We start from the raw sequence: 55824 nt of genomic DNA, 5'->3' as shown, positions 1-55824 counted from the left end.
AGGGCAAGAGCTTCCGGTTCGTGAAGCTCCAGGTCGACCATCCGGGTGTGCCGACCGATCCGGCGTACCCCGGTTTGTCCAGCTTCAGCGAGTTCCGGGTCTACGGCCAGCGGGTCGAGATGAGTACGGCGATGCAGTCCGTCTCGATCGCCTCGAACGACAGCGATCCGACCCTCGCGCAGGACGGCGACACCGTCACCCTCACCATGACCGCCGGCGAACCACTGAGCACCGTGGCGGCGAGCATCGAGGGTCTCGACGCTCACGTCACCAGCAGCGACAGCACCCACTGGACGGCGACCGCGACACTGCCCGATGACGTCGCGTACGGCCGCACGCTGCGGTTCAGCGTCGACTACACCACCTCCACTGGTCAGACTGGTGCGACCATCGTCGACACCACCGACGGCAGCTCACTCCAACTCTGGAACACCCGCGTCCGCACGGTGCCGGTCGAGCAGAGCTGGGTCGTTGCCTCCAGCCCCGCATTCCCCGGCGTAGGCACGCCGGAGGCGAACGGCTGGCGGATGTTCGACGGCGACATCAACACCTTCACCGATACCACGAGCGGCAACGGCTGGGTCCAGGTCAGCCCCACCACGCCTCTCACGTTCGACGCGATCCGGGTCCATCCCCGCAGTAACTTCCCCGGCCGCGCCAACGGGACCGTCGTCCAAGGCTCATCCGACGGCGGCACCACCTGGACAACCCTCACGACCGTCACCGGAATTGCCGACGGCAACCAGTGGTACGTCTACCCCCTGACCGCCCCAACCTCTCAACCACTACTCCGCGTCAGCGACAACCACGGCGGCTTCACCAACCTCGCCGAGGTCCAATTCCTCACCACCACCTAGCCGACGACGTCCGAGCCCGCCGGCGTCGGCGGGCTCGGACCAGGTCTAGAAGGTGATCGAGGTGAACGCCCGGGTCTGCTCGACCAGGGCTCGTTCGACCGGGAGGCGTTCGAGGGAGGAAGCGCCGTAGAAGCCGTGGATGCCGGTGGTCTTGCGGAGGACGTATTCGGCGTCGGCGGGTTCGGCGACCGGGCCGCCGTGGACGAGGATGATGACGTCGTCGCGGACGGCGCGGGCGGCCTCGGACCATTCGTTGCTCAGTTGGACGCAGTCGTCGAGGTTGCGCGCGGTCTCGGCGCCGATCTGGCCGCCGGTGGTCAGGCCCATATGGCAGACGATCACGTCGGCGCCGGCCTCGGCCATCGCGGCGGCGTCCTCGGCGGAGAAGACGTACGGCGTGGTCAGCAGGTCGCGCTCGGCCGCGAGCCGGATCAGCTCGACCTCTCGCTGATAGCCCATGCCGGTCTCTTCGAGGTTCTGGCGGAAGGTGCCGTCGATCAGCCCGACGGTCGGGAAGTTCTGCACGCCGGAGTACCCGGCCGCGACGAGCTTCGCGAGGAAGGCGTCGGGCTGGTAGAACGGGTCGGTGGCATTGACGCCGGCCAGCACCGGCGTCCGCTCGACGACGGTGACGATCTCGGCGGCCATCTCGAGCACGATGTCGTTGGCGTTGCCGTAGGCAAGCAACCCGGCCAGCGAACCGCGGCCCGCCATCCGGAACCGTCCCGAGTTGTAGACGATGATCAGGTCGATCCCGCCGGCCTCCTCGCACTTGGCGGACAGGCCGGTGCCGGCCCCGCCGCCGACGATCGGCTCGTGCCGCTCCACCTTGCCGCGCAGCCGCTGCAGGATGTCGTGGCGCTCGATTCGGCCCATACTCGGTCTCCCTCGTGATCTCTCATTGCTCACCGGGCAGTGGATATCGCGCTGTGCAACCGCTGCACCATGGCGTCGGCGAACTCCACGGCGTTGATGTCAGAGCTCAGTTCGACCAGCTCGACAGAGCTGTCCCGCAGTCCGGCGCGGACAGCGTCGAACAGTTCCTGATCGGCCTCCGGGTCGTAGAACGCCCCGTCCTTGACCGCGATCGCCGAGATGCCGTTCAAGGGAATGAAGACGGTCGCAGGCCCGACTGACTCGCGAACCCTTGCCGCCAGTTGGGTGCCGAGCTCGCGACACTCCGCGGGCGTCGTACGCATCAAGGTCGTGGTGGCGTTGTGCTGGTAGAACAGGCGATCCGCGAACTGCGAAGGCACGGTGTCGACCGGCCCGAAGTTGACCATGTCGAGAGCACCGAGCGAGACGACCGCGGGAGTGCCGGTCCGCGCCGCCGCGCAGAGCCGATCGGGTCCGGCGTCGAAGATTCCGCCGACGAGGTGATCGGCCAGCTCGGTCGTCGTGACGTCGAGGACGCCTGCGAGCATGCCGTTCGACACCAGCGATTCGAGAGTGCGTCCGCCGGCGCCCGTCATGTGGAACACCAGGACCTCGTACCCCAGCGCCTCCAACTGCTCCCGCGCCCTGGTGACGCAGGGGGTCGTGACGCCGAACATCGAAGCAGCCACCAGCGGCTTCTCGTCGCTGGACGCCTGGACGGGCGCCGCGGTGACCATGCCGGCCATCGCCGCGGCGGCATTGCCGAGGACACGGGTCGAGATCCGGTTCAGTCCGGCCACATCGACCACGCTCGGGACCAGAATCAGATCCGTCTCACCGACGTACGGCGAATTGTCGCCGGCAGCGGCTGTCGAGACGATCAGCTTGGGTACTCCGAGCGGCAGCGGCCGGAACGCTGCTGCTGCCAGCGAGGTACCGCCGGTGCCGCCAAGCGCCATCGCGCCCTGTAGCCGGCCGGCGGCGTACAACTCCTCGACGACCTTCGCCGCACCGCGCGACATCGCCTGGACGGCGTCGCCGCGATCACCTGCAGCGACCAATCGGTCGAGGTCCTCACCGGCTCGCCCGGCGACCTCACGGCGAGAGATCTGCGGTGGGAAGCCCGGCTCCCCTAGCACTCCGCAGTCGATCATGATCACCTCGACTCCGAGGTCGTGGAGTCGTTCGGCGACGAACCGATACTCGGAGCTCTTGGTGTCGAGCGTGCCTACGAGTGCGACGGTGGCCATGGTCTCCTCCCGAAGTTCTGTCCCATGATGGAGGACCGGAATGAAGGCAACGAGAGCCAATTCCCCGCGAATGGTCACCCCGCTGAATGTGCATCAGATGGTTCGCCTGATGGGACAGTGGGGACTGGGCGAGGGCGCTCTGCACACCCAACTGGCGAGTCACCTGCGGATGCTGGTCGTCTCCGGCAAGCTCGCGGCCGGTGTCCGGCTGCCGTCCGAACGCTCGCTCGCCGAGGCGCTGGACGTCAGTCGCAACACCGTCGGCTCGGCGTTCGACGAGTTGCGCGGCGACGGGATCCTGACCAGCCGGCGCGGTGACGGCACGTATGTCAGCTCGGCCCGGCAGTTCCTCGGGGTACGCGGCGACGACCGGTTCGAGTCGTTCCTGGCGAACGCGCCGAGCATCGGGCCGCGGATCGACCTGCGCAGCGCCGCGCTCCCGGGACTCCGCCTGGTCGTCGACGCGGCCTCGGTCGTGGGTCCGGAGCTCGCGCCGCTGGTCGACTCCCACGGGTACGTCCCCGAAGGTCTGCCCGCGCTGCGCGTCGAGGTCGCGAAGTACTACAGCTCGATCGGCCTGCCCACTATCCAGGACCAGATCCTGATCACCTCGGGCGCCCAGCAGGCGATGCGGATGGCCGCGGTCTCGATGCTCGAGCCGGGCTCGGTCGCGCTGGTCGAGGAGCCGTCGTTCCGCGGCGCGATCGAGGTACTCCGGGCCGCGGGCGCGCGCCTCGAACCGATCCGGCGCGGACCGTACGGCATCGAGACCTCCGAGCTGATCGCAGCGGTACGCCGTACCAAGCCGAAGCTCCTCGTGATGCAGTCGACCGTGCACAACCCGACCGGTTCGGTGATGAACACCGGCCGGCGACGGCAGCTCGCGATCACCGCCACGAACCTCGGCCTGACCGTGCTCGACGACACGACGCTGGCGGACGCGATGATCGACGAACCGCCCGCGACGCCGATGGCCGCTTGGGGGTCCAGCGTGATCACGGTCGGCTCGGTCAGCAAGTCGTTCTGGGGCGGCCTGCGAGTGGGATGGTTGCGGGCGGACCCCGCGACCGTCGCGGCCCTGGCCTCGATCAAGGCAGGCGAGGATCTCGGTACGTCGCTCCTCGCGCAGGTGACGACTGCACGGCTCCTGCCACGGATCGACGAGGCCAGAGCCGAGCGCAGCCGGGTACTCGGGGCGGCCCGCGACCTCGTCGTCGGCTCACTCACCGAACTCCTGCCGGAATGGGAACCTGTCGTCCCGGTGGGCGGGGCGTCCTTGTGGGTCCGGCTGCCGATCCCGATCGCGACGACGCTCGTCCAGCGCGCGGAACGTCTCGGCGTACAGCTGCTTCCCGGTCCGACCTTCAGCTGTGTCGACGACTTCGACGACCACCTGCGGATCGGGTTCGCGGCGAGCCATGCCGAACTATTGGCCGGAGTACGCGCGCTGGCCGAGGCCTGGCGGATCGTCGGCAACCGCGGCTGATCCTCGCCACGAGTGCCGAATTGGCACTGTCGGAGTTCGCGTCCTGCTTCCAGGATGGCAGGACAACGGACAGCCAACGCCAGGAGGCACATCGTGGGCCGTGGAGGACTGACACCTGCCGACAAGGTCGTCGTCGAGCCCCAGCCGTGGGGCAAGCTGGAGTGGATGGTTTCGGGGGCCATCGGCAACTCCGACACGATGACGATCGGTCGGTGCACGATCGAGCCCGGCGAGCAGAATCCCCCGCACTACCACCCGAACTGCGACGAGGTGCTGCACGTCGTCAGTGGGACGATCGACCACCGCCTCGGCGATACCCAGCTGCCGATGTCCGCCGGCGACACCATCTCGATCCCGGCGGGGACAGTCCACAACGCGCGCAACGTCGGTAGCGACACCGCGGTGATGCTGATCGCGTTCTCGACACCCGACCGGAAGGTCGTCGGCGAGTAGAAGCCGGGAGGGTGACATGACAGACGAGGTCGCGATCCGCCGTACTGCTGTGACGCGAGCGGCGCGGAAGCTTCGGAGCGGGGTCAGCGGGCAGAGCCGGCTCGAGCGCCGCTGGGGTCTGCTGCTGGCGTTGCCTGCCATCATCGGGTTCGTCGTCTTCAGCCTGGCGCCGATGGCGGTCTCGGCGGTGCTCAGCCTGACCGACTGGACCATCGGCTCGACACCATCGTTCGTCGGGGTCGACAACTACGTGCACATGTTCAGCCAGGACCCGCTGTTCCTCAAGTCGCTCGGCGTCACGACGTACTACACGCTGGGCGCGGTGCCGCTGACGCTGGTGGTCGCGTTCGCGATCGCGATGCTGCTGAACGCGAAGGTCCGCGGTCTCGGCGTCTATCGCACCATCTACTACCTGCCGACCTTGGTGCCGAGCGTCGCCAATGCCGTGCTGTGGCTGTGGATCTTCAACCCGGACTTCGGCCTGCTGAACTCGACACTGCGGCAATTGGGGGCGCCAACCTCCAACTGGGTCTTCAGTGAGACCGCTGTGGTGCCGTCGCTGATCCTCATGAGCAGTTGGGGTTTCGGCAACATCATGGTGATCTTCCTCGCCGGCCTGCAGGGCGTACCCCGGCATCTCTACGAGGCGGTGGCGATCGACGGCGGCGGCGCCTGGCGGCAGTTCCGGCACGTCACGCTGCCGATGATGACGCCGGTGCTGTTCTACAACCTCGTCACCAGCATCATCGGCACGTTCCAGGTCTTCAACCAGGCCTACATCATGACCCAGGGCGGCCCGAACAACGCGTCGACGTTCTACGTGTACTACCTCTACACGACCGCCTTCACCAAGAGCGAGATGGGCTACGCGAGCGCGCTGGCCTGGGCCCTGTTCGTGATCGTCATGGTGATCACGGTGGCGCTCTTCCGGTCCTCCAACCGCTGGGTCTACTACGAGATGGGAGCCGCGCGATGACCAAAGTCCGCAAGCGACGGATCCTCCTCTACGCCGTGCTCGTCATCGGCGTCGTCCCGACCCTGCTGCCGTTCGTCTGGCTGGTCCGCAGCGCGCTGATGGACAACAACCAGATGTTCATCGCACCGCCGCAATGGATCCCGCGTCCGTTCGAGTGGTCGAACTTCAGCGGCGCGCTGACCGCGCAACCGTTCGCCCGGTACTTCCTCAACACGATGATCATCGAGGTCTTCACGGTCATCGGGACGCTGCTCACCTGCTCGATCGCGGCGTTCAGTTTCTCCCGGCTGCGTTGGCGCGGACGCAACGTCGTCTTCGGCATCCTGCTCAGCGGGCTGATGCTGCCGCAGGCGGTGCTGCTCGTGCCCACGTTCCTGATGTGGGACGCGGTCCAGGCGATCAACACCTACTACCCGCTGATCGTGCCGGCCTGGCTCGGCGGCGCGGGCGGCGGCATCTTCAACGTCTTCCTGCTCCGGCAGTTCTTCCTGACCATCCCGTACGAGCTCGACGAGGCGGCGTACATCGACGGAGCCTCGCCGCTGCGGGTGTTCTGGCAGGTGATCGTCCCGCTGTCGAAGCCGGCCCTGATGGTGGTCGGGATCTTCACCTTCATCCGGACCTGGAACGAGTTCCTCGATCCGCTGATCTACCTCAACGACAGCAGCAAGTTCACCCTCGCCCTCGGCCTCGCGTCGTTCCAGGGCACCTACAACGCGCAGTGGGGCTACCTGATGGCGGCCGCCACCGCGACGATCCTGCCGATCGTCGTCCTGTTCTTTTTCGCCCAGCGCTACCTGATCGAAGGCGTCACCCTGACCGGGGTCAAGGGCTGACCCACTCCCTCCGCCGACTGCACTGGAAGGCACATGACCGCACACAAGATCGCCCTCGTCGGGGCAGGCAACATCTCCCGATCCCACCTGACCAGCTACGCCAACCACCCGGACCGCGTCGAGGTCGTCGCGGCCGCCGATCCGCTCGCCGAACGACGTGAGTGGGTGCGCGACACCTACGGCGTCACGCGTACGTACGAGTCCGTCGCCGAGATGATCGAGGCCGGCGGCTGGGATGTCGCAGTCGTCTGTACGCCGAGCCACGTGCGGACCTCCGCCGTACTCGAGCTCGCTGCCGCGGGCAAGCACATCTTCGTGGAGAAGCCGCTCTCGTTCGACTTCGCCGACGCCCAGTCGATCGTGGACGCTTGTGACGCGGCGGGGGTCCAGCTCGCCGTCAACCAGAACTTCCGGGACAGCTACGCCTTCGGCCTCGGCCGCGAGCTGATCGCGCAGGGCGAGATCGGCGACGTACTCGCGATCTCCCAGCAGGAGATGATGTTCCGGCAGGACAAGGGCTGGCGGCTGACCCAGGAACACCACGCGTTGTCGGTGATGGGAATCCACTGGTTCGACGGCTTCCGCCTGCTCTTGGGCAAGGAAGCGACTTGGCTGTCGGCCCGGACGTTCTCGTCGCCTGCCATCGAAGCTGTCGGTGAGACCGACGCCAGCGTCCAGATCTTCTTCGGCGACATCCCGGTCACCTACGTCCAGAGCTTCTCCAGCCGGCTCGACCGCACCGAAACAGTGGTCTTCGGTACGACGGGAACCCTGCAGCTCGGGTACGCCGAAGCCGTCCTGCACCACGAGGGCGAGTCCAAGACGATCCCCAACCCGCTGGTCGGCAGCGGACGGTCGGAGGCGATGTTCCTCGGACTCGATCGCCTGCTGACCGCTGTGGAGACCGGCGTCGAGGCCCCGAACAGCGGCCGGGACAACCTTCGGACCATCGCGCTGCTCGACGGCGCCTACCTTTCGGCCGAGTCCGGCGCCCCCATCGAGTTGAAGGACGGTCTGCCCTCGTGATGATCGCATTCTCCAAACCGACCCGCGGCGCCGAGCAGCAGCGGTTGCTGTTCGACCGCTATCCCGAGTTCGGGTTCGCCGGCCTCCAGCTCAAGGGCAACCAGTACGGCGACTACCTTGCCGATCCGGTCGCGGATGCCGAGCGGTTCCGGGCCGAGTGGGGATCCGAGCCGGGGCATGTCTCGTCGTTGATCACGATGAACCCGCTCGATGCCGAGGGCAAGCAGCGGCTGCGCGCGATCATCGGCTTCGCGAGTGCCGTCGGCTCACAACGGGTCGTGCTGTGTCACGACGTACCCCGGGACGGGCTCGACGACAGCGATCTGATCCGCTTCGCCGGGGAGCTGTCCGATCTCGCCGAAGAGGCCGCCGGGCAGGACGTCGTACTGTCGCTGCACCACCACACCGGTGAGCCCGTCATGCACCGCCGCGACTTCGAGGTGTTCTTCGGGGCCGTGCGCGACAACACTCTCCGGCTCACGGTTGACACGGGGCACCTGCTGAAGTCCGGCGTGACCGACATCTCCGGGCTACTCACGGACTTCTCCGCCGTGATCGACAACATCCACCTCAAGGACTACGAGGACGGCGAATTCCGCCTGCTGGGACAGGGCTCGGTGGAGCTGACCAGCGTCCTGGACACCATTGCCAAGCTCGACCCGGGGACCACCCTGTGCGTCGACGAAGAGAGCCGCGCCGAGATCCTCGAAGGACTGCAGGTCTCGCGCGACTTCCTCGGTCAGCATCCGTTGCCGGCCTGACCCACCCCTGCGGTACCCAGTACCAGCTTTCTCATCGCGTTCGAAGGAGCCAGCGATGCCCACCGATCCACGTTCACTGCCGCGCGGCCTGTCCCGCCGGTCCTTCCTCGGCGCCGGCGTCGCCGCCACCGCCGGCCTCGGCCTCTTCGGTTGCGGTGGGCAATCAACCACCAAGAGCGGCGGCCAGGCCAACCTGCAGTTCATGTACTGGGGTTCGGCCAACGAGAAGGCCGCGATCGAGCAGATGACGAAGGCATTCGAGAAGTCCCACTCCGGCACCAAGGTGCAGCCGGTGCACGTGCCGGGCGACTACGAGACCAAGGTCAACACGCTCGTTGCCAGCAACAACCTCCCGGACGTCGCGTACATGACCGCGCCGACGGCGTACCGGCTGGCCGAGCAGGGCAAGATCGCCAACATCTACCCCTACATCGAGAAGTACAGCCAGCTGTCCGGCCGGAAACCGCAGAACTTCTTCTGGTACGGCGACAAGCAGGTGGCCGGCACGCCCGCGGCGAGCGAGATCAGCCTGCTCTGGTACAACAAGGACCTCTTCACCGACGCGTCGATGACTCCTCCGGCGGAGGCTGACAAGGCCTGGTCCTGGGACCAACTGCTCGAGGTCGCGACCGCGCTGACGCTCGACCAGAACGGCAAGCGGCCGAGCGACTCGGGCTTCAAGGCCGACCGGATCCGTCAGTTCGGGCTCTCGGCGCCGTTGTCGACGCAGTGGACCTGGTATCCGCTGATCCGCAGCAACGGCGGCGATGTCACCGACGAGAGCGGTACGAAGTACACGCTCAACAGCCCCGAGTGCGTCAAGGTGTTCCAGGACCTGCAGGACCTGATCTACAAGCACAAGGTCGCGCCGAGCCCGGCGCAGCTCGGTGGCGGCGACACCGCGAACGCGCCGACCACCACGGTGCAGCTGCAGACGAAGCGGGTCGCGATGGCGATCGACGGTCAGTGGACGCTGCTCGACATGGGCGAGAGCGATCTCAAGTACGGCATCGGCGTACTGCCGACGTACCAGGAGCCGATCACGCAGGAGGCCGGCAGCTGCCGGGTCATGTCCTCGTCCACGAAACATCCCGAGCAGGCGATCGAGCTCTACGCGTACAGCGTCGACGGCAGCAACAGCGACCTCTTCAAGAAGGGCCTGTGGATGCCGGTCGAGACGAAGTACTACTCCGACGCCTCGGCGATCGACGCCTGGACCAAGAACGACGTACACCCGCCGGAGTACCGCACCGCGGCTGTCGACTACCGCCTCAACAACTCGGTCCGCGACTTCACCCAGGTCCTCAAGAACGTGCCCGCCATCCAAGAGGTCCTGACGCCCGCCATCGAACAGATTGCCACCGGCAAGGTTCCCGCCAAGACCGTCCTGGACGGCCTCGAAGCCAAGATCCAGCCCCTCCTCAAGGGCCGCTACCCGATCCCCAATTCCATCTAGACAGGGCTATATCTGTTTTCGTCCTTAGGTCGCCGCGCGCGGCAGATTCCTCGAGTCGTGGATCTTGGCGGCGGACAGCGGCCTTTCTCCACGACTCGGCAACCCACGCCGTGCCGGCCGGCCGTAGTCCGGCCGCTTTCCGGAGAGAAGTTTGCGCTCAGTGGCAGTTATGTTCCGGAAAACCGGCTCACGCCTAGCTCAGGTGGAAATTCTTCGGGTCATCTGCTGCAGGGTCGAGTCCGCGATCTCGACGCCCCAGCCCGGGGCGTCGGAGAGGACCACCTCGCCGTTGCGGGCGACCGGGAACGGCTCGTAGACGTGCATGGACGAGGCGTCTTCGATCGTCCATTCGTGGAAGAGGTTGCAGGCCGGCATCGCTGTGACCAGATGCGCGGTGAAGATCGCCGTCAGGGATCTGCCCGACGAGTGCGGTACGCACGGGAGCCCGGCAAGGTTCGCCAGATCGGCGACCTGCCGGGCGCGCGTGATGCCGCCGATGTAACAGACGTCAGGCTGGATGACGTCGACACCGCTCTGGATGATCCGGCGCAGCGCGTCGACCGAGAACTCCTGCTCGCCGAGGCCGACCGGGATGTCGAGCGCCGCCGCGACGCTCGCCGCGTTCTCGTACTCCCAGAACGGCACCGGCTCCTCGAAGTGCAGGTAGTCGTACTCCTCCAGCAGGCGGCCGATCCGGACCGCCTGCCCTGGTGAGTAGGCGCCGTTCGCATCCGCGCTGAGCTCGATGTCATCCCCGAGCTCCTTGCGCAGCAAGGGAACCAGTCGCCAGGTCCGGCCGGTCCGCGACTCGGCGTCCCGACCGTTGCGCTCGCCGATCTTGATCTTCACCGCGCGGAACCCGTGCTCGGCGACAGCCGCGACCATCCGGTCGACCTCCTGCTCGGGCGTCGTGTCGCGACGCATCCCCGAGCCGTAGACCGGAACGGACGGCCGAAACTTTCCACCGAGCAGCTGGTAGACCGGCTGCGACTTCGCCTTCCCCACGAGGTCCCACAGCGCGGTGTCGACGCCGGCCAACGCACGGAACAGGAAGCTGCCGAAGTACTTGTACTCCGCCCGCGCGCACTCCTCGGCCAGCGTCATGACATCGAACGGATCGCGGCCGAGATAGTTCCGCGCGACCAGGGAGTGCAACACCTCCCCCGTGATCCGGGCCTCGGAGTGCGCGGTCTGCCCATAGCCCTCGAGACCGTCGTCGGTCCGAATACGGACGATGCAGCCGTGGCCGTCGAACGTCTCGATCGAGGTGATCTTGGTCAAAGCGACTCCGCCCGCGCCGGCAGCTTGTAGAACGCCCGGGCGTTCTCCGTGTAAATGGTGTCCCGCTGCTCCGCGGACAGCCGGACCTTGAACGCGTGCGAGGGATGATCGAAGTCCCAGTGCGGATAGTCCGTCGAGAACATCACCTTGTCGGTGCCGCCGAGGTGTTCGAAGACCTTGAGCAGATCGGCCGGCCGATGCGGTTCCTCGATCGGCTGCGTCGTCATCCAGAAGTGATCACGGATGTACTCCGACGGCCGCCGGCGCACCTGCGGAACCTCGTCGCGGAACCGCTCCCAGTGCGTGTCCAGCCGCCAGGCCAGCGACGGCAACCAGGCGAACCCGCCCTCGATCAACGCGATCCGCAGGTTCGGCAGCCGGTCGAAGATCCCGCCGAGGATCAGGCTCGCCACGTGCGCCTGGAACGCGGCGGACATCCCCGCGTGATCCTCCAGGTAGAACGACGGCCAGCCCGCGCTGCTGATCGGTACGCCGCGAACGCCGCCGCCGTAGTGAATGCCGATCGGCAGGTCGTGCCGCGCGGCAGCCTCGTACATCTTCCAGTACCGGCGATCGCCGAGCGGCGCCGAGCTGCGGGCGACCAGCAGCACCTGCACGAAGCCTGGATGGCCGGCAAGCCGCTCGATCTCCGCGACGGCCTGCTCGCTGTGCTCCGCCGGCACGATCATGCCCGAGCGCAGCCGCGGCTCCGGCTCCAGCCACTCCTTGATCTGCCAGTCGTTGGTTGCCGCCGACAACGCCGCGGAGTACTCCGGGTCGAGCTGGCTGCCCGATCCGCTGAGCGGTCCGAGGATGCCGAACTCGACGTTCAGCCCGTCGAGGTGCTGCTTCTGCATGAAGCCCAGGTCCGCACCCGCGGGCAGGCCGGACGGCGGGAACGCGTCGTACCGCGCGGGCGAGCCCTTCGGGTACACGTTCCCGTTGTGCTGGCGGGAGCCGAACGTCTTGTGGTGCTTGAGCCAGCGGTTCGACAGATACGGGTCCAACGCACCCGGCGCCATCACGTTGTGGATGTCGCAGTCGATGATCATCTGCTTCGTCGCGGTCCGGCGAGCAGGACGTGTCTCTGTCTGCGTCATGAAAGCCTCCTGTACGTCGCGTGGGCGTTGCCGGCCATGATCTTGGTCCGCAGTTCGTCGGAGATCCCGGTCGGCAGCGCGTCGGCGGAGTTCGCGAAATGCGCATGCGGGTAGTCGGTGGAGAACATCAGCATGTCGTCGCACATCAGCTGGTCGATCACCTCGAGCAACTGCTGCGGGCTGTCGGGCCGGTCGAGCGGCGCGATCGTCATCCGGACGTGGTCGCGGATCACCTCCGACGGCGGACGCTCCACCCACGGAACCTCACGACGCAGCCCCTTCCAGTCCTTGTCGAACCGCCACATCATCGGCGGCAACCAGCTGAAGCCGCCTTCGATCGTCGCAACCTTCAGATCGGGGAACTCGACGAAGACACCTTCGGTGACAAGGCTCATCAGCTGGGTCTGGAACGCAAGCGGAACGTTCACGTAGTCCTCGACGAAGTACGTCGACCAGCCGACCGGCGTCGTCGGGTTGCCACTCAACCCGCCGGCCTGTACGCCGACGACGAAGCCGGCGGCCTGCGCTGCCGTGTAGATCGGCCAGAACCCACGCCGGCCGAGCGGCTCACGGCTGCGCGACGGAACCGTCACCTGGACGAACTGGCTGTGCTCCGCGGCCCACTCGACCTCCTTGGCCGCGAACGCCGGATTCTGCAGCGGAAGTACGGCGGATCCGCGCAGCCGGTCGTCCTGTTCCAGCCATTCGTGCAACTGCCAGCGATTCAGCGCCCGGGCCAGCGCGGCCGCGAGGTCGTCGTTGTGGATCGAGTCGATGGCGTAAGTGCAGTTCAGGATCGCGTACTGCAACTGCCACGGGTCGAGCAGCTGCCCCTGAAGGAGCTCGAGGCTCGACCCGGCCGGCCCCTGCTCCGGCCGCGAGCCGTCCAGGAACAGGTTCGGCGCGTTGGACGGATAGAGGTTCGACGGCAGTCCGCCCATACCGGACTCGGTGATGTAGTCGCGCCACCGCGCCTCGAGATACGGGAAGAGGTTCTTCAGGCCGGGGAGATTGATATGTACGTCGGTGTCGACCAGCTCTAGTCCGGTCCATTGCTCCGGCCGGGCGTAATTCTCAAGTTGTTGTACAGCCACTTGTGATCTCACCTTTCACAGGTCGAGGACCAGTCGGGACGACAGCGCGCGGGAGACGCAGATCATCATCGTGTCGTTGGCGGCGCGCTCGTCCTCGTCGAGGACGGAGTCGCGATGGTCCGGAACGCCTTCCAGCACAGTCGTCTGGCACGTCCCGCAGGTGCCTTCCTCACAGTTCGACAAGACGAAGATCCCGGCCTCGTCCACGACCTCGAGGATGGATTTGTCCGGCGGTACGACGAGCACCTCGTCGCTGTCGACGAGTTCGATCTCGAACGAGGTGTTCGGCGGTACGTCGGTCAGCGGGCGCGGCGCGAACCGCTCCACCTGCAGAGTTTTGTGCGGCCAGTGCGCACTCTTCGCCTCGACGGCCGCGATCAACGGTTCGGGCCCGCAGCAGTAGATCAACGTTCCGGGCTGAGGTTCGGCCAGGAGCTGATCCAGTTCGATCAGGCCGCGAAGGTCCTGTGGCCATTCGAGCACGCGCGCGGGATAGATCCTCGCGACCTCGTCCCGGTAGGCCATCGACGCCTCGCTGCGACCGCCGTACACCAGCCGCCAGTCGGCGCCGGCTTCGTGTGCGGCCTTGATCATCGGGATGATCGGCGTAATTCCGATGCCGCCGGCAATGAACAGGTACCGCGGCGACTCGTGCAGCGGGAAGTGGTTGCGCGGCCCGGTCGCCGTCAGCACGTCGCCGGCGCGAATCCGCTCGCACAGCACGATCGAGCCGCCGCGGCTCTCCGGCTCCCGCAGTACGGCGATGCGCCATCGACCACGGTCCTCGGGGTCGCTGCACAGCGAGTACTGCCGGACGAGCCCGGGCCGGATCTCCACGTCGATGTGGCTCCCCGGCGCCCACGGCGGCAACTCCGAGCCGTCGTCGGCGACGAGCACCAGCTCCGTGACGCCGACCGACACCCGCGCCGTCGACTCCACCCGCAACGGGATGGTGGTCTCGCCCACCATCCCGGCGGCGTCAGATATTGACAATGACATAGTCGCGATCGACCTCGACCTCATACATCTCGCCGGAGTACGGGCCGGGCTGGAAACCGGCCGCGGACAGCTCCGGATTCTTGGCCAGCGTCTCCCCGGACTCCACTCCGGTCTGATAGGCCTTGACCTTGGTTTTCGCGGGGTCGAACCAGGACTGGCCGGTGGCGATCTCGAACTCCCAGCCGTGCCAGGGACAGCGGATGATCTCCCCGCGCATGATGTAGTCGTAGTTCCCCGGCCGGTCCGACCGGACCAGTCCCGAGGTCACGCCCTCGCACATCGGTCCGCCGCCGTGCGGGCACTGGTTGCGGATCGCGTAGTAGTTGCCTTTGACGTTGAAAACGCCGATCGACCTGTTGGCGATCTCGACCACCTTCCGCTGACCGGGGGCAATCTCGTCGACCGTCGCCACGACGTACTTGGTCACAGTGTCTCCTTGTCCGCGAGCATCACAGAGTCGTCATTTGATTCCGGTCATCGAGATCCCGCGGGTGAAGTACTTCTGCGCGAACACGAAGACCAGGACGGTCGGAATGATGGCCAGGGTCGCGCCCGCCATCAGCGGGCCGTACTGCGTGCTGTCCTGCGTCTGGAAGAACGCCAGCCCGACCGGGACGGTGAACTTGTTGACATCGCTGAGGTAGACCAACGGCCCGAAGAAGTCGTTCCAGACGTTGACGAAGGTCAGCACCGCCAGCGTGGCCAGGGCCGGTTTCGACAGCGGCAGGATGATGCTCACGAAGATCCGGAAATGACTCGCTCCGTCGACCAGCGCGGCCTCGTCGTACTCCTTGGGGATGGTCATGAAGAACTGCCGGAGCAGGAAGGTGCCGAACGTGTTGGCGACGATCGGCGGCACGATCAACGGGAAGTGGGTGTCGATCAGGCCGGCCTTCACGTACGCCGAGTACAGCGGCAGCACCATCAGCATGTCCGGGATCATCAGCGACGCGAGCAGCAGCCCGAAGGCCGCGTCCCGGCCGCGGAACTGCAACCGCGCGAAGCCGTAGGCGCCGAGGGCGCAGACCATCAGCCGGCCGATGATCACCAGCACCGTGATGTAGGCGCTGTTGCCGAGGAACCGGATGAACGGCAGGACGCCGTTGTTGACCAGATACTCGTAGTTCTCGAACGTGAACGGGCTCGGGAGCAGGCGCGGCGTCAGGCTGATCACGTCGCCCGGCTCCTTGAAGGAACTGGACAGCATCCACAGGAACGGCGCGATTGCGATCAAGGCCACGATCACGCAACCGACGTACGTCGCCGTCGGTCCGGCAATCCGGCCGACCCGCCGTCGCCGTACCTCGCCGCGGTCGTCCACGGGTGCCGGCGATCGCGGCGGAGCGAGCTTCTTCTCGCGAGTGTCTTCGATCGTCATTGATAGAACACCCACCTCTTCGACAGGCGGTTCTGGATCCAGGTGACCGCTAGCAGTACGGCGAAGAGCACGATCGCCAGCGCCGACGCGTAACCCATCCGTCGCAGCGAGAACGCCTCGTACCAGAGGTGGTAGATGTAGACATAGGTGCCGTCACCCGGTCCGCCGCCTGTCATCACCAGGATGAGTGCGAAGACCTGGAACGAGCCGATCGTCTGCAGGATCAGCAACATGAAGATCGTCGGGGTGAGGAACGGCAGCGTCACGTGGAAGAACCGGGAGAACCGGCCGGCCCCGTCGAGGGTGGCCGCCTCGATCAACGTCTCCGGGACCCCTTGCAGGCCGGCCAGGACGATGACCATGTTGAAGCCCATGTTGGCCCAGATCGCCGTCACGATCACCGCGGCCATCGCCGATGATGGTTCGCCCAGCCAGTGCGGTCCGGTGATACCGAACGACGCCAGTACCGCGTTGATGACGCCGTACTGATCGCTGAACACCCACCGGCTGATCACGCCGACCGCGACCAGCGACGTCACGTACGGCAGGAAGATCAGCGCCCGGATCACGGCCATCCCCCGCAGGCGGTTGTTCACCAGCAGGGCCAGGGCGATCCCGATGATGATCCCGACCGGGACGTACCCGATCGTGTAGATGGCCGTGTTGATCAGGCTCTTGCCGAACAGCGGATCCTGCCCGGAGAACATCTCCTTGTAGTTGGAGACGCCGGTGAACTTCGGCGCCGCCAGCCCGTCCCAGTCGGTGAAGCTGGTGACCAGCGTCGGCAGCACCGGGATGACGTTGAACAGCAGCGTCCCGGTCACCACCGGACCGATGAACATCCAGCCGCGGAGATTGCGCCGCCTCGCCGTGACCGTTTGCTGCGCCGTCACTTGGCCGCAACCTTCAGGTCGGGATCGGTGAGCGCTCCTCCCTTCTCGAGCAACTCCTTGCCCTTGTCCCCGTTCCAGCCGCGCTTCTTGATCTCGGCGTTGACCGCGTCCCGGCCGCGCTTCAGGTAGTCGGCGGTCGCCAGCTTGCCGCTGACCAGGTTGTTCGCGTTGGTGCCCTCGACGAAGGAGTCGGCCAGCGCCGTACCGATCGGTCCGCGCGGGAACGGTACGTCGACGGGCTTGCCGGCGACGTTGCCGAGCGCCTCGGCCCAGACGTTCGCGGTCTTCGGCCGCGGGTGGTCGGTGAACGCCGCGCTCTTGGCGACCTCGGTCAGCGCCGGTACGGCGAACTGCGCCTTGGCCATGACCTCCGAGGCCGCCTTGCCGCACAGGGCCTTCATCGCCAGGAACGCGGCCTGCGGGTCTTTCGCGGTTTTCGGGATCACCCAGGTACGGGCGTAGTTCTTCGTCATCGCGAACAGCGGCGTCTTCGGCCAGGGCATGACGTCCCAGTCGACGTCCTTGCTGATCTGCGCGCTGATGTCCATCGCCTGCCACGTCATCGCGAGCTTGCCGCCGTTGAACAGCGGCAGGTACTCGACGTCGATGGTCGGCGCGTACCCCTCGCGGATGTAGGAGATCTGCTTGTCGATCGCGTCCAGCGTCTCGGGTTTGCCGTAACCGCACTCGGTCTGGTTGTTGTAGAGCGCGGTGTCGCCGGCCCCGTACGCAGTGGCCTGGATGGTGTTGACCGCGTACTGCAGGCCGTAGGTGTCGGTCTTGTTGCCGCTCTTCTTCGTGAGCTTCTTGACCGCGTCGTCGAACTCGTCCCAGCTCCACGCGTCGGCCCAGGAGGTCGGCGCGGTCAGGCCGGCGTCGGAGAAGAGTTTCTTGTTGTAATACAGGGCGTTGGCGCTCATGCCGGGCGTGATCGAGAACTGGTACCCCTCGACCGCGACCTTGGTGGTGAAGGTCGGGCTGTACTTCGTCAGGTCGAAGCCGTTGGTGCTGTCCTGCATCATCTTGTCCAGCTGCAGGATCTTGCCGCTCGTGGCCAGGTCGTAGACCCGGTCGTCGTCGATGCGCTGCAGGTCGGCCGTCGTCCCCGAGGCGAACTGGAGCATGACGCTGGCCCAGTCGTCGCCCGGTGCGGGTTTCCAGACGATCTTGATCTTGTGCGCGTCGAGGCTCTCTTTCTGAGCGGCCGCGATCATGTCCTTGAACATCTTCTGGGTGGTCGGATCACCCACGGAACTGAAGGTCACCTCGGTCCAGCCCGCGGGCGAACCGGACGACGAGCCGCCGCACGCGGCCAGCGAGGTCCCGGCGACGCCGGCGGCGGCCAGACCAAGTCCGGATTGGAGCAGTCGGCGGCGGGTGAACAACGAGCCGGAAGTCATGAGTGTCTCCCTCGGCAGGCGGGTTCGACCGCGGGGCGGCACGAGCTCTCTACACCGATGTACTACGAGGTCGGCTGAGAGCTACGGGCTATCGGTCGTCGGGGTGTTGCATCAGTTTTCGCTCACCACGGCGACGCTGTCAACACTATCTGGAAGTCCTTTTTCGATATGTGGAATCTTGTGACCGGACCTGGCCAGCCCTCGACGCGCATTTATGCTGGCGCGGTGGAGAACAAGACGTCCGGGAGTGTCCAGTCCGTCGAACGGGCGTTCCACCTGCTCGAGCTACTGGCCGACAACGGCGATTCGACGCTGACCGAGCTCTCGGCCGCGATCGACGTACCGGCGCCGACCACGCACCGGTTCCTCAAGACGCTGGTCTCGCTCGGGTACGTGCGCCAGCTGCCGAACCGCCAGTACGGACTCGGGCTCAAGCTGACGAGGCTGGCCGGCCGGGTCGACTCCCAGCTCGCCCCGATCGTGGCGCCGCACCTGGACACGCTCGCCCGCGAGATCGGCGAGTCGGCGAATCTCGCCGTACTCGAAGGGCACATGGTCGTCTACATCGCCCAGTCGCCGTCGCGGCACGCGATGCGGATGTTCACCGAGGTCGGGCACCGCGCCTACACCCACCTGACCGGCGTCGGGAAGGCGATCCTCGCCGACCTGCCCGACGAGCAGATGGCCCGCATCGTCGGCCGGGCCGGCATGCCGGCCGCGACCGACCGCAGCATCACCGACCTGACCAAGCTCCGCAAGGAGCTCGGCCGGGTCCGCCGCGCCGGCTATGCCTCTGACAACGGCGAACAGGAACCAGGTGTCGTCTGCTACGCCGTTGCGATCCCCGACGTCCCGATCTCGATGGCGATCTCGGTCTCCGGCCCGGCCTTCCGCATGACCCAGGAACTCGCCAAGCAGGCAGTCCCCCTCCTCATCGCCGAGGCCCGCTCGATCTCCGAAGAACTACTCGGCGTACTGGGCTGACCTTTTGGCTGCGAGCTGACGCAGGCGGAGTGCGGAACTGAGGAAGAAGATGCCACCCAGAATCGCGTAGCCGCCGATGGTGGTGAGGGACGGATCCGGACGGCCGGCCATCAGGACGAAGCTGGTGCCGGCGAGGACGGAGATGGCGCCGCTGAGGATCATCGGCCATTGACCGCCGAGGCGGTAGCGGAGGATCGCGACGATCAACTGGACGATGCCGGCGGTGATCGCCCAGGCACCCCAGACTCGCAGCACGCTCGGGATGCCTGACGCGGCCGCGATGGCCAGGCCGACGGCGGCGAGCAGGCTCAGGCCCATGTTGACGTAGAGCGGCGCTTTCGGGCGGGTGGTGCCGGAGGAGCGGAAGTCGGTGACTGCTGCGGCGGCATCGAAGAGCGGATAGATCACGAGCAGTACGGCGGCACCCGGGTTGACGGTCTTCGCGATCGCGATCGTCAGGATCGCCCAGACGACAGCGAATCCGAAGCGGGCGAAGTACAGGTTTCGCAGCGTCTTGGTCATTGAGTTGCTCCGTAGATAGAACGATCGGTCTAGTTAGAGACTGCGGCTTGCTGGCCATCGTTGTCAAGACCGACCGTTCTATCTGCTAGGGTCGAGGCAGGAGGTCACAGATGTCGGAGGCAAGAGCTCGACTGCTCAGCAAGGCCACCGGGCTCTTCTACGCCGAGGGCATTCGCGCAGTGGGCGTCGATCGCGTCATCGGCGAGGCGCAGGTCACCCGCGCCACGCTCTACAAGCACTTCCCCAGCAAGGACGACCTGATCGTCGCCTACCTGACGCAGGCCGACGAGGCGATCCGTGCGCGGACCGATGCCGCGCGGGCCGAGGAAACGAACGCCGACGAGGTGATTCGAACTGTCGGCCGGTCGATCACCGACGACATCCGGAGTGCCGGCTTCCGCGGGTGTGCGTTCCTGAACGCCGCGGCCGAGTACCCGGATCCGGCGCATCCGGTCCACCAAGCGGTGCTCAAGCACCGGCAGTGGTTCCTGGACACGATGATCGAGCTGTTCTCCGGCATCGGGAAGCACGACGCAGAGCCGGCCGCCCGGCACTTCGTCATGCTCCGCGACGGCGCGATGACTGCCGGCTGCCTGACCGATCCGAAGCCGATCTGCGAGACGTTCCTGCGCGGCGTCGAGGGGCTGCTGAAGTACCGCAGTCGCGAAGAACCAGCTTTCTGAGGCCGGGGCCTGTAACGACCACTTGGTCCGACTCGATATCCCCTTGGGAGGAGTTGGGTTGATGCGACGCTGCAGTTACCGGCAGTCCGGACCAGATCCGTATGACGCGGATCTGGTCCGACGCCTGCGTGCGCTCCTGGCTCTCGTCCGCCGCCCGGCGCCTCGCGGCCCGGATGCGATCAAGGCCGACGACGAGCTCCTGGACCGCCTCTAAGCCAGGTCTGCTTCGTACGCGGTTTGGAGCTCGGCGGTCCATGGTTCGCGCTCGGCGGCGATGGAGTCGAGCGCCGTCTGCGGTCGGGTGGCGCCGGAGATCACGGACACGACCGGCGACGAGTGCAGCAGAGCGGCCAGTTGCAGGCGTTGAAGGGTCGCGCCTCGCTCTGCGGCGACGGCGGCCAGGCGCGGGGCCGGGATCGACGAGCGTAGCGGTGAGTAGGCGAAGAACGCGACTTGGTTGGCTTCGCACCACGCGACGACGTCGTCCGCCTCGCGGCCCATGGCCGTGTGGCGATTCTGTACGGCGTCGACCTGCGCGATCGCCGTTGCGCGCTCGAGCTCGGAGACTGTGACATTCGACAGGCCGATCCGCGCCAGCTTCCCCTCGTCGCGGAGAGCTGCCAGCGCGGCGACGCCCTCTTCCACCGGCTGGTCGGCGAGGTCGACTCTGTGCAGGTAGTACAGGTCGAGCTGCTCGCGTCCGAACACCCGCAAGCTCGACTCGACGTCGTCCCGGATCCGGCCGGCGCTGATGTCCGCGTCCCACGTGTCCGCGTTGATCCGCGAGTGACCGCCCTTCGTGCCGACAATCACATCCGTCCCATTCGCGGCTTCGGCGGCGAGCTCTTCGCCGTACAGCGAATTGTCCACCTGGGCATATGCCCGTGCGGTGTCGAGAATCGCCGCACCGGCTTCGATGCCGGCGCGAATGGTCGCGAGATCTGCCTTTCGATCACGCGGCGTCATAGAAAACCCAGCAAGCCCAAGCACAACCCGACCGGAAAGTCCCTGCATCATTTCTCCAAAAAATCTTTGAACATCTGCTCGACGGCCATAACTGTTTGCTCCACCGTCTGCCCGTCGACGACGATCACCCGGGCCCCGGTGTTCTGGAGCTGGCTACGCACCAGCCCCCACCCCCAGACACAACCTTCGTGGTCACCGCCAGGATCCCTGCGCTCGAGCCGTGCACGCTGTTCATCCTGGGAGGGCATGAGCCACACTGCATTCTCGCCGACGCCCGCCATGCTCGGAGTGACGAACGCGCCCTCGACGACGACCGTCACACCGGCAGCCAGGGACCTGACATCTTCGATGATCATAGGCCGGCGATCAAAGTCGCCGGGACCGGTGCCCAGAACGTGAATTCCGGCCGCCGCCGCTCGTTTCTCGTGAGCGAATGCGTGGGCATCTACGCTGTAGTAGACAAATCCATGCTTTTGAGCGAACAGGCGACTGACCGTCGTTTTGCCGGCGGCCGCCGGACCGCCGATCCAGATTATATTGGCATCGTCAACGTCCGAGTCTTTGGTCATCGGACCTGAGTCTAGGCACGGCGGGCGTGGACATCGTAGTGCGGTGGTCGGGGCGGTCTGGGAGACTTGGCCGGGTGACTGGACTGCGGGTTCTGTTTCTGGGTGGGACTGGGATTATCAGCTCGGCGTGCTCGCGGCGCGCTGTCGAGGTGGGGATCGACCTCACGGTCGTCAACCGCGGCAAGACCTCGAGCCGGCCGCTGCCGCCGGAGGTGCGGCAGGTCAGCGCCGACATCGAGGACGCGGCGGCCTTCGCCGAGGTTGCCGGGCAGGACTTCGATGTAGTGGTCGACTGGCTGGCGTTCACCCCGGAGCAGGTGCGCGCCCGGACCGATGCGTTGCGTGGACACGTCGGCCAGTACGTCTTCATCAGCTCGGCATCGGCGTACCAGACGCCGCCCGCCCGGTTGCCGATCACCGAGTCGACGCCGTTGCGGAACCCGTTCTGGCAGTACTCGCGGAACAAGATCGCCTGCGAGGACCTGCTGACCGCGCTCTACCGCGACGAGAACTTCCCGGTCACGATCGTGCGGCCCTCGCACACGTACGACCGCACGCTGATCCCGTTCGACGGCGGCTGGACGATCGTCGACCGCATGCGCCGCGGCGAACCCGTCGTCGTCCACGGCGACGGGACGTCGCTGTGGACGCTGACGCATCACCGCGACTTCGCCCGCGGGCTCGTCCCGCTGCTCGGCCACCCGCGCACGCTCGGCGACACCTTCCAGATCACCTCCGACGACGTCCTGACCTGGGACCAGATCGCGCACACCCTCGCCGCCGCGGCCGGAACGACGGCACAGATCGTCCACGTCCCGTCCGACGCGATCGCCGCCGTCCATCCGAGCTGGGGCGCCGGCCTGCTCGGCGACAAGACGCACTCGGCCGTCTTCGACAACAGCAAGCTCCGCCAGGTCGTCCCGGACTACGTCGCCACGATCCCGTTCGAGGTGGGTGCCCGCGAGATCATCGCCTGGTACGACGAGGACCCGACTCGGCAGCGCATCGACCCCGCCATCGACGAGGCCATGACCGCGCTCATCGCGCAGTACAGACTCGATCGCTGACCAGCCTGGCGGCGGCGAGCGGTATGCCGATCCGCTCGGCGGGCGGCATTCCCTGCGCCATCAGACTGGCCTGGATGGCTTCGTACAAGGTGTGAAAGGTCAGCGCCCGATTCGGATCCAGCATGCTGTCGATCTGCTCGGAGCCCAGACCCCACGTTGCGAGCGCCCGGCGTACGTCGCCTGCATAGCTTGCGCCCGCTCCTGCGATCGGCAGTGCAGATTTTGCAACCGCGTCGACAAGGCGCTGATCCGGGCTGCACTGCAACTGGTCCAGCAGGCTGATCGTCCGCAGATAGTCGACCGGGTGCGACGACGTGACGTCGCGCGCCGCGGCGTACTGCTCCCACTCAAAAGGCTGTGCCGACTCGGAAAAGTCCGACGACAACTCTGTCGCCTTGAGGAACGTGCCGATGAAGTTGTCGGCATACGACTGCAATTCCGGATCAACCTGTTGCAGCAGGTACGACGCCCTCGTGGCAGCAGCCGGATGCGTGACGCCACGGCGTACGAACAGCGCCTGCTCGGTCGAGTGGATCGCCAGCATCGCCATCAGCGCGCCGGTGAGGGCCGACCGCTCGAAGGGCCCGGCCGCACGACGCACGGTGCGGAAGGCGAACTCGTCGGCCTCCATCTCCAGCCGCTGACTGTCCGAACAGACGGGCAGGTGCTCGCCGGGCGAGAACCCGCTCGGCGCCGACGAATGCCCGAGCACGTGATGGCTGAGCTCGTGCGCAACGATGAAGCGCGCCGCGTTCATTCCCACCAGATAACTGGTGAGCATCGCGCGCCGGGATGTACGCCAGCCGAGCTTGCCGGCGAGACCGAAGACGCGTTGATTGACGTTGTAGTACCGCAGTAGGCCGATCAACAGGCTCTCGTCGCGGGCGGTCGTGCCCCGCCGGAACCAGGCGGCCTTGGACCGCGTGACCACTCCGGCGTACTGGCAGTAGAGAAAGGCAAGGCTCAGCACGGCGTCGGAGATCATCGCGAGCCCGGACCCGTCGCTGAACGGCGTCAGCTGCGCCGAGACCTCCTCCCGGAGCGTCGACCCGACCCGAGCGGACTCGAGCTTGTCGGTGTCGGCGCCCAAGTCGCGCATCGCCGACCGGACCTCTTCGGAGATCGTCATCAGCAGACCCTTCATCGGGTCGCCGTGCTTGCCCTTGTCGAACCGGTCGAAGCCGCGCTCCATCTTGCCGAGCGTCTTCAGACTCGCGGTGTCCCCGAGCTCGACGAGCTTCGCCCGCATCTGTTCCAGCTCCACCGACCGATCCGGCTCCAGCATCCGGTACCGCCGGTCCGCCATCGTCTCGTCGCTCATGGTTTGGGCGGCGCTGTCGCGCAGAAGGTGCCCAGTCCGATCCGCGCGATCAGTACTGCGAGGATCGCCGCGCTCACGGGGTCGTGCCCGTGTCCCTGCAGCAACTCGTAGACCGCGCCGCCGTCGATGACCCGGTCCGAGGTCGACGTACCGAGGAGGCCTTGGACGACCTCCGCATGGCAGACGATCCGCTGCAGTTCACGCGTCTTGTTGGCGAACCAGGATCGGCCGAACTTGCGGTGGCTGTCGCGGTCGTCCGGGGAGACGCCGAGCCCCTCCCCCAGCAGCGCCGCTCCCAGGCGCTCGTACAGCTCGTCGTCGGTCTGGCCCCAGTACGTGTCGACAGTCATCCAGTCCCCTCCGGCCCGGCCCTGCGTCGAGCCGGTTCCCCCCGGGACGACAGTCGTTACATCGCGTCACACGACGCAGCGTTACTGTCCGTGCCTCAGCTGGTCACGATGCCGGCGACGAGGTTGATGGTCGCGGCGAGAATGACCGTCCCGAAGACGTACGAGAGCAGACAGTGACGCAGTACGACGGAACGGATGGCCGAGCTGGACACGCTCGTGTCGGAGACCTGGTAGGTCATGCCGAGGTTGTAACTGAAGTAGAAGAAGTCGCGGTACGCCGGACTCTCGTCGCTGTTGAAGTCGATCCCGCCGACGGGCGCTTCGTAGTAGAGGTGGGCGTAGCGGGCGGCGTACATCATGTGCAGGACGGCCCAGTTCATGAAGACGCCGGCGAGGCCGATCGCGGCGGCGACGTTCTGGCCGTGCGAGCGCCCGAGAATCAGGATCAGTGCGATGACGGTGACGGCGCCGATTGCCAGCGCCACCACGAACAGCTCATCGACGGCCGGCCGGAAATCCTCCCGACCGACGTGCCGGCGGGTAGCGTCGGCGTCCATCGGCCACAACACGATGACCGCGCTGATCACGAACGCGGCCCCGATCACCGCGATCGCCGCCAGAGCACCCAGCGGCACGCTCCAGATGACCGCAACGATCGCGCCGACGACGCAGCCGATGAGCACGGAGACGAGCTGCCGGGCATTCGCGGTCATCGAGGCTCCCCGTGATCAGTTGCTCAGGGCATCTTCCAGCCAGGGACGGAGTACGGCGGCCGGTGCCGCGCCGATGTGGGTGGCAATCGGTTTGCCCTGGCGGAAGACCATCAGCGTGGGGATCGACCGGATGTCGAAGTGGCGCGACACGTCGGGCGCCTCGTCGGCGTTGATCTTCACCAGCTTGATCTGGCCGGCCTTCTCGGTGGCGAGCTTCTCGAGGACCGGGCTGACCATCCGGCACGGCCCGCACCACGGCGCCCACACGTCGACCAGGACCGGGGTGCTGGACATCTCGACGACCTCGGCGAAGTCCTTGTCACCTGCGTGAACCATCCAGGGCAACGGCTTACCGCACTTACCGCAGACCGGTTTGCCGTCGGCGGTCGCCTGAACGCGGTTCTTCTGCCCGCAGTGTGGGCACGACACGATTTCAGCCATGCCACATTCTCCACCTCCCCGTGTCGAAAGTGGGTCGGCGGCTCCGATCAAGGAGTGACCCGAGGGAGGCATACTCATGCGGATTCTGATCTCCGGCGCCAGTGTCGCCGGTCCGGTACTGGCGTACTGGCTGACCAAGTACGGCTTCGACGTCACCGTCGTCGAGCGCGCACCTGTACTGCGCAAGACCGGCGGCCATGCCGTCGACCTGTTCCGGCCCGCGGTGGACATCTCGGAGGAGATGGGCGTGCTCCCCCGCATCGAGGAGCGGGCCACCGGCACCGACCGGATGACGCTGTACCGCGACGGCGTACGACGTCCCGTGCGAGTGGACCTGTCCAAGGTGTTCGGCGGCACGTCGGACCGTCACCTCGAGGTACTGCGTGACGACCTTAGCGAGATCTACTACGACGCCTGCGATGGGGCCGAGTACATGTTCGACGACTCGATCACTGCGATCTCACCCGACGGCGAGGTGGAGTTCGAGAACGCGGCACGGCGTCGGTTCGATCTCGTCATCGGTGCGGACGGGCTGCACTCCAACGTACGGCGCATCGTCTTCGGCGAGGAGTCGCAGTACAGCTCGTTCATCGGGGCGTACCTCGGCGTACTGACGTTGCCGAACGCCGCGGGGCTCGACGGTGAGATGGTGATTCATACGGGCATCGGCCGTACTGCGGGGATCTACGGCGCGCGGCACATCGAGGATGCGCGGGCGTTGTTCCTGTTCCGGAGTGAGCGCGAGCTCGATTACCACCACCGCGACGTACCCCGGCAGAAGGAGCTGTTGCGGGCGGCGTTCGACGGCATGGATCCCGAGGTCGACGGCTGGCTTGGGGAGCTAGACCGCACACCCGCCTTCTACTTCGACTCGATCACCCAACTCCGCATGCCCACCTGGTCCCGCGGCCGGGTAACCCTCGTCGGCGACGCCGCCTATTGCCCCGGCCCCGCCGTCGGCGGCAGCACCACCCTCGCCGTCGTCGGCGCCTACGTCCTAGCCGGCGAGCTGGCCCGCGCCGGCGGCGACCACGAACGCGCCTACCCGGCATACGAAGACGCCATGACCGCCCACGTCACCGCCAGCCGCGCCGTAGCCCTCAGCGCCGCCAAAACCCTCATCCCCACCTCCCGCCTCGCCATGGCCGGCCTCGCCCACGGCGCCCGCCTGATCTCCACCCTCCCCTCAGCACCAAGCCGAGCCCTCCTCCGCCTAACCACCAAAAGCGCCCGCGTCTACAACTCCATGACCGTCGAGAACTACACTCCGACCGATGGCCGCACCGATCGGCAAGACGTACCTGTCCACCGCCGTGACTGAGAACGGCTCCCCCAAAGAGCTGGTGCCGAACACGCACATCCGGCTGGAGTTCGCGCGCGTTCCCAACCAGAACGAAGAAGGCCCAGAGGTGTACGACGTCCTCCGGGCGTACGCCGGCTGCAACAAACTCGGCGCGCACAGCGAAGCCGGCACACTGCTGGCCGACGGCAGGCTGTGGATCATCGGCTTCGGCAGTACTGCGAAGGGTTGCGAACCGGCACGCCGAGATCAGGACGAGTGGTTGAAGACGTTCCTGATGAGCAACCCGAGCTGGCAGGTGTACGGCGACGAGCTCACACTCATGTCAGCTGATACGACGATCACTCTGCTGGACCGCAAAGTCGCCGAGCCCGACTTCCCGCTCGACGCTGTCCGTTGGAAGGTCATCACCACGATCACCAACGGCGACCTCTTCCACTACCACCACCAGGCCGCCGACGCGTGGATCACCTTCGACGGCGACCAGCTGACGGGCTGGACCGGTTGCAATGAACTGTCCGGCACCTTCACCCGCACCAGCACAGACCTGACCTTCACCAGTGTCACGATCAGCGACCACCCGTGCACGGGCGAAACCGAGGCGGTGCACGCCGCGATCCTGGCCACCGTCGGCGGCACGGTCACCTACACCATCGATCACAACCGATTGATCCTGCTGAACCCCACCGGCATCGGCCTCGACCTCAAAGCGGTCGGCTGATCCTGAGCTCGCGCACGGTCTGTCTCCGGTCATGCTCAAGGACGAGGGTCTGCCGGCCGCCTTCCGGGCGCTGGGCGAGACCGATGATCTGACCGTCGGTGAGCTGCCGGTGCGGCGACTCCCGGACGTGCTTGAGACGACCGCGTACCTGCTCGTCGCTGAGGTGACCCGGCAAGGGGCGAGGTTCGTGACAGGTGCCGTGGTCAACGACTGGTTCTCGCTGGATCTTCGGGTCCAGGCCGAGCGGTTGGAGCTGGGCGAGCTCCCGGACCGGGTACGAGCCGTCGACGGCACGCTGGAGGTCCGCCCAGGGCACGTCGTACTGCGGGTGCCGTTGAGGTCAGACCGGTAGGCCGTTGTCGTCTGTGGTGAGGACCTGGGGTTTGAACTTGGTGAGGAAGGCAACTAGTTCCCCGTCGGCCCGTTCGATGATGGTGCCGCCGTCTTGCCAGATGGCGTCGAGGTGCTGGAACTCGCCGGGTGGGTCGCCTTGGTTGTAATGGATGTCGTGGACGCCGAGGCCCTCGTCGTACGGGGCGCCGTACACGTAGACGCGGCGCGAGCCGGTCAGTAGCTGCTCGAGCAGGTCCAGCGCGTTGTCCGCAGTACTCTCCACCCAGCCGGACTGCGACGATCCCAGCAGCGGTGAGCGGAGATAGTCGAGCGCACCGGAGTCCGGCGTGCTGTCGAGCAGGTGCCAACTGTCAGGCAGTGCGGCGGTGGCGGCGAACAGCTCCGCGTCGAGATAGCGCACCTCGCGATACTCCACAGGTACGCCGCTTGGCGTCGACACGTCCACGGCACCTTCGTACTCACCCGCGGGCGCCGCGACGTACATCTTCCCGTGGTACCACGAGCCGAAGTCGTTCGGATCCTCCCGCGCGAACCGAACCAACCGTCCAGCGAGGACCCCGTAGCTTGCAAGTGGCATCGTCTCTCCCCCTGTCGAGATGGTACGCCCGGGACCTCCGGCACAGTAGAGCTCGGCGCGTGAGGTACGCCGTTCTCGGGGGCTGGCCGCGGAGGTCTTCAGCCCGGCACTCGTGCTGACGAAAGCGACTGCAAGCGACTGCAAGCCTCGCGAACGCCAACCACGTGCCGCATCCCGCTGTGACGCTGGCAAACCTCGCCAGGATCGATGCCGCGAGCCCCTTCACACTCTTCCGCGAAGGCATGTCGGCGGCGACCGAGCGAGTGGTGGTTGCCATCGACAACGAACGAGGCCTCGCGGTCCTGGAACAACTCGCCCGCCACCTCGGCGCACCCGTCCCGGTCACGACCGCCACCGTCACCGCCCTCAGCGCCACCACAGCCACCGACCTGCGCGCCGGCACCGCCGTACGAGCCAAGGCCCTGCCAGCAACCGTCGTGAAGTTAGGCTAGCCTTACGTCACTCTGCGGTGCGACGCAGGTTTCCGTGCGTGACGTCGCGGCGATGATGGGACTGCGGATCGGCTCGACGAGAGGGATGGTGCCCGGATGACTTGGTCGTTCGACGACGATCGTGAGCAGCACATCGAGACAGCCAGTCGGCCGACCCGGGTGCTCGCCTACGCCCAGGCAGCGCAGACGCTCGCGAGTCTCGGCGTACCGGTCGTGGGGTACTTCGGCTCGCAGCATCACGCGGACAGCGGCGCGACGGTCGGGCTTGACCTGCCGTACGTCGGTGGCGGTGACGCCGTCGACGACGATCTGGTCAAGTCCCTCGATCCCGATCTCGTGGTGAGCGTTACGTACGGCGGCGAGGTGTACGGCCTGTCGGAGGGCATTGCCGCCAGGGTCGCCGGGCTCGCGCCGATCCTCGCGATCGGCATCGCCGGGGGCCGGACGCTCGACTCCGTCATCCAGCGCTTCCATGAACTGGCCGAGGCGCTCGGGGCCGACGTAGAGGATCCCGCCACGGACATGACGTCGGCGCCGACCGAGCTGCGGGTGGTCGCCCTGTCCGGCGGCACCGACACCGACGCGTACGTCGCGAGCCCTGCGTACTGGCCGAGCCTTCGCATGCTCGCCGACGCCGGTGTGCAGTTCACCCCGACCACCACCGCGGGCGGCTGGGAGGTCGTCAAGTGGGACGAGCTCGCCGCCAAGCACCCCGCCGACATCGTCCTGTACGACCAGCGCCCGAACTCGCTCGGTGCCGATCGTCTGGCCGCGATCCCGGGCTGGTCCGAGGTGCCCGGCGTACGTGCGGGCAACGTGCTGCCGTGGAACCCGGAGCCGCCGCTGACCTACGCGGCGGCAGCATCCTTCGTCAACGGCCTCGCGCAGCGTTGAGCATCTCGTCACGAGGCACGACCTTCACCCGCTCGCGGCCCTGGGCCTGACCCAGCGCGATCTCGTGAGCATCGAGCCGGGCCCAGCCGGCCACGTCGACGACGGGCCCGGGCAGATGCTCGAGGATCGCGGCCGGGTCGCTGATCTCCGGCGCCGGCAGCTGGTCGAGGTCCTCCAGCAGACTGGCGATCGTCTCCGCGGCATCCGACTTCGTGTGGCCGATGAGCCCGACCGGGCCGCGCTTGATCCAGCCGGTCACGTACAGACCGGGCAGCGGTACGCCGTCCAGGTCGAGGACCCGGCCGCGGTCGTTGGCGATCACGCCGGCGTGGTGGTCGAACGGGATCTCCGGCAGGTGCGAGGAGAGATAGCCGACCGCGCGGTACACGGCCTGCACGGGCGTATCGACGTACTCGCCGGTGCCCTTGACCGTGCCGTCGCCTTGGAGCTGCATCCGCTCGGTGCGTAGACCTTCGACCCGGTCGGTGCCGAGGATCTCGATCGGCGCCTGGCACAGGTGGATGTGGATCCGGTGCGGCGCGCCCGTCGGTTCGGCGTCGAGGTGCTTCAGCAGCGTGTCGACGACGAGCCGGGTGCTCTTGCTCGAGCTGATCGCGGCCTGGCTCGCGTCGTCAATCTCGAAGCCCTCGGGATGCACGATCACGTCGACCGACGGCGAGTGGGACAACTCCCGCAGCTCCATCGGCGTGAACTTGATCTGCGCCGGACCGCGCCGCGCGAAGACGTGGACGTCGGTCGCCTGATTGAGCTTGAGGCCCTGGTAGACGTTGTCCGCGATCTCGGTGCTCAGCTGCTCGTCGGCCGGCTTGGCGAGCATCCGGGCGATGTCGAGCGCGACGTTGCCCGCGCCGACGACCGCGACCTCGCGAGCATCCAGCGGCCAATCACGCGGTACGTCGGGATGCCCGGCGTACCAGCTGACGAAGTCCGCGGCGCCGTGGCTGCCCGGCAGCTCGACCCCCGGGATATCGAGCGATCGGTCCGTCATCGCGCCAGTGGCGAAGATGACGGCGTCGTAGTGCCGGCGCAGATCGTCGAGCTTCAGGTCGGTGCCGTAAGCAACGTTCCCGACGAAGCGGATCCGGTCGCGGTTCACCACCCGGTGCAGCGCCTTGATGATCTCCTTGATCCGGGGATGGTCCGGCGCCACGCCGTACCGCACGAGCCCGAACGGCGCCGGCAGCCGCTCGATGAGATCGACCAGCACCCGCGGATGCTCCTGGGCGAGAATGTCAGCGGCATAGATTCCAGCCGGGCCGGCACCGACCACGGCGACCCGAGGGTCCGTCACGATTCACTCCATAAATTAGGTAAGCCTAACCTAGTCAAAATGACGGATTTTGACATCCTTTGAGACTCACTTCACAAGGCGATCACCGACAGCTAGCCTCCGAGGTGGAGAAACCCTGACTTCTCCGCGTACGCCGAAGGAACCGTTCGATGGCCAGCTTGGCGAGTTACACGACCCTGTACGTGACCGCGGTCGGACTGAATGGCGACCCCGACCTCAAGCACATCGCTGCCGTGCGGTGGGACCCCGGCAGCCTCGACCCGGAGGAGTCGTCGCTCGCCGACTTCGTCCAGTGGCTCGACCGAGGCGCCGGCCGCGCCTTCGTCCGCCGCAGCGACGGCACCCGAGGCCCCCGCGTCCGGGTGAACTCCGACGGCATCACCCGCTACCTCCGCAGCAACCCCGACGACCGCTCGAACCAGGACGAACTCCTGCTCCTCCCCACCTGGCAACTCCACCGCTCGAGGAAACACTCCCGCCGCGTGTGAGGCGTGACCAGCGATACCAGTGGTCTGATTTGTAGACCATTGGTATGGCTGGTTCTGCCGTATGGTCCCTGGTAGGAACTCACCTGCAAAGGAGCCTGATGAGCAGCCACCAGGGAACGGCAGGGCGGTCGGCGGACGGGAGCGCGGGGGACGCGGATTACGGGCGGATCGGTGGCGGCTACACGTCGTACCGGCAGCCTGAGCCGCAGATCGAGGCGGCTATTCGCGACGCGCTCGGCGACGTACGGACCGTCCTGAACGTCGGCGCCGGTGCGGGGTCGTACGAGCCGCGCGATCTCGAGGTGACCGCGGTCGAGCCGTCGGCGCAGATGCGTGCGCAGCGGCCGGCCGGCCGGGTCGAGGCGGTCGACGCGACGGCGCAGGACCTGCCCTTCGACGACGACACCTTCGACGCCGCGATGGCGACGTTCACCGTCCACCAGTGGCCCGACCTGAGCGCCGGCCTGACCGAGGTACGCCGGGTCACCCGCGGCCCGGTCGTCGTACTGACCTGCGATCCGACGCTGTTGCAGAAGTTCTGGCTGTACGAGTACGCGCCCGAGGCCATCGACGTCGAGGCCGGCCGCTACCCACCCGTCGACGCGATCGTGTCCGCCCTCGGCGGCGGCATGGTCATGTCGCTGCCCATCCCCCTCCTCTGCACCGACGGCTTCGGCGAGGCGTACTACGGCCGCCCCGAACGCCTACTCGACCCCGGCGCCCGCAAGGCCAACTCCGCCTGGAGCTTCGTACCCCCCGAAGTCCACACCCGCTTCGAATCCCACCTGACCCGAGACCTGGCCAACGGCACCTGGGACACCAACCACGGCCACCTCCGCAACCAATCCCACTTCGACGGCTCCCTCGTCCTAGTCATCTCTCCCGGCAGCTAATCCTTTGTGTAGGTAGAGCCATCCCAGGACAGTACGGTGTGATCGGAGGTGGGTGGGTATGGGGTTTTCTGTGCGGGCGTTGGACGCTGACACCTGGGCTGCGTTTGCTGAGTTGGTTGAGGCTAATAACGGGGTTTGGGGTGGGTGTTGGTGTATGGGGTTTCATGTGAAGCTCGGGAAGGGGCGGACTGCGCAGCAGAATCGTGAGGAGAAAGAGGCGCGGGTTCATAGCGGGGACACGCATGCTGCGTTGGTGTTCGAGGGTGAGAAGTGTTTGGGGTGGTGCCAGTTCGGGTCGCCTGAAGAGTTGCCGGAAGTGAAGAGTCGTCGGCTGTACGAGAAGGGTCTGACAACGCTGCCTGACTGGCGGATCACCTGCTTCTTCACCGGCAAGGGATTGCGTGGACGCGGCGTCGCAGATGCTGCGCTCGGCGGCGCGCTGGCGCAGATCGCGCAGTACGGCGGTGGCGTGGTCGAGGGCTACCCAGAGGAGACCGACGACCGCAAGGTGTCCGGCTCGTTCCTGCACACCGGGCCGATGTCCGCGTTCGAGAACCACGGCTTCACCCGCACCCGACCAATTTCCCCGCACCGCTGGGTCGTCACCCTCACCGTGTGATCAGGTTGACGGCGGCTGGATCCCGTAGTCGTGGATCTTGCGGTAGATGGTGGCGCGGGACATGCCGAGCGACTTCGCGGCGTGACCCTTGTGCCCGTCGTTGGCGATGAGGCTGCGAATGATCGCGTCGCGTTCGAGCGCCTCCAGCTGGCTCAGGCTGCGGCGGCTGATCGCCTGCGCACGAGCCGGCAGGTCCGCAGGCGTGATGACTCCGGTACGACGACGCCGTACGACGACCTGTTTGAGCATCTGGCACAGCTCGGCGGTGTTGCCGGGCCAAGCAGAGCGCATCAGTTGCTGCATGGCATCCGGCCCGCACGTCAGCTCGCCGTGGCTCAACTGGTTGAGGAAGTACGGGACCAGCTCGCGGACATCCTCGATGTGGTGTCGCAGCGGCGGCACCTCGACGGTCAGCGGGAAAAGCGACAGCAGCTCATCAAGGTCAGGAGTGTCGGCGTCGTCCGACGTGAGGGTAAGCGCGATCCACGGCGGATCGGCCGGCCGGCGTTCGAGTACGTCGTACAGCGCAGCGATCGTTGCATCGACACCGCTCGCGTCCAGGCGCTCGACGTGCCGGATCACCAACGCCTGCACCGAATCATCGGCCAGCTCGGACTCCAGCTCGGCGGCGAACCCGTCACCCACCCGAGCAGCGTCGACAACGTGGAACAAGCCGGCCGGGTTGTTCTGATGATGCGCGGCGCGCGCCAGCATGACCTTGCCGGTCCCCCGCTCGCCGGTCAGCACGACCCATTGGCCGGCCCGGCACGCGTTGTCCACTTCACGACTGCTGCCCAACCACGGCGCACTACGCCCCACGAGCCCAGGAAGAACTGGGCGCGGCGGCGGACGATGCCCGGTGGCCGGCGTACGAACGCCGACGCCCGGCGAATGCGGGCTGACCTGAATGATCCCGCCGCCACCACGACCGCCGGACGTGACCGGGCGGCACATGATCCGCACCCAGGAACCGGTCGGCAGCTCGGCCACGATCGCCTCGGTCGTACCGCGGGCCAGCATCTCGCCCGCATAGCCGATCACGGCCCGCTGGTCCGACGCATCGAGCGACTGACCGGCCTTCGCGTTCATCAGCAACAGGTCGTCGTCGACCGCGATCACCATGTCGCCGAGCCGGCGTGAACTCTGCAGATACGCCTGCAACAGCGAGATCTCCCGCGCGGAGCTGTCCTTGAGCAGCGCGGCCCGGATGTTCTCCGCGGTGGTCTTGGCAAGCGCCATCAGCAGCGATCCGGCGTCCTTGCGCCAGCAGGTCAGATCGATGGCGCCGATTGTCTTGCCGTTGACCGGGTGCTTGATCGGTACGCCGGCGCACGCGAGATCCTCGAGATCCTCGGCGTAGTGCTCGTGACCGAACACGTGCATCGGCCCGCCGCCCTCGAGCGCGGTCCCGATGCCGTTCGTGCCTGCGAATTCCTCGGCGTAGCTGAAGCCCGGCGCCAGGAAAACCTTGTCCAGGTACCGGGCCAGGTTGGTGTCAGCGGTCAGCCGCTCCAGGACCATGCCGGTCCGGTCGGTGAGGATCACGCTGATCGGCTGGCCGTCGAGGTTCTGGTGCAGTTGCTGCAGTACGGGCGCGGCGCTGCGGGTCAACGGGATGTCGAGGTCCGGGTCGGCGACGTACGGCAGCGTGATCCGGTCGGCCGGCAGCTTCCACCGCCGCGACCGTACCCAGGAGGCAAGGATCGGCGGCCGGACATCCTGCGGCTTGACCGGATCGAGGGTGAGGAAGTTCAACCGGGCCGTAGCTGCCCGCCGGTTGTCCTCCATCGAGGGGGCGATTTCATCCACGGGGCCTCCCACCAGGTCACGTCCCGTCAGTCCGAGAGTAGTGCAGCCGGACACAAGTGGCGTCTCAGAATGAGACAACCGCCAGGCCCGTGCGGGCATGCGATGGAGATCAAACGACTGGAGGTTCCATGGACAACGATGTCTCGCCCCAGCAGGAGTCCTACAACCCGTGGACCGTCGTCCATCTCGTGTTCGAACACCTCGCCGACGCCGGTCTGCATCCCGTTCTCGGAGCCACCGGCCACCCCGGCGAACCGGCCGCCGAACTGCTGCGCTGCCTGGGTATCCAGCCCGATCCGCAGGGTGATCACCGGCTCGTGGAGCAGAAGCAGGACCAGCTCGCCGAGCTCCGCGAGGCCTTCTTCGGCGAGTCCTGAACGCTTCTCAATTTGAGACCTCACCCCGCTCGTGGCGGCGATGTACTGCAAGCACACAGCCGGCCACATGAGCGGGAGGAAAGCCATGAGTCGCCAAAGCGTGGCGAAGGCCCACCAGAAGATCCAGGAGTTGTCATGGGAACCGGCGTACCACGAGCCGGTCTCCCAGTACGGAACGGACTACACGTTCCGTAAGGCACAGAAGAAAGACCCCCTGAAGCAGGTGCTGCGGTCGTACTTCCCGATGCAGGAAGAGAAGGACCACCGGGTGTACGGCGCCTCGGACGGCGCGATCCGCGGCAACATGTTCCGCCAGGTCCAGGAACGCTGGCTGGAATGGCAGAAGCTGTTCCTGAGCATCATCCCGCTGCCGGAGATCTCGGCCGCGCGGGCGATGCCGCTGCTGTTCCGGACCGTGCCGAACCCCGAGCTGCACAACGGGCAGGCCATCCAGATGATCGACGAGGTCAGGCACTCGACGATCCAGCAGAACCTCAAGCGCCTGTACATGAACAACTACATCGACCCAGCGGGCTTCAACTCGAGCCTGCGCGACTTCCAGAGCGACTACTGCGGCACCATCGGCCGTCAGTTCGCCGAGGGCTTCATCACCGGTGACGCGATCACCGCGGCCAGCATCTACCTGACGATCGTGGCAGAGACCGCCTTCACCAACACGCTGTTCGTCGCGATGCCGGCCGAGGCCGCCGCGAACGGCGACTACCTGCTGCCGACGGTGTTCCACTCGGTCCAGTCCGACGAGTCCCGGCACATCAGCAACGGGTACGCGACGCTGCTGATGGCGCTCGCCGACGAGGACAACCACCAGCTGCTCGCCCGCGACCTGCGGTACGCCTGGTGGAACAACCACCGCGTCGTCGACGCCGCGATCGGCACCTTCATCGAGTACGGCACCAAGGACCGCCGCAAGGACCGCGAGTCCTACGCGGAGATGTGGCGCCGCTGGATCTACGACGACTACTACCGCAGCTACCTGGTGCCGCTGGAGAAGTACGGACTCGAGATCCCGCACGACCTGATCGAGGAGTCCTGGAACCAGATCTGGAACAAGGGCTACGTGCACGAGGTCGCCCAGTTCTTCGCCACCGGCTGGCTCGCCAACTACTGGCGGATCGACCCGATGACGGACAAGGACTTCGAGTGGTTCGAGTACAAGTACCCGGGCTGGTACGACAAGTACGGCGCCTGGTGGGAGAACTACAACCGGCTCGCCACGCCGAACGGGCACAAGCCGATCGTCTTCGAGGACGTCGACTACGAGTACCCGCACCGCTGCTGGACCTGCATGGTCCCGTGCCTGGTCCGTGAGGACATGGTGATGGCCAAGGTCGACGGCCAGTGGCGGACGTACTGCCACGAGATGTGCAAGTGGACCGACGAGACCGCGTTCCGACCGACGTACCAGGGCCGGCAGACGCCGAACATGGGCAAGCTGATCGGTCACCGCGAGTGGGAGACGCTGTACCACGGCTGGAACTGGGCCGACGTCGTCTCCGACATGGGCTTCGTCCGCGACGACGGCAAGACGATGGTCGCGCAGCCGCACCTCGACCTGGACCCGAGCAAGATGTGGACCCTCGATCACCTGCGCAAGTGCCCGCCGCTGGCGAGCCCGAACGTACTGCTGAACGAGATGTCCGACGACGAGCGGACCGCCTTCGCGGCGCGCTACGTCAAGGGCGGCCCGGCCGGACGACCCGCTCCTGCTGACGCCTGATTCACATGGGCGACAAGCACGTCGTGAGGTTCGAACCCGTCGGCATCGAGATCGAGGTCGACGAGGACCAGACGATCCTGCGCGCAGCGGCCGAGCAGGGCGTGATGCTCATGCACGGCTGCAAGGAGGGACAGTGCGCGTCCTGCAAGTCGTTCGTCCTCGACGGTGAGGACATCGACCTGGACCGCTACAGCACCTTCGCGCTCCCGGACTACGAACTGGACGAGGGCTACACGCTGCTGTGCCGGGCGCACGCCTTCGAGGACCTCACGATCGAGCTGCTCAACTACGACGAGGACATGATCCGCTCGGGTCTGCCGATCCAGGAACGGACGGCGGAGGTCGTCGCGATCACTCCGGTGACGCACGACCTCCGGCACCTGGTGCTGAAGCTGTCCGAACCCGGCGAGCTGAAGTTCTTCCCGGGCCAGTACGTCGACATCTCGGTACCGGACACCGAAGCGACCCGTTCGTTCTCGATGGCGAACACGTCGAGCCGCGAGAGCGGCCAACTGGAGTTCGTCATCAAGGTGTATCCGGGCGGGATGTTCTCGGAGTTCCTGGACCAGCGCCTCCGGGTCGGAGACCGGTTGGACCTGACCGGACCGTTCGGGGTGTTCACCCTCCGGGACAACCCGGACGCCCGGCTGGTCTTCCTCGGCGGCGGGGCCGGGATGGCGCCGATCCTGGCCCTGCTGCGGTCGATGGCCGAACGCGGGATCGACCGGCCGACGACGTTCTACTACGGGTCCAGGACGCAACTGGACCTGTGTTTCGAGGAGGAGTTGCGCGAACTCGAGCAGCGGCTGCCACGGTTCCGGTACGTGCCGGCGCTGTCAGAAGAGGAATGGGACGGCGAGAGCGGACTGATCACCGACGTGGTCCGCCGGCTCGAGCCGAGCCTGACCGGGGCCGATGCCTACGTGTGCGGTCCGCCGCCGATGGTCGAAGCGGCGATCCCGCTGCTCGAACGGCTCGGTGTTGTGACCAAGCACATCTACTACGACAAGTTCACCACGACCGGCGACGCCGGTGACTCGGAAGTGCTGGAGGCAGGAAGCCGATGACCACCACACAGGACTCACCCAAGACCGAACGCAGCGTGCCCAAGCCGGTCTTCACCGACGCCGAGGCAGGCGCGCAGGAGTTCCCGGACTCGAATTCCCGGCGGTACAACTACTACACGCCGCAGAAGCGCAAGCAGAGCCACTACGAGGACGTCACAGTCGAGGTACAGCCCGACCCGCGGCACTACCTCAGCCAGGGCTGGTTGTACGGCTTCTCCGATGGTCGCGGCGGCTACCCGCTGGACTGGACCGTGCTGAAGGCCTGGGGCTCGGACAAGCCCAGCCCGCAGCGTGGACCCGGCACCGGCGGCATGTTCGTCAAGGAATGGCCGGCCACCGGCTGGCACGAGTTCCGCGACCCGAACGAAGAGTGGGAGCTAACGCTCTACCGGTACAACTCGAATGTCGTCCGCCAGGTCACCCAGAACGTCGAGGCCGCCAAGCAGTCGAAGGCCTTCGAGCAGTGGAACACCAACTGGGTCCGCTTCGTCGAGCAGCACGTCGGCGCCTGGATGCACGTCGACCACGGGCTCGGCCTGTACCTGTACGCGAACGCGAACCGGCGCGCACCGACGAACATGCACAACAACGCGATCTCGGTGAACAGCATGCACCGGATCCGCGCCGCCCAGGACCTCGCGCTGTACAACCTCACGCTGTCCGAGGAGATCGAGGGCTTCGACGGCAGTGCGCACCTGGAGACCTGGAACAACGATCCGGCCTGGCAGGGTGTGCGCGACGTGGCCGAGCAGCTGACCGGGATCGACGACTGGTGCGAGGCGATCTTCGCCGCGAACGTCGTGTTCGAGCCGCTCGTCGGTGAACTGTTCCGCAGCCAGCTGGTACAGCAGGCATCCCCGCGGAACGGCGACTTCGTCACCCCGACGGTCGTCGGCGCGGCGGAGTACGACTTCGCCGAGCGCGACCTGCGCTACACGACGGCGATGTTCGAGTTGCTCACCAACGACAAGGAGTTCGCGGACCACAACAAGTCGATCCTGCAGGACTGGGCGTCGAAGTGGACCGCGCAGTCGCTCACCGCGGCCCGCGCACTGCAGCCGCTGTGGTCGCAGCCGGACGCGAAACCGCCACGGTTCGAGGACGGCCTCGACCGGGTCAAGAGCCGGTTCAGCGGCATCGTCACCTCGCTGGGCCTCGAGGAACCGAAGGAGCTGTCACTGTGACCACCACGTTCACCACCGCGGAAAGCCCGTTCAAGCAGGACAACACCGCGTCCAACAAGTGCGGCGTGACGCTGATGAACAACCAGGTCGGCGCGGTTGTCGCTGAGGTGATGACCGGTCTGGACAACGTCACGGTGACGCACCTGCCGTCGATGATCCGGGTCGACGCGATCGGCCGGATGGACTTCGTCTACGACGACATCTCCGAAGCACTCGGCGAGGAGCCCGGGTACTTCGACCAGGCCGAGTTCGAGGAGAACATGTCGACCCACTACGGCCGCATGGTCCACCTCGACGACCGGACGATCATGTTCGCCAACCCCGAGGACGCCGCCGAGTACATCGGCTTCGACCTGACCGCATCCAGCTGACAAGGGGGTCTCTTCGTGTACGAGAAGAATGGTGAGAAGTACTTCGTGGTCGACAGCCACATGCACATGTGGAAGGCCGGCCCGGACAACTGGGTGAAGGGCGCGGAGCAGTACGCGAAGGGCTGGATCGAGTGCTTCCACGCGTACCAGAGCCTCGGCCCGAAGGAGACCCACTGGACGATCGAGAAGTTCATGAGCTACACCGAGGACGACCTGATGAAGGACGTCTTCGAGGACGGCTACGTGGACGTCGCGGTGTTCCAGCCGACGTACCTGAAGGAGTGGTACACGGAGGGTTTCAACACCACCGAGCAGAACGCCAACCTCGGCGAGAAGCACCCGGGGATGTTCGTCCTGAACACCCGCTTCGACCCGCGGGACGGTGACGCCGGTCTGGTGGAGCTGGCCGCGAACGTCGAGCGGTACGGCTCGAAGGGCGTCAAGCTCTACACGGCCGAGTGGAACGCCGGATCCCGCGGTTACAAGCTGACCGACCCGGCGGCGTACGCCTACCTCGCCAAGGCGCAGGAGCTCGGGATCAAGAACATCCACGTCCACAAGGGCCCCACGATCTGGCCGCTGGACAAGGACGCGTTCGACGTCTCCGATGTCGACCACGCCGCGACCGACTTCCCCGAGCTCAACTTCATCGTCGAGCACGTCGGTCTGCCGCGGATCGAGGACTTCTGCTTCATGGCCACCCAGGAACCCAACGTGTACGCCGGCCTGTCGGTCGTCATCGGCGGTCTGATGCACGCGCGGCCGCAGTTCTTCGCCAAGGTGATGGGCGAACTGCTGTTCTGGGTCGGCGAGGACAAGATGACGTTCGGCAGCGACTACGGCATCTGGGAGCCGAAGTGGCAGATCGAGGGCTTCGTGGACTGGGAGTTCCCCGACCAGCCGGAGTTCGCGGACTACCCGCGGCTCGGGGTGGACGGGAAGAAGAAGATCCTCGGGCTGAACGCGGCCAAGCTCTACGACATCAAGGTGCCGGACGAGCTGCAACTGAAGGAGGAGACACCCGCCGCACAGGACGACTCGAAGCTGGTTGCGTCGTAATGACGGCAGTCTTCACGGAGAAGGACCGGGTCCTGGACGCACTGAGTGCGGTCCGGGACCCGGAGCTGGACGAGCCGATCACGACGCTGGGATTCGTCTCGACCTGCGTCGTGTCGGCCGCCGGTGACGCGGTCGTGCGGCTACGGCTGCCGACGTACTTCTGTGCGCCGAACTTCGCGTTCCTGATGGTCGCCGACGCGTACGACGTGGTGTCGGCGCTCCCCGCCCTGCGGTCGGTCGACGTCGCGCTGGAGGATCATTTCGCTGCGGCCCAGATCAACGCGGGGGTGGCGGCGCGGGCGGGGTTCGTCGCCTCGTTCGACGGCGAGGCGGCGGCCGAGCTCGACGAGTTACGCCGTACGTTCGTCGCCAAGGCGGTGCTGGCCGGGACCGATCAGGTCTGCCGGCCTTTTGTTGCTTCTGGCACCGATCCGGCGGAGGTCGCGCGGCTGACGATCGCCGACGTACCGCCGTCGGCCGAGCTCGACCGGCTGCTGCGTCGCCGGGCCGAGCTCGGGCTGCCGACCGGACCGGACGCACCGCTGCTCATCGACGTCGCGACCGGCGAGGCCGTCGCCGCGCCCGCGGCGGCGAGACATCTCGGGCTGGCCCGGCTGACCCGGACCGGCATCGAGGCCAACACCGGTATCTGCAGGGGAATGCTGAGGCACCGGTACACCGAATCCGGTGCGGGCGAGGAGGAGCAGGTATGAAGGCCGTTCGACTGCACGGGTACCACCAGCAACCAGTGGTCGAGGACGTACCGGAGCCGGTCGTCAAGGGCCCGCTGGACGTCATCGTCAAGATCGGCGGCGCCGGCGTGTGCCGTACCGATCTGCACATCATCGAGGGTCAGTGGGACGCGGCGATGCATCCGTCGCTCCCGTACACGATCGGCCACGAGAACGCCGGCTGGGTGCACGAGGTCGGCTCGGCCGTCACCAACGTGCAGGTCGGCGACACCGTCATCCTGCACCCGACGCCGACCTGCGGTCTGTGTCATGCCTGTCGGGCCGGGGACGATATGCACTGCGAGAACAGTTCGTTCCCGGGACTGGACAGCGACGGCGGGATGGCGGAGTACCTCCTCACGTCCGCCCGCGCCTGCGTGAAACTCGACCCGAGCACGCGACCACAGGATGTCGCGGCGCTCGCCGACGCCGGCATCACGGCGTACCACGCGGTCCGGAAGGCGCTGCCACTGTTGCCTCCCGGTACGACGGCCGTGGTGATCGGCGCGGGCGGCCTGGGGCACATCGGCGTACAGTGCCTGGCCGCGCTGACGGCGGCGCGGATCATCGTCGTCGACCGCAACCCGGACGCGCTCAAGCTGGCCGAGCAGCTCGGCGCCGACCAGACGGTCGTTGCTGACGGCAAGCAGGTTGAGAAGGTGCTGGAGCTGACCGACGGCGGCGGTGCACACGTCGTGCTGGACTTCGTCGCCGAGCAGGGCGCGGAGCAGGACGGTTTCGCGATGACCGGCCGGGGCGGTTCGTACTTCGTGATCGGGTACGGCGGCCAGGTGCAGATCCCGACGCTGGACATCATCTCGACCGAGCGGAACATCGTCGGCAACATCGTCGGCACGTTCAACGAGCTGGCCGAGCTGATGGCGCTCGCACAGGCCGGCAAGGTCACGCTGCACACCCGGACCTATCCCCTCGACGCGGCCGCTGACGCGGTCGCCGACCTCGACGCCGGCCGGGTCCGCGGCCGCGCGATCCTCGTTCCGTAACACGACCGTTCCGGCCCCTTCCTCCTCGCTTTCCTTCCCTCTCTTCCTCTTCATCCACCCAAGACCATGACCGGAGGGTCACCATGGCCAAGGAACTCAGATTCGGTGAGAGTGCCCGCGATCTTCTGCTGTCCGGCGTCGATCAGCTGGCAGACGCCGTGAAGTCGACGCTGGGCCCGAAGGGGCGCAACGTCATCCTGGAGAAGATCACCGGATCGCCCGTCGTCACCAACGACGGCGTGACGATCGCGCGGGAGATCTTCCTCAAGAACCAGTTCGAGAACATGGGCGCACAGCTGGTCAAGGAAGCCGCGATCAAGACCAACGACATCGTCGGCGACGGCACCACCACGGCGACCGTGATCGCGCAGGCCATCATCCGCGAGGGCATGCACGCGATCGGCTCCGGCGGGAACCCCGTTCTGGTGAAGCGGGGTATCGACCTGGCCGTCGGCAAGCTGGTCGACCGGCTGCGCGAGGTCGCGCACCCGGTGGCGACCGAGCAGGACTACGCGCGGGTCGCAGCGATCTCGGCGAACGACGACGACATCGTCGGCGCGGTGATCGCGAACGCCCTGCACACCGTCGGCGACGGCGGCATCGTGACCGTCGAGGAGTCGTCGATCAACGGGATGGGCGTGAACTTCGTCGAGGGGTTCGAGTTCGACAACGGGTACATGTCGCCGTACATGGTGACCGATCCGGGCAGCCTGCAGGCCGTCCTCGACAACCCGTACATCCTGTTGTGCAGCGAGAAGATTACGAAGGTCCAGGAGATCATGCCGCTGCTCGACAAGATCATGCGCGAGCCGCGGCCGCTGGTGATCATCGCCGAGAGCCTCGAAGGTACGGCGCTCAGCATGCTGGTGCACAACCACGTCAACGGGCTGTTCCAGTGCGTGGCGGTGAAGGCGCCGGGGTTCGGCGACCGGCGACTGCACAAGCTGGAGGACATCGCGGCGATCACCGGTGGCGCGGTGTACAGCCGGCACTCGGGGTTCACCCTCGAGACCATGACGATCGACCAGCTGGGCCGCGCGGATCAGGTGCGGGTCACTGCCGACCGTACGGCGATCGTCGCGGGCACCGGGCACGACAAGGACGTGGCGTTCCGGATCGCGCAGCTGCGGTCAGAGCTCGAGCGGGCGACGTTCGGCGTCGACGAGGACGTCCTGACCGAGCGGATCGGCTCGTTGTCGGGCAAGGTTGCGGTCATCCGCGTCGGCGCGCCGACCCCGGCCGAGCTCAAGGAGCTCCAGCACCGGGTCGAGGACGCGCTGTCTGCGACGCGGGCCGCGATGGCCGAAGGGATCGTCGCGGGCGGCGGCATGGCCCTCCTGCATGCCGCGTCGGCCCTCGACGGTCTGGACGTCAAGGGCGACTACAAGACCGGCGTCGATATCGTGCGCCGGGCGCTACGCGAACCGGCGTACCTGATCGCCGCGAACGCCGGCTACAACGGCGCTGAAGTGCTGGAACGTACATCACAGATGGGAGTCGACGAGGGCTTCGACGCTCTGGACGGCGTCTACGGCAACATGCTCGCGATGGGCATCATCGACCCGCTCCGGGTGGCGCGCTCGGCCTTGCAGAACGGCGCGTCGGTGGCCGGTCTTCTGTTGACGACCAACACCCTCATCGCGGAGGAGCAGACGCCGTGGGGCGGCAGTGCCGCCCTGATGACGGAGTACGGCGCACTGGACGAGGGGCTGCACCAGCCGAGCCCCGACTCCAGCACGCCGCAGTCCCTCGGCCTCGGGCCGTCGGTCGGCTAGCAGTGCGTGGAATGGCTGGGGGTCGTTCGGGGACCCCCAGCCATTGAGTCACGTTTGGATCAGGTGAAGATACTGACGCCGCCCGGGCCGACCAGCAGACCGATGATGATCAGGGCTGCGCCCCACATCACCTGGCCGCGGAACAGCGAGACAATGCCGGACACGACGAGGATCACCGCGATGATCCACAGGATGAATACCATGCTTCCTTCCCTTCGTCCGTTGTGATCCCCGTGTCGCCGCTCCGGTGCCCGGGCCGCCGCACCGCAAACCCTGTCCAGGTTGACGAAACGGTCGTATGAAACAGGCCGTGCAACCCCGAATGGGGGCCGGGACATATATCCGGTGAAGGCCCTGTGACGGGGGACGATCTGGAGGTGGCGGTGGGTGACGGGGAGTTGTGGCGGCGGGCGATGGACGGGGAGCCGGAGGTGTTCGGCGAGCTGTTCGATCGGCATGCCAAGGCGGTGTACAACTTCGTGTTCCGGCGGATCGGGTCGTGGAGTGATGCCGAAGACCTGACCTCGCTGGTGTTCCTGCACGCCTGGCGCCGCCGGGCCGACGTGGTGCTCGTGCACGACTCGGCGTTGCCGTGGTTGTTCCGTACGGCGGACTTCGTGGTCCGCAACGAGCGCCGCCGGCAGCGGTTCCGCTGGCTCAACCTCGCCCGGCAGACGCCCGCGACGGACGAACCCGATCATGCGGATCAGGTCGCGGCGCAGGTCGACGACGAGCGGGAGGCGAGCCGGCTGCGCGCGTTGCTGCGGAAGCTGCCGCGGCACGAGCAGGAGATCGTCGAACTCTGCTTCTGGAGCGGACTGGACGCTCAGTCCGCGGCCGTCGCGCTCGACGTACCGCTCGGCACCGTGAAGTCCCGGCTGTCGCGGGCTCGCAAGCGCCTTCGCGATCTCAGCGTCGACGTACCGGAGGACGAGGCTTTGGAGAGACTGCCATGAACGAGCTACTCACCCGCCGCACCGACAGGCCGCTGCCGCCTGGCGCACACGAGAAGCTGCGCGCCGAACTGCTCGTGGCGATCGAGACCGAGCCGGTCCGCCGGGCGCGACGGATCCTCGCCCCGGCGCTCGCGGCCGCCTCCGTCCTGATCGTGGTCACCGGCCTGGTGGTCGCCGTACGGGCGTTCAAGACCGACAGCGCACCGCCCGCGACCGGTCCGGCGAAGACGAGGCCGTTGACCGCCGACGAGACCGCGACCCTTCGCACGCAATGCCTCGCGGAGGCCAACCGGATCACCAGCAAGTCGCTGCCGCATCCGTTCACGGACTACAAGGTGATCAGGGCGTTCGAGTTCACCGGCGTGAAGGATCCGAACGTGGTGAACACCTGGCTGATCGGATCCGGCCTGCAGACCTACCCGACGGGACCGAAGGGCATTCCGCGCGAGAGCCATCCGGCGTACTGGCTGTGCAGCCGCACCGCCGGTGGGGTGGTCAGCGAGCCGAGCATCCGCTTCAGCCCCGGAGCCCGTCTGATCGGAGACCCGATGATGCGGATTGCACGGAACGCGGGCGTCTACACAAAGTCGGTCGCCCGGGTCACCGTGCAGCCGAAGGGGCAGGCTCCGGTCGAGGCGTTCCTGCAGGACGGGTTCTGGTTCGCGCCGACCGTTGGCCGCACCAACTGGGGACCGTACGACGCCGACGACAACGGTCTCAACGACTTCGTGGTCCGCGGGTACGACGCCGTCGGCGAGCTGATCGTCACCGATCGTGGCATCGACCCGACCGCCGCGCCGGCGACCTGCCCGGTGGTCGTGGTCACGCTGCCGAACGGGAAGCTCGATACCGTCCCGAAGACGCCGACGCCGCCGGAATGCCGCGAGTACCGCTGGCCGTCCTGACCGTCGGTGATCACAGTTGCAGACTTTCTGGCAGGTTTGATCAGTTTTAGTCTTGCCGTGAGTCGGCCGCTCGGGGTGAGATATCTACATGACGCAGACGCGGGCCGCCGGCGCGGTGGACGGGCAGGGGTTCTCCTACCGGCCGTTCATCTGGCTGGCGGTCGCGACGTTCTCGATGGGGATCGACGGGTACGTGCTGGCCGGTCTGCTCCCGCAGATCGCCGGCGACCTGAGCGTCACCGCGGCCGCCGCCGGGCAGTTGATGTCGGTGTTCGCGTTCACCGCCGCGCTCGCCGGTCCCGTCCTCGGAACGCTGACCTCACGATGGGAACGCCGTACGACGATCGCGCTCGCGCTGGCCGTGTTCGTGCTGGGCAACCTGATCGTCGGGATCGCGACGAACTACCCGATCGCACTCGGCGGCCGGGTGATCGCGGCGCTCGGCGGTTGCCTGCTGAACGCGGCCGTCACCGGGTACGTGATCGCGCTGACGCCGCCCGAGCACCACGGCAAGGCGCTGTCGTTCGTCCTCGGCGGCTGGATGACCGCGACTGCGCTCGGCGTACCGATCGGCCTGGTGATCGGGCAGTCGAGCTGGCGGTTCCCGATGATCATGGTCGCGGTGGTCGGCACCATCGCGCTCGTCGGCATCCTGCTCCGGCTCCCCCAGCTGCATCTGCCCGGCGGATCGCTTGTGGACCGTCTCCGGCCCTTGAAGCAGCCGCGGCTTCTCGCCGGGCTGCTCGTCACCACCGGCATCCTGTGCAGCAGCTACACCTGCTTCACCTACGCGACTCTGATCCTCGGCCCACACTTCAAGGCCCACTGGGCGATCATCCTGATCATGTTCGGGTACGGCGTCTCGAGCATGGCGGGCAATGCGATCACCGGCCGGCTCGTCGACCGCTTCAGCGCGATCCGCGTGCTGACCGTGGTCCTGATCGGGCTGCTGCTGAACTCGATCCTCGGCATGGTGGCGCTGATGTTCGCCCCGGCCGTCGTGGCGGCGGTCTGGGGCCTGGTCTGGTTCTTCTCCGCAGGCGTCGGCAACGGCGGCGGCGCCGTGCCTCAGCAGGCTCGGCTCGCGACCATGGCCCCGGACTCGGCGACGATCGTGATCGCTCTCAACGGCAGCGCGATCTCGCTCGGCTCGGCGCTCGGCAGCGCCCTCGGCGGCGTCGCCCTGACAGCCGGCTCCTCCCCGGACGGCCTCCTCGGCGTCGCCGGGGCCATCCTGGCGATCACGGTCACGCTGCACTTGCTGGTCACCCGAGCCACCCGCCGCGCCACGGCTGCCTAGCGCCGAACCCTGGCGCCGCCCCTAGCGCCAGCCGCGGCGGCCTGCTTGGAGGCCGGCCTGGAAGCGGCTGGTGGCACCGAGCTGTTCCTGCACCTGAGCGATCCGTCGGCGCAACGTCCGCCCGCTCACGCCGAGCTGACGGGCGATCGCCTCGTCCTTCATCCCACTGGCCAGCAGGTTGATCAGGGTCGCGTTGGGATCCGCGTTCTCGGACAGTCGCAGCGGCGTGGCCTGACCCCACAGCTGGTCGAACAGGACCTGCAGCGCACTCGTCAACGCCGAGTCGGACACGACCACGGCTCGCGGCTGTCCCGGCGTCGACGGCCCGCCCGCCAGCGGCAGGATCGCGGTGGTGCCGTCGACGATCAGCAGCTTGACCGGCACCTGCGGCAGCACCCGCGACTGCTCGCCGCGCTCGGCCATCGACCGCAACCGATCCACCCAGCCCGGATGGTCCAGCACCTCGGCCGCGTAGATCGACCGGAACCGCACTCCTCGATCGAGCAGCGCCAGCTCCGCGCCCGATACCTGAGCGCTCCCGTCAGCGACGTACGGCGGGGTGTCCGTGCCGACCGCTTGCTCAGTAGCACCGCGCAGCATGTCGTCGATCCGCGCCTCGATCGCGTCCCGGCCGACCGCGATCTCGATCAGCCGGCTCGGCTCGGCCTGTAACTGGCCGGCGCTGAACTCGCGGGCAAGCTGATCGGTCATCGCCGCGACACCATCCAGGGCAGCCCGCCGTTCGCGGACAAGCATGCCCAGCCCGGACCGCGGATCGACCGGCGCAGGCGAGGCCTCCGACCCGCTCCGCACCAGCCCGGCCGCTACAAGCCGGTCAACAGCCTGCGTTACCGCTTTGTCAGGTAACTCGAGGAGCTCACCCAGCTGGCCCACCGGCACCCCCGGATCCCGCAGGAGCTGCCGATAGACCTGGGCGTCGATTCCTGACAGCCCAACTGCTTCCCAATCAGCCACCTGAGGAGCGTAGTTGGCCGGGATCGGCGTTTGGCCGGAATGGGCGCCGCAATCGCGAGATCTGGGCTTAGCGTGTCCGAGGAAAACGTCGTCTGTCCGAGGAGTGAACTGTGCGTCTGCATGCTGGCCGCAAGACGATCGCGCTGGTCGGCGCTGTCGTCAGCGCGCTTCTGGTCGGCTCCGGAGCCGACGTCGCGACCGCCGATCCGACCGAGCCCGCGTTCGCTCCGCAGTCGATCGTCTGGCCGACCCAGACCGACGGCTACGTGCTCGGCGGCGTCGCCTGCGGTACTGAAAACGGTACTGCGACCTGTCCGGCCGAGGTGCTCGCCACGCACAACGGCGGCAAGACCTGGACCACTGCCGGCCGCACCCACAACGGGCTCGCGAAGAGCGGCGAGCCGGGCCTGACCAGTCTGCAGTTCGCCAACGCGAAGTTCGGTTGGGCGTACGACCCGTACCTCGAGGTCACCAAGGACGGCGGCAAGACCTGGACGCAGGTCCCGGTGCCCGGCGGTGACGCCAAGATCCTCAACCTGCTCGCAGCTCACGACGGCACCTACGTCATCACGTCAGGCTGCGAGATCGGCACCGGCATCTGCGACGACCGCCCGCTGAAGGTCTGGCGCGCACCCGCCGGCAAGTCCACCGGCTGGAAGCAGCTCGACGTCCAGGTCGCCGCAGACGATCACGTCGCCATGGACGCCGAAGGGTCGACGGTCTACTTCCTGGCCGCGCCGTTCGTCGGCCCCGGCCGCCTGTCCACGATCCGCAACGGCTCGGTCCGGCCGACGAGTACGGTCACCTGCGCCGACGCCGAGGACGCCACGATGACCGACCTCGCAACCAACGGGCCGGGCCGCGTCTACGTCCTCTGCATGGCGAACTTCGGCCGCGGCCACTCCGACAAGACCCTCCTGGTCTCCGGCGACGGCGGCAAGACCTTCCGGTACGACGCGATTCCCGGCGGGCTCGGCCTGGCCGGCCAACTGTCGGTCGGGCCGGACGGAGCGGTCATGCTGTCCACGCTCACCGCGAGCCTCGTCTACAACCGTCCGACGCTGTCGAAGTCGTGGCGCATCGACCAGGAATGGCTCGAGAACAGCGAGCACATCCACGACCTGGTCCAGCAGAACGGTACGACGGCGTGGGTCGTCGAGCGCGATGCGGCGTACACCCAGAACACGCAGCTCTGGGTGAGCCATGACGCCGGCGCGAGCTGGCAGCAGACCACTCTCGTCCCGGCGTGACGCCGATCCACTCAGGAGTACAACTGTGATCTCACTGCGCCGGTTGGCCATCCCGCTCGCTCTGCTCCTCGTCGCCGGTTCGACGACGGCGGCGGCCGCGGATACCCAAGAACCGCCGAAGGTTGTCGCGAGCTGCGACCAGAACGTCAAACCCGGCGAATACACCTGCTTCGCGCAGCGGCGCGCCGACCTGGGCTTCCGCGCCAAGGCGTTGGGGGGAGCCCCGGCCGGCTACGGTCCGTCCGACCTGCAGTCGGCGTACAAGTTGCCTTCAGCAACGGCGGGCCAAGGGCAACGGGTCTACATCGTCGACGCGTACGACGACCCGACCGCCGAGGCCGACCTGGCGGTCTACCGCAAGCAGTTTGGTATACCAGCGTGCACGACCGCGAACGGCTGCTTCCAGAAGCTGAACCAGGACGGGCTGCCCAGTCCGCTGCCCGCTCCGTCGCGTTCGTGGTCAGGTGAGATCTCGCTCGACCTCGACATGGTGTCCGCGATCTGCCCCAACTGCGGCATCACGCTGATCGAGTCGAACTCCCCGAGCGACGACCTGCTCAAGGCGGTGAAGACCGCGAACGAGCTGGGCGCGAAGTTCGTCTCGCTGAGCTGGGGCGGACCGGAGTCGTCCGACCTGGCCGAACTCGACAAGACGTACTTCAACCCACGCGGTGTCGTGTACGCGGCGTCCACCGGTGACTACGACTACGACGCCGGCGTCTCCTACCCCGCCAGCTCCGCGGCCACGACCGCGATCGGCGGTACGACGCTGACCAAGGACGACTCGTCCCGCGGCTGGACCGAGACGGTCTGGAACAACGGACCCGGCCAAGGCACCGGATCCGGCTGCTCGAGCGCGATCGCCAAGCCGAGCTGGCAGTCGGTGATCCCGGCAACGACCTGCGCGAAGCGCGCGATCGCAGACGTCTCCGCGGTCGCCGATCCGGCCAACGGTGTCGCGGTATACCAAACCACCGGCGGCTCCGGCTGGGCCGTGTACGGCGGAACCAGCGCGGCCGCCCCCGTCATCGCCGCCACCTACGCACTTGCCGGTGACCCCGCTCCGGACTCCCCTCCGGCCGGATACCCGTACGGGGCCACCGGCAACCTCAACGATGTTGTCGAAGGCAACAACGGCGAATGCACCCCGGCCCCGCTGTGCACGGCGCAGCCCGGCTGGGACGGTCCCACCGGCCTCGGTACGCCGATCGGCACCCGCGCCCTGACCTCGCCGACCAAGGCCAACCGGATCACGGTCACCGCACCGACCCAGCAGTTCAACGCGGCCGGCGATGTCGTCGTACTGCGAGCACGCGCGACGGACTCGAGCCACGGCCTGGTGAGGTTCTCGGCGACCGGTCTGCCCGCCGGACTCCGGATCGACGCGCTGAGCGGGATCATCTACGGACGGCCGACCGTGCCCGGGACTTATTCGGTGACGGTTACAGGAACCGATTCCACCAAGGCGCGCGGCAACACCGTGATCAGCTGGGTTGTGAGCACCCGGAAGAACGCCGTGGTCAACGGTGACTTCGAGTCCGGCACCGGCGGCTGGACCGAGACTCCGGACGTGATCCGGGCCGACAGCCAGTACAGCCACAACGGGCTCGGATACGCCTGGCTCGGCGGGACCGGTACGACGCACACCGACTCGCTGAGCCAGCCGGTGAGCGTCCCCTCGTTCGGGCATCCGACGCTGCGGTTCGCCCTGCGGGTCGCCGGTGGCGATGACGCGCTCCAGCTGACCGTTGACGGTCACGTGGTGAAGACCTTCAACCGGAGTACGACGTCGTACGCGATGCAGTCGGTCGACCTCACGCCGTACCGGGGCAAGACCGTTACGCTGGACTGGACCAGCACGGAGAACGAAGGTGCGCCGACGACGTTCCTGCTCGACGACGTCTCGGTGAACTAGAATTCGGCCATGGCCGAAAAGCTACGGATAGTGCTGGCGGCGACGCCGTCGTTCCGCGACATGGTGTTCGGGGCGACGAGCGTCGCGTGGCTGGAGGCGCTCGGGGACGTCGTCGTACTCGATGATCCCGGGGACGCGACGGCGCTGACGGCGGCGTTGCCCGGGGCCGACGTACTGATCACGTCGTGGGGTGCGACGCCGTTGACCGCGGAGGTGCTGGATCACGCGGATCGGTTGCGGTTGATCGCGCACAGTGCCTCGTCGGTGAAGCATTTCGTCACCGACGAGGTGTTCCGGCGTGGACTGCGGATCACACAGGCGGGGCAGGCGATGGCGGAGCCGGTGGCCGAGGTGTCGCTCGCGTTCACGTTGAGCCTGCTGCACCGGATCCAGCGCTTCGACCACCAGATGCACGACGGTGCCTGGCGGGACGCCGCGCCGCCGCAGCACGGGCTCACGTCATCGCGGATCGGCGTGGTCGGGGCGTCGCGGACCGGCGTCGAGTACATCCGGATGCTGGTCGCGCTCGGCGCGGAGGTCGTCGTCTACGACCCGTATCTGACCGACGATCGCGCGGCCCAGCTCGGCGTACGTCGGAGCACGCTGGACGACCTGCTCCGGACCAGCAGTGTCGTCGCCCTGCACGCGCCGACCCTGCCCGAGACCCACCACATGATCGGCGCCCGAGAGCTCGCCCTCATGCCCGACGGCTCATCCCTGGTCAACACCGCCCGCTCCTGGCTGATCGACTCGCCCGCGCTCCTCGCCGAACTTCGAACGGGCCGGATCGACGCAGCGCTGGATGTGTTCGACGAGGAGCCGCTGCCGGCCGACAGCCCGTACCGGACCCTTGCCAACGTCCTACTGACCCCGCATCAGGCGGCGGCGACCGTCGAGTGCTACCTCGAGATGGGCGAGATCACCGCCGCCGAGATCGAGCGCTTCGCAGTGGGCGAGCCGCTCGAGTACGAGCTCACCGAAGCCGCGCTCGCTCGTATGGGCTAACAGACGGTCGCCGAGGCCGTCCGCACGGCCTGGCGATGCAGCGCGTCCAGGTGGTGGCGGATCTCGCCGGTCGCGATCGACACGACGAGCGAGATGTCGCAGCGGAGGCCTGTCTGGCGAAGGTGGTCGACGCGTACCAACTCGGCCAGCAGCTGGGTGGTCAGCGCGTCGAGCTTCTCGCGGATCACATTGAGGTCGGGACCGCTGGTCGGAGCCTTGTCCGGGTGGGCGGCCCAGTACGCCAGCAGGCCGCGCTGGACGACCTTGCTCGCATCGATCTGCGCCTGGAAGAACGCCGCGGTCGAGTCCGGGTCGATACCCAGCTGAACCGCGGACTGACGAACCGAGTCGAGGATCTGCTGCTCGCGGACCGGATCGTCGACCGGCTTGCCGCTGAAGTACTTCGACGCCGCGACGTCGTCACCGATCACGATCCGCTGGATCATCAGCTCGGTCAGCCCGTCGAACGTCGCCGCCCTCGTTGCAGCCTCGTGAACGGCCGGCGCGGCCGGCACGGTCGTCGCATTCGCGGTCGGCGCAAGCAGCGCGAACCCGCCGACCGTGCTCGCGGCCACGGCTCCGGTGATCAGCTTTCGCAGCACGTTTGTTCCACCCTCTCCAGTGACAGTCCAGGACGGCTCGCGACCATACGCCGCACCGGGTGCACGCTTGTTCACTTTCACGAATCTCGAACCCATCCGGCCTGCGAGCGGCTCCGAAGTACCGGTGTCAGCCAACCTCGTCAGGAAAGAGATGACGTCATGTCCAAGCACCTCACCCGCGCAGGTCTCGCCCTCAGCGCGCTGGCACTCGCCGTGACCGCGTCCGCCTGTGGTGGTTCCGACGACAGCAGCAGCTCCGCCGGTGCGCCGGCCAGCTCCGCCAGTACGCCGTCCGCGAGCACGACCCCGTCGATGAGCGAAGCGGCGACCGCCATGGTCGGCCCGGGCTGCGCCGCCTACGCGAAGGCCAACCCGAGCGGCGCCGGCTCGATCGACGGTATGGCAGCCGCCCCGGTGGCCACCGCCGCCTCGGGCAACCCGCTGCTGACGACCCTGGTCGCGGCCGTCTCCGGCAAGCTCAACCCGAAGGTCGACCTGGTCTCCACGCTCAACGGCGGCGAGTTCACCGTCTTCGCCCCGGTCGACACGGCCTTCGCGAAGATCCCGGCCGCGACCGTGAACACGCTCAAGAGCAACGATGCGCTGCTGACCAAGATCCTCACGTACCACGTGGTCGCCGGTCAGCTCGACCCGTCCGCGGTCGTCGGCACCCACCCGACCGTGGAGAAGCAGAACGTCACGGTCACCGGCTCGGGCGACAGCCTGAAGGTGAACGGTGCGAACGTGATCTGCGGCGGCGTACGGACCGCGAACGCTACGGTGTACCTGATCGACTCCGTACTGATGCCCCCGGCAAGCTGACCCGTGAACGAACCCACCGCGCTTCCCTGGCCCGTCGGATCGCCCATGCGATCCGACGGTGACCTCCTCGCGCTCACCGCGACCGGTGACACGGCCGCGTTCAGCGCCCTCTACGACCGGGTCGCTCCCTGGGTGTTCGGCCTGGTACGCCGGATCCTGCGCAACCCGGCCCAGTCGGAAGAGGTCACGCAGGAGGTCATGATCGACGTCTGGCGCACGGCCACCAGGTACGACGCCGACCGCGGCTCGGCGCACTCGTGGATCCTCACGATCGCGCACCGCCGGGCGGTCGACCGGGTGCGCTCCGAGCAGGCCGCGGCGGACCGGACCGACCTGGCCGGCGCCCGGTCCGCCGAGGTCGACTTCGACCAGGTCGCGGACACCGTCAGCACGCGCCTCGAGGCAGAGCAGGTACGGCGCTGCCTCGGGGCGCTGACCGATCTGCAGCGTGAGTCGATCGAGCTGGCGTACTACAACGGTTACACGTACCCGGAGGTGGCCCAGCAACTCGGCGCCAAGCTTCCGACCATCAAGGCGAGAATGCGCGACGGCCTGATCCGCCTCCGCGACTGCCTCGGCACCACGGAGGGGCAAGGGTCATGACGGATCCCGACGTACACACCCTGACCGGCCCGTACGTTCTCGACGCACTGCCGTCCGACGAACGCACGCGTTTCGAGGCGCACCTCACCGAGTGCACGTTCTGCACCACGGAGGTCGCCGAACTGCGACAGGCCGCGGTCAAGCTCGCCACTCAGGTCTCGACCCCACCGCCCCCCGCGCTCAAGGCGAACGTGATGGCCGCGATCGAAGACGTTCGCCAGCTACCCCCGCAGGTGCCAGTTGCCGCGTCGACGCCGAAGCCTCAACGCTTCGCCCGGCGCTCGGTGCTCGCCCTGGCCGCGGCGGCACTAGCGGTCGCAGCCGCCGGCGGGGTCGCGATCGATCAGTACCAGGACCGGTCCGCGGCAGAACGCGCCAACCAGCAGATGGCGGCAGTACTGGCCCAGCCCGACGCCCGCACCGTCCACGGCACGGTTGAAGGCGGCGGCCAAGCCACAGTCGTCCTGTCCACAAGGGCCGACAAGTCGGTCGTCGTACTCCGCGATCTCCCGAGACTCCCCAAGAACCGCATCTGGCAACTCTGGATGATGGACCCAGCCAACAAGGCCACCTCGATCGGCCTCTCTACCGGCGACATCACCCAACTCGTCAACGGCTCCACCACCGGAATGGCAACCTTCGGCCTGACCGTAGAACCCAAAGGCGGCTCCCGCACCCCAACACTCCCCGCCGCGGCCGTAGTCCCACTGGCATAAGGAGAAGACACAAGAAAAGAAGAGTGGGTATCCGCTGCCGTTGTGCCTTCTCTGCTGGTGTGCGGGCAGAGAAGGCACAACTCGCGGGGTTATCCGCTCGTGTTGTCGTAGCCGGACGGCGGAGGGCGAGCGGCTCGAGGCTGTCGGCACGGTGATCAAGGCGGGGCGGACGCTGACGATCTGCAAGCTCGAGGTGTTCGGGGTCGCGGGTGATCGCCGGACGCTGGTTGCTGTCGGTCAGCAGACGCTGATCCAGGTCGAGGCCCGGCCCGAGCGCTGAAAACTTGTTCTCATCGCAGCGATGAGTTCGAC

At 67.1% G+C, this 55824-nt stretch carries 62 protein-coding genes (1 of these 62 only partly in view); 39 read left to right on the top strand and 23 right to left on the bottom strand.

Annotated elements, in window-relative coordinates; all coding sequences use genetic code 11:
- On the top strand, positions 1–857 hold the 3' portion of the coding sequence (locus EV645_RS18625) for a discoidin domain-containing protein (protein ID WP_130445148.1). It extends 2557 nt beyond the left edge of the window; 857 of the gene's 3414 nt are visible here — the last part of the coding sequence; its start codon lies off the left edge, out of view; the stop codon is at positions 855–857.
- A gap of 45 nt (positions 858–902) precedes the next feature.
- On the opposite strand, the gene EV645_RS18620 is transcribed toward EV645_RS18625, so the two are convergent.
- Both EV645_RS18620 and EV645_RS18615 read right to left on the bottom strand, forming a co-directional pair.
- Positions 903–1733, bottom strand: a complete 831-nt coding sequence (locus tag EV645_RS18620) for a phosphoenolpyruvate hydrolase family protein (protein WP_130445147.1) — start codon at positions 1731–1733, stop codon at positions 903–905.
- Positions 1734–1762: 29 nt separating this feature from the next.
- Positions 1763–2983, bottom strand: a complete 1221-nt coding sequence (locus tag EV645_RS18615) for a Tm-1-like ATP-binding domain-containing protein (RefSeq protein ID WP_130445146.1) — start codon at positions 2981–2983, stop codon at positions 1763–1765.
- Positions 2984–3080: 97 nt separating this feature from the next.
- Between EV645_RS18615 and EV645_RS18610 the strand changes: the two genes are divergently transcribed.
- The 7 genes from EV645_RS18610 to EV645_RS18580 all read left to right on the top strand — a co-directional run bounded on the left by EV645_RS18610 (position 3081) and on the right by EV645_RS18580 (position 9977).
- On the top strand, positions 3081–4469 hold the full coding sequence (locus EV645_RS18610; RefSeq protein ID WP_206751447.1) for an aminotransferase-like domain-containing protein: 1389 nt from the start codon (positions 3081–3083) through the stop codon (positions 4467–4469).
- A gap of 93 nt (positions 4470–4562) precedes the next feature.
- Positions 4563–4922, top strand: coding sequence for a cupin domain-containing protein (locus EV645_RS18605; protein ID WP_242000501.1), 360 nt, complete (start codon positions 4563–4565; stop codon positions 4920–4922).
- Between the two features lie 16 nt (positions 4923–4938).
- Positions 4939–5898 (top strand): carbohydrate ABC transporter permease, encoded by a 960-nt coding sequence (locus EV645_RS18600; RefSeq protein WP_130445143.1) that lies wholly within the window; start codon positions 4939–4941, stop codon positions 5896–5898.
- Complete coding sequence (locus tag EV645_RS18595; RefSeq protein WP_130445142.1) at positions 5895–6734, top strand: carbohydrate ABC transporter permease; 840 nt, start codon at positions 5895–5897, stop codon at positions 6732–6734. The genes EV645_RS18600 and EV645_RS18595 overlap by 4 nt, the downstream gene beginning before the upstream one ends.
- A 33-nt stretch (positions 6735–6767) precedes the next feature.
- Positions 6768–7760 (top strand): Gfo/Idh/MocA family protein, encoded by a 993-nt coding sequence (locus tag EV645_RS18590; RefSeq protein WP_130445141.1) that lies wholly within the window; start codon positions 6768–6770, stop codon positions 7758–7760.
- Complete coding sequence (locus EV645_RS18585) at positions 7760–8521, top strand: sugar phosphate isomerase/epimerase family protein (RefSeq protein ID WP_242000500.1); 762 nt, start codon at positions 7760–7762, stop codon at positions 8519–8521. Before EV645_RS18590 ends, EV645_RS18585 begins: the two co-directional genes overlap by 1 nt.
- A 55-nt stretch (positions 8522–8576) precedes the next feature.
- Entirely contained in the window at positions 8577–9977 is a 1401-nt protein-coding gene (locus EV645_RS18580; RefSeq protein ID WP_130445139.1) for an extracellular solute-binding protein, read from the top strand.
- Positions 9978–10175: 198 nt separating this feature from the next.
- Here the strand turns inward: EV645_RS18580 and EV645_RS18575 are convergent, their stop codons facing one another.
- Genes EV645_RS18575 through EV645_RS18540 form a run of 8 tightly spaced genes read right to left on the bottom strand, consistent with a single transcriptional unit; the run spans position 10176 to position 18122 of the window.
- A complete protein-coding gene (locus tag EV645_RS18575; protein ID WP_130445138.1) occupies positions 10176–11258 on the bottom strand; it encodes a mandelate racemase/muconate lactonizing enzyme family protein in 1083 nt (360 codons plus the stop codon).
- On the bottom strand, positions 11255–12358 hold the full coding sequence (locus EV645_RS18570; protein WP_242000499.1) for an amidohydrolase family protein: 1104 nt from the start codon (positions 12356–12358) through the stop codon (positions 11255–11257). Before EV645_RS18570 ends, EV645_RS18575 begins: the two co-directional genes overlap by 4 nt.
- The gene (locus EV645_RS18565; RefSeq protein WP_130445137.1) at positions 12355–13452 is read right to left on the bottom strand and encodes an amidohydrolase family protein; all 1098 of its coding nucleotides are present in this window, start codon (positions 13450–13452) and stop codon (positions 12355–12357) included. Before EV645_RS18565 ends, EV645_RS18570 begins: the two co-directional genes overlap by 4 nt.
- A 15-nt stretch (positions 13453–13467) precedes the next feature.
- A complete protein-coding gene (locus EV645_RS18560; RefSeq protein WP_130445136.1) occupies positions 13468–14421 on the bottom strand; it encodes a PDR/VanB family oxidoreductase in 954 nt (317 codons plus the stop codon).
- 10 nt (positions 14422–14431) lie between these two features.
- Positions 14432–14878 carry a Rieske (2Fe-2S) protein gene (locus EV645_RS18555; protein ID WP_130445135.1) on the bottom strand — a complete coding sequence of 149 codons (447 nt, stop codon included), beginning with the start codon at positions 14876–14878 and terminating at the stop codon, positions 14432–14434.
- Between the two features lie 33 nt (positions 14879–14911).
- Positions 14912–15829: a carbohydrate ABC transporter permease gene (locus tag EV645_RS18550; RefSeq protein ID WP_130445134.1), complete on the bottom strand. Its 918-nt coding sequence runs from the start codon at positions 15827–15829 to the stop codon at positions 14912–14914.
- Entirely contained in the window at positions 15826–16722 is an 897-nt protein-coding gene (locus tag EV645_RS18545) for a carbohydrate ABC transporter permease (RefSeq protein ID WP_130445133.1), read from the bottom strand. The genes EV645_RS18550 and EV645_RS18545 overlap by 4 nt, the downstream gene beginning before the upstream one ends.
- Positions 16719–18122, bottom strand: coding sequence for an extracellular solute-binding protein (locus EV645_RS18540; protein WP_130445132.1), 1404 nt, complete (start codon positions 18120–18122; stop codon positions 16719–16721). Before EV645_RS18540 ends, EV645_RS18545 begins: the two co-directional genes overlap by 4 nt.
- A gap of 225 nt (positions 18123–18347) precedes the next feature.
- On the opposite strand from EV645_RS18540, the gene EV645_RS18535 reads away from it, so the two are divergent.
- A complete protein-coding gene (locus tag EV645_RS18535) occupies positions 18348–19106 on the top strand; it encodes an IclR family transcriptional regulator (protein ID WP_130445131.1) in 759 nt (252 codons plus the stop codon).
- Here EV645_RS18535 and EV645_RS18530 read toward each other — a convergent pair.
- Entirely contained in the window at positions 19086–19628 is a 543-nt protein-coding gene (locus EV645_RS18530; protein ID WP_130445130.1) for a hypothetical protein, read from the bottom strand. The two genes, EV645_RS18535 and EV645_RS18530, sit on opposite strands and share 21 nt — an antisense overlap.
- Before the next feature lie 110 nt (positions 19629–19738).
- Between EV645_RS18530 and EV645_RS18525 the strand changes: the two genes are divergently transcribed.
- Positions 19739–20311: a TetR/AcrR family transcriptional regulator gene (locus EV645_RS18525; RefSeq protein ID WP_130445129.1), complete on the top strand. Its 573-nt coding sequence runs from the start codon at positions 19739–19741 to the stop codon at positions 20309–20311.
- Between the two features lie 61 nt (positions 20312–20372).
- Positions 20373–20525: a hypothetical protein gene (locus EV645_RS41900; RefSeq protein WP_157997097.1), complete on the top strand. Its 153-nt coding sequence runs from the start codon at positions 20373–20375 to the stop codon at positions 20523–20525.
- Here EV645_RS41900 and EV645_RS18520 read toward each other — a convergent pair.
- Together EV645_RS18520 and EV645_RS18515 are read right to left on the bottom strand one after the other, a co-directional pair.
- On the bottom strand, positions 20522–21325 hold the full coding sequence (locus EV645_RS18520; RefSeq protein WP_277877063.1) for an aldo/keto reductase: 804 nt from the start codon (positions 21323–21325) through the stop codon (positions 20522–20524). The genes EV645_RS41900 and EV645_RS18520 overlap by 4 nt on opposite strands.
- Positions 21325–21846, bottom strand: a complete 522-nt coding sequence (locus EV645_RS18515; protein ID WP_130445127.1) for a P-loop nucleotide/nucleoside kinase family protein — start codon at positions 21844–21846, stop codon at positions 21325–21327. The genes EV645_RS18520 and EV645_RS18515 overlap by 1 nt, the downstream gene beginning before the upstream one ends.
- 26 nt (positions 21847–21872) lie before the next feature.
- On the opposite strand from EV645_RS18515, the gene EV645_RS18510 reads away from it, so the two are divergent.
- Positions 21873–22913 (top strand): NAD-dependent epimerase/dehydratase family protein, encoded by a 1041-nt coding sequence (locus EV645_RS18510; protein WP_338419146.1) that lies wholly within the window; start codon positions 21873–21875, stop codon positions 22911–22913.
- Here EV645_RS18510 and EV645_RS18505 read toward each other — a convergent pair.
- The 4 genes from EV645_RS18505 to trxA form a co-directional block, all read right to left on the bottom strand.
- A complete protein-coding gene (locus tag EV645_RS18505; RefSeq protein ID WP_130445125.1) occupies positions 22885–24234 on the bottom strand; it encodes a hypothetical protein in 1350 nt (449 codons plus the stop codon). The genes EV645_RS18510 and EV645_RS18505 overlap by 29 nt on opposite strands.
- Positions 24231–24584, bottom strand: a complete 354-nt coding sequence (locus EV645_RS18500) for a hypothetical protein (RefSeq protein WP_130445124.1) — start codon at positions 24582–24584, stop codon at positions 24231–24233. The genes EV645_RS18505 and EV645_RS18500 overlap by 4 nt, the downstream gene beginning before the upstream one ends.
- Positions 24585–24679: 95 nt before the next feature.
- Positions 24680–25297, bottom strand: coding sequence for a DUF1345 domain-containing protein (locus EV645_RS18495; RefSeq protein WP_130445123.1), 618 nt, complete (start codon positions 25295–25297; stop codon positions 24680–24682).
- A 15-nt stretch (positions 25298–25312) separates the two neighbouring features.
- Positions 25313–25738: a thioredoxin gene (gene trxA, locus EV645_RS18490; RefSeq protein WP_130445122.1), complete on the bottom strand. Its 426-nt coding sequence runs from the start codon at positions 25736–25738 to the stop codon at positions 25313–25315.
- Between the two features lie 76 nt (positions 25739–25814).
- On the opposite strand from trxA, the gene EV645_RS18485 reads away from it, so the two are divergent.
- From EV645_RS18485 to EV645_RS18475, 3 genes are read left to right on the top strand one after another with little or no spacing between them, the layout of a single operon-like run.
- Positions 25815–27059: an FAD-dependent monooxygenase gene (locus EV645_RS18485; RefSeq protein ID WP_130445121.1), complete on the top strand. Its 1245-nt coding sequence runs from the start codon at positions 25815–25817 to the stop codon at positions 27057–27059.
- On the top strand, positions 27013–27759 hold the full coding sequence (locus EV645_RS18480) for an META domain-containing protein (protein ID WP_130445120.1): 747 nt from the start codon (positions 27013–27015) through the stop codon (positions 27757–27759). Before EV645_RS18485 ends, EV645_RS18480 begins: the two co-directional genes overlap by 47 nt.
- Before the next feature lie 31 nt (positions 27760–27790).
- Positions 27791–28111 carry a hypothetical protein gene (locus EV645_RS18475; RefSeq protein ID WP_130445119.1) on the top strand — a complete coding sequence of 107 codons (321 nt, stop codon included), beginning with the start codon at positions 27791–27793 and terminating at the stop codon, positions 28109–28111.
- Here EV645_RS18475 and EV645_RS18470 read toward each other — a convergent pair.
- Positions 28100–28690, bottom strand: coding sequence for a DUF2278 family protein (locus EV645_RS18470; protein ID WP_130445118.1), 591 nt, complete (start codon positions 28688–28690; stop codon positions 28100–28102). The genes EV645_RS18475 and EV645_RS18470 overlap by 12 nt on opposite strands.
- Before the next feature lie 128 nt (positions 28691–28818).
- Here EV645_RS18470 and EV645_RS18465 point away from each other — a divergent pair, with 128 nt between their 5' ends.
- Both EV645_RS18465 and EV645_RS18460 read left to right on the top strand, forming a co-directional pair.
- Positions 28819–29142, top strand: a complete 324-nt coding sequence (locus EV645_RS18465) for an NAD/NADP octopine/nopaline dehydrogenase family protein (protein ID WP_130445117.1) — start codon at positions 28819–28821, stop codon at positions 29140–29142.
- A gap of 96 nt (positions 29143–29238) precedes the next feature.
- Positions 29239–30036, top strand: coding sequence for an ABC transporter substrate-binding protein (locus EV645_RS18460; protein ID WP_130445116.1), 798 nt, complete (start codon positions 29239–29241; stop codon positions 30034–30036).
- Here the strand turns inward: EV645_RS18460 and EV645_RS18455 are convergent.
- Positions 30014–31348 carry an FAD-dependent oxidoreductase gene (locus tag EV645_RS18455; RefSeq protein ID WP_130445115.1) on the bottom strand — a complete coding sequence of 445 codons (1335 nt, stop codon included), beginning with the start codon at positions 31346–31348 and terminating at the stop codon, positions 30014–30016. The genes EV645_RS18460 and EV645_RS18455 overlap by 23 nt on opposite strands.
- A gap of 149 nt (positions 31349–31497) precedes the next feature.
- On the opposite strand from EV645_RS18455, the gene EV645_RS18450 reads away from it, so the two are divergent.
- The 3 genes from EV645_RS18450 to EV645_RS42780 all read left to right on the top strand — a co-directional run bounded on the left by EV645_RS18450 (position 31498) and on the right by EV645_RS42780 (position 33348).
- A complete protein-coding gene (locus EV645_RS18450; protein ID WP_130445114.1) occupies positions 31498–31836 on the top strand; it encodes a hypothetical protein in 339 nt (112 codons plus the stop codon).
- A 98-nt stretch (positions 31837–31934) separates the two neighbouring features.
- Positions 31935–32729: a class I SAM-dependent methyltransferase gene (locus tag EV645_RS18445; protein WP_130445113.1), complete on the top strand. Its 795-nt coding sequence runs from the start codon at positions 31935–31937 to the stop codon at positions 32727–32729.
- 316 nt (positions 32730–33045) lie between these two features.
- Complete coding sequence (locus EV645_RS42780; RefSeq protein ID WP_242000497.1) at positions 33046–33348, top strand: hypothetical protein; 303 nt, start codon at positions 33046–33048, stop codon at positions 33346–33348.
- On the opposite strand, the gene EV645_RS18435 is transcribed toward EV645_RS42780, so the two are convergent.
- Positions 33349–35157, bottom strand: a complete 1809-nt coding sequence (locus tag EV645_RS18435; protein ID WP_198681682.1) for a sigma-54-dependent Fis family transcriptional regulator — start codon at positions 35155–35157, stop codon at positions 33349–33351. It lies immediately after the preceding gene.
- 128 nt (positions 35158–35285) lie between these two features.
- Between EV645_RS18435 and EV645_RS18430 the strand changes: the two genes are divergently transcribed.
- From EV645_RS18430 to groL, 9 genes are all read left to right on the top strand, one after another.
- On the top strand, positions 35286–35534 hold the full coding sequence (locus EV645_RS18430) for a hypothetical protein (RefSeq protein ID WP_130445111.1): 249 nt from the start codon (positions 35286–35288) through the stop codon (positions 35532–35534).
- An 85-nt stretch (positions 35535–35619) separates the two neighbouring features.
- Positions 35620–37272, top strand: a complete 1653-nt coding sequence (locus EV645_RS18425; RefSeq protein WP_130445110.1) for a ferritin family protein — start codon at positions 35620–35622, stop codon at positions 37270–37272.
- 23 nt (positions 37273–37295) lie between these two features.
- Positions 37296–38339, top strand: a complete 1044-nt coding sequence (locus EV645_RS18420; RefSeq protein WP_198681681.1) for an FAD-binding oxidoreductase — start codon at positions 37296–37298, stop codon at positions 38337–38339.
- Complete coding sequence (locus EV645_RS18415) at positions 38336–39523, top strand: ferritin family protein (protein WP_130445108.1); 1188 nt, start codon at positions 38336–38338, stop codon at positions 39521–39523. The genes EV645_RS18420 and EV645_RS18415 overlap by 4 nt, the downstream gene beginning before the upstream one ends.
- Complete coding sequence (gene mimD / locus EV645_RS18410; protein ID WP_130445107.1) at positions 39520–39894, top strand: propane 2-monooxygenase effector subunit MimD; 375 nt, start codon at positions 39520–39522, stop codon at positions 39892–39894. Before EV645_RS18415 ends, mimD begins: the two co-directional genes overlap by 4 nt.
- 15 nt (positions 39895–39909) lie before the next feature.
- A complete protein-coding gene (locus EV645_RS18405; protein ID WP_130445106.1) occupies positions 39910–40953 on the top strand; it encodes an amidohydrolase family protein in 1044 nt (347 codons plus the stop codon).
- Positions 40953–41666: an iron-sulfur cluster assembly protein gene (locus EV645_RS18400; protein WP_130445105.1), complete on the top strand. Its 714-nt coding sequence runs from the start codon at positions 40953–40955 to the stop codon at positions 41664–41666. Before EV645_RS18405 ends, EV645_RS18400 begins: the two co-directional genes overlap by 1 nt.
- Positions 41663–42688 carry an NAD(P)-dependent alcohol dehydrogenase gene (locus EV645_RS18395; protein WP_130445104.1) on the top strand — a complete coding sequence of 342 codons (1026 nt, stop codon included), beginning with the start codon at positions 41663–41665 and terminating at the stop codon, positions 42686–42688. Before EV645_RS18400 ends, EV645_RS18395 begins: the two co-directional genes overlap by 4 nt.
- Before the next feature lie 83 nt (positions 42689–42771).
- A complete protein-coding gene (groL, locus tag EV645_RS18390) occupies positions 42772–44463 on the top strand; it encodes a chaperonin GroEL (RefSeq protein ID WP_130445103.1) in 1692 nt (563 codons plus the stop codon).
- A 59-nt stretch (positions 44464–44522) separates the two neighbouring features.
- Here groL and EV645_RS42240 read toward each other — a convergent pair whose 3' ends face one another.
- Positions 44523–44666, bottom strand: coding sequence for a GPGG-motif small membrane protein (locus EV645_RS42240; protein ID WP_170989620.1), 144 nt, complete (start codon positions 44664–44666; stop codon positions 44523–44525).
- A 153-nt stretch (positions 44667–44819) separates the two neighbouring features.
- Here EV645_RS42240 and EV645_RS18385 point away from each other — a divergent pair, with 153 nt between their 5' ends.
- From EV645_RS18385 to EV645_RS18375, 3 genes are all read left to right on the top strand, one after another.
- The gene (locus EV645_RS18385) at positions 44820–45419 is read left to right on the top strand and encodes an RNA polymerase sigma factor (protein ID WP_242000496.1); all 600 of its coding nucleotides are present in this window, start codon (positions 44820–44822) and stop codon (positions 45417–45419) included.
- Positions 45416–46324: a hypothetical protein gene (locus EV645_RS18380; RefSeq protein WP_130445102.1), complete on the top strand. Its 909-nt coding sequence runs from the start codon at positions 45416–45418 to the stop codon at positions 46322–46324. Before EV645_RS18385 ends, EV645_RS18380 begins: the two co-directional genes overlap by 4 nt.
- 88 nt (positions 46325–46412) lie before the next feature.
- Complete coding sequence (locus tag EV645_RS18375) at positions 46413–47624, top strand: MFS transporter (RefSeq protein WP_130445101.1); 1212 nt, start codon at positions 46413–46415, stop codon at positions 47622–47624.
- Between the two features lie 21 nt (positions 47625–47645).
- On the opposite strand, the gene EV645_RS18370 is transcribed toward EV645_RS18375, so the two are convergent.
- On the bottom strand, positions 47646–48599 hold the full coding sequence (locus EV645_RS18370) for a winged helix-turn-helix transcriptional regulator (RefSeq protein WP_130445100.1): 954 nt from the start codon (positions 48597–48599) through the stop codon (positions 47646–47648).
- Between the two features lie 110 nt (positions 48600–48709).
- Between EV645_RS18370 and EV645_RS18365 the strand changes: the two genes are divergently transcribed.
- The 3 genes from EV645_RS18365 to EV645_RS18355 are packed head-to-tail and all read left to right on the top strand — an operon-like array spanning position 48710 to position 52769.
- Entirely contained in the window at positions 48710–49849 is a 1140-nt protein-coding gene (locus tag EV645_RS18365; protein ID WP_130445099.1) for a WD40/YVTN/BNR-like repeat-containing protein, read from the top strand.
- Positions 49850–49874: 25 nt separating this feature from the next.
- Entirely contained in the window at positions 49875–51764 is a 1890-nt protein-coding gene (locus tag EV645_RS18360; protein WP_198681680.1) for a putative Ig domain-containing protein, read from the top strand.
- A 9-nt stretch (positions 51765–51773) separates the two neighbouring features.
- Positions 51774–52769: a hydroxyacid dehydrogenase gene (locus EV645_RS18355; protein ID WP_130445097.1), complete on the top strand. Its 996-nt coding sequence runs from the start codon at positions 51774–51776 to the stop codon at positions 52767–52769.
- On the opposite strand, the gene aroQ is transcribed toward EV645_RS18355, so the two are convergent.
- Positions 52766–53371: a gamma subclass chorismate mutase AroQ gene (gene aroQ / locus EV645_RS18350; RefSeq protein WP_198681679.1), complete on the bottom strand. Its 606-nt coding sequence runs from the start codon at positions 53369–53371 to the stop codon at positions 52766–52768. The genes EV645_RS18355 and aroQ overlap by 4 nt on opposite strands.
- A 159-nt stretch (positions 53372–53530) precedes the next feature.
- On the opposite strand from aroQ, the gene EV645_RS18345 reads away from it, so the two are divergent.
- The 4 genes from EV645_RS18345 (at position 53531) to EV645_RS43180 (ending at position 55792) form a co-directional block, all read left to right on the top strand.
- A complete protein-coding gene (locus tag EV645_RS18345) occupies positions 53531–54193 on the top strand; it encodes a fasciclin domain-containing protein (RefSeq protein WP_130445095.1) in 663 nt (220 codons plus the stop codon).
- A gap of 45 nt (positions 54194–54238) precedes the next feature.
- Positions 54239–54796 (top strand): ECF RNA polymerase sigma factor SigK, encoded by a 558-nt coding sequence (sigK, locus tag EV645_RS18340; RefSeq protein ID WP_130445094.1) that lies wholly within the window; start codon positions 54239–54241, stop codon positions 54794–54796.
- Positions 54793–55512, top strand: coding sequence for an anti-sigma factor (locus EV645_RS18335; protein WP_130445093.1), 720 nt, complete (start codon positions 54793–54795; stop codon positions 55510–55512). Before sigK ends, EV645_RS18335 begins: the two co-directional genes overlap by 4 nt.
- Before the next feature lie 151 nt (positions 55513–55663).
- On the top strand, positions 55664–55792 hold the full coding sequence (locus tag EV645_RS43180; RefSeq protein WP_277877050.1) for a hypothetical protein: 129 nt from the start codon (positions 55664–55666) through the stop codon (positions 55790–55792).
- Positions 55793–55824: the final 32 nt, after the last annotated feature.

The organism is Kribbella rubisoli (assembly GCF_004217145.1).
In the GTDB taxonomy this organism is placed as follows: Bacteria; Actinomycetota; Actinomycetes; order Propionibacteriales; family Kribbellaceae; genus Kribbella; species Kribbella rubisoli.
This window is presented reverse-complemented; position numbering and strand designations above follow the sequence as displayed.

Coding starts and splice junctions, on each gene's coding strand:
- EV645_RS18460 (WP_130445116.1), top strand. CDS start 29,239: ATGACTTGGTCGTTCGACGACGATCGTGAGCAGCACATCGAGACAGCC.
- EV645_RS18450 (WP_130445114.1), top strand. CDS start 31,498: ATGGCCAGCTTGGCGAGTTACACGACCCTGTACGTGACCGCGGTCGGA.
- EV645_RS18375 (WP_130445101.1), top strand. CDS start 46,413: ATGACGCAGACGCGGGCCGCCGGCGCGGTGGACGGGCAGGGGTTCTCC.
- EV645_RS18550 (WP_130445134.1), bottom strand. CDS start 15,829: ATGACGATCGAAGACACTCGCGAGAAGAAGCTCGCTCCGCCGCGATCG.
- EV645_RS18355 (WP_130445097.1), top strand. CDS start 51,774: ATGGCCGAAAAGCTACGGATAGTGCTGGCGGCGACGCCGTCGTTCCGC.
- EV645_RS18445 (WP_130445113.1), top strand. CDS start 31,935: ATGAGCAGCCACCAGGGAACGGCAGGGCGGTCGGCGGACGGGAGCGCG.
- EV645_RS18595 (WP_130445142.1), top strand. CDS start 5,895: ATGACCAAAGTCCGCAAGCGACGGATCCTCCTCTACGCCGTGCTCGTC.
- EV645_RS18520 (WP_277877063.1), bottom strand. CDS start 21,325: ATGCAGGGACTTTCCGGTCGGGTTGTGCTTGGGCTTGCTGGGTTTTCT.
- EV645_RS18500 (WP_130445124.1), bottom strand. CDS start 24,584: ATGACTGTCGACACGTACTGGGGCCAGACCGACGACGAGCTGTACGAG.
- EV645_RS18585 (WP_242000500.1), top strand. CDS start 7,760: ATGATCGCATTCTCCAAACCGACCCGCGGCGCCGAGCAGCAGCGGTTG.
- EV645_RS18345 (WP_130445095.1), top strand. CDS start 53,531: ATGTCCAAGCACCTCACCCGCGCAGGTCTCGCCCTCAGCGCGCTGGCA.
- EV645_RS18470 (WP_130445118.1), bottom strand. CDS start 28,690: ATGCCACTTGCAAGCTACGGGGTCCTCGCTGGACGGTTGGTTCGGTTC.
- EV645_RS18615 (WP_130445146.1), bottom strand. CDS start 2,983: ATGGCCACCGTCGCACTCGTAGGCACGCTCGACACCAAGAGCTCCGAG.
- EV645_RS42240 (WP_170989620.1), bottom strand. CDS start 44,666: ATGGTATTCATCCTGTGGATCATCGCGGTGATCCTCGTCGTGTCCGGC.
- EV645_RS18495 (WP_130445123.1), bottom strand. CDS start 25,297: ATGACCGCGAATGCCCGGCAGCTCGTCTCCGTGCTCATCGGCTGCGTC.
- EV645_RS18380 (WP_130445102.1), top strand. CDS start 45,416: ATGAACGAGCTACTCACCCGCCGCACCGACAGGCCGCTGCCGCCTGGC.
- EV645_RS18620 (WP_130445147.1), bottom strand. CDS start 1,733: ATGGGCCGAATCGAGCGCCACGACATCCTGCAGCGGCTGCGCGGCAAG.
- EV645_RS18505 (WP_130445125.1), bottom strand. CDS start 24,234: ATGAGCGACGAGACGATGGCGGACCGGCGGTACCGGATGCTGGAGCCG.
- trxA (WP_130445122.1), bottom strand. CDS start 25,738: ATGGCTGAAATCGTGTCGTGCCCACACTGCGGGCAGAAGAACCGCGTT.
- EV645_RS18400 (WP_130445105.1), top strand. CDS start 40,953: ATGACGGCAGTCTTCACGGAGAAGGACCGGGTCCTGGACGCACTGAGT.
- EV645_RS18425 (WP_130445110.1), top strand. CDS start 35,620: ATGAGTCGCCAAAGCGTGGCGAAGGCCCACCAGAAGATCCAGGAGTTG.
- EV645_RS18570 (WP_242000499.1), bottom strand. CDS start 12,358: ATGACGCAGACAGAGACACGTCCTGCTCGCCGGACCGCGACGAAGCAG.
- EV645_RS18530 (WP_130445130.1), bottom strand. CDS start 19,628: ATGACCAAGACGCTGCGAAACCTGTACTTCGCCCGCTTCGGATTCGCT.
- EV645_RS18600 (WP_130445143.1), top strand. CDS start 4,939: ATGACAGACGAGGTCGCGATCCGCCGTACTGCTGTGACGCGAGCGGCG.
- sigK (WP_130445094.1), top strand. CDS start 54,239: ATGCGATCCGACGGTGACCTCCTCGCGCTCACCGCGACCGGTGACACG.
- EV645_RS41900 (WP_157997097.1), top strand. CDS start 20,373: ATGCGACGCTGCAGTTACCGGCAGTCCGGACCAGATCCGTATGACGCG.
- EV645_RS18335 (WP_130445093.1), top strand. CDS start 54,793: ATGACGGATCCCGACGTACACACCCTGACCGGCCCGTACGTTCTCGAC.
- EV645_RS18415 (WP_130445108.1), top strand. CDS start 38,336: ATGACCACCACACAGGACTCACCCAAGACCGAACGCAGCGTGCCCAAG.
- EV645_RS18590 (WP_130445141.1), top strand. CDS start 6,768: ATGACCGCACACAAGATCGCCCTCGTCGGGGCAGGCAACATCTCCCGA.
- EV645_RS18610 (WP_206751447.1), top strand. CDS start 3,081: ATGGTTCGCCTGATGGGACAGTGGGGACTGGGCGAGGGCGCTCTGCAC.
- EV645_RS18475 (WP_130445119.1), top strand. CDS start 27,791: ATGCTCAAGGACGAGGGTCTGCCGGCCGCCTTCCGGGCGCTGGGCGAG.
- EV645_RS18540 (WP_130445132.1), bottom strand. CDS start 18,122: ATGACTTCCGGCTCGTTGTTCACCCGCCGCCGACTGCTCCAATCCGGA.
- groL (WP_130445103.1), top strand. CDS start 42,772: ATGGCCAAGGAACTCAGATTCGGTGAGAGTGCCCGCGATCTTCTGCTG.
- EV645_RS18515 (WP_130445127.1), bottom strand. CDS start 21,846: ATGACCAAAGACTCGGACGTTGACGATGCCAATATAATCTGGATCGGC.
- EV645_RS18395 (WP_130445104.1), top strand. CDS start 41,663: ATGAAGGCCGTTCGACTGCACGGGTACCACCAGCAACCAGTGGTCGAG.
- EV645_RS18485 (WP_130445121.1), top strand. CDS start 25,815: ATGCGGATTCTGATCTCCGGCGCCAGTGTCGCCGGTCCGGTACTGGCG.
- EV645_RS18430 (WP_130445111.1), top strand. CDS start 35,286: ATGGACAACGATGTCTCGCCCCAGCAGGAGTCCTACAACCCGTGGACC.
- EV645_RS18560 (WP_130445136.1), bottom strand. CDS start 14,421: ATGGTGGGCGAGACCACCATCCCGTTGCGGGTGGAGTCGACGGCGCGG.
- EV645_RS18580 (WP_130445139.1), top strand. CDS start 8,577: ATGCCCACCGATCCACGTTCACTGCCGCGCGGCCTGTCCCGCCGGTCC.
- EV645_RS18525 (WP_130445129.1), top strand. CDS start 19,739: ATGTCGGAGGCAAGAGCTCGACTGCTCAGCAAGGCCACCGGGCTCTTC.
- EV645_RS18480 (WP_130445120.1), top strand. CDS start 27,013: ATGGCCGCACCGATCGGCAAGACGTACCTGTCCACCGCCGTGACTGAG.